This is a genomic window from Ensifer adhaerens, from assembly GCF_002940685.1.
GTDB classification, from domain to species: domain Bacteria; phylum Pseudomonadota; class Alphaproteobacteria; order Rhizobiales; family Rhizobiaceae; genus Ensifer; species Ensifer adhaerens_E.
Map to the genome: position 1 here is coordinate 395210 of NZ_PNFP01000004.1, position 57091 is coordinate 452300.

At 63.5% G+C, this 57091-nt stretch carries 53 protein-coding genes (2 of these 53 cut by a window edge); 16 read left to right on the forward strand and 37 right to left on the reverse strand.

The genetic code is table 11. The features are described from left to right. Positions 1–76 carry the start of an ATP-binding cassette domain-containing protein gene (locus C1A35_RS10465; protein WP_104664254.1) on the reverse strand. The gene continues 830 nt to the left of window position 1, outside the view, so 76 of the gene's 906 nt are visible here — the first part of the coding sequence; it begins with the start codon at positions 74–76; its stop codon lies off the left edge, out of view. Between the two features lie 184 nt (positions 77–260). Between C1A35_RS10465 and znuA the strand changes: the two genes are divergently transcribed. Together znuA and C1A35_RS10475 are read left to right on the forward strand one after the other, a co-directional pair. Then, positions 261–1250 carry a zinc ABC transporter substrate-binding protein ZnuA gene (gene znuA, locus C1A35_RS10470; RefSeq protein ID WP_104664255.1) on the forward strand — a complete coding sequence of 330 codons (990 nt, stop codon included), beginning with the start codon at positions 261–263 and terminating at the stop codon, positions 1248–1250. A gap of 247 nt (positions 1251–1497) precedes the next feature. Continuing rightward, positions 1498–2700 carry a GTP-binding protein gene (locus tag C1A35_RS10475; RefSeq protein ID WP_104664256.1) on the forward strand — a complete coding sequence of 401 codons (1203 nt, stop codon included), beginning with the start codon at positions 1498–1500 and terminating at the stop codon, positions 2698–2700. Positions 2701–2946: 246 nt separating this feature from the next. Here C1A35_RS10475 and C1A35_RS10480 read toward each other — a convergent pair whose 3' ends face one another. Then, positions 2947–3336: an RcnB family protein gene (locus C1A35_RS10480; protein WP_104664257.1), complete on the reverse strand. Its 390-nt coding sequence runs from the start codon at positions 3334–3336 to the stop codon at positions 2947–2949. A gap of 130 nt (positions 3337–3466) precedes the next feature. Beyond that, complete coding sequence (locus tag C1A35_RS10485) at positions 3467–5089, reverse strand: glycoside hydrolase family 43 protein (RefSeq protein WP_104664378.1); 1623 nt, start codon at positions 5087–5089, stop codon at positions 3467–3469. 345 nt (positions 5090–5434) lie between these two features. On the opposite strand from C1A35_RS10485, the gene C1A35_RS10490 reads away from it, so the two are divergent. Together C1A35_RS10490 and C1A35_RS10495 are read left to right on the forward strand one after the other, a co-directional pair. Beyond that, positions 5435–6010: a TRAP transporter small permease subunit gene (locus C1A35_RS10490; protein WP_104664258.1), complete on the forward strand. Its 576-nt coding sequence runs from the start codon at positions 5435–5437 to the stop codon at positions 6008–6010. After that, positions 6007–7854: a TRAP transporter large permease gene (locus C1A35_RS10495; RefSeq protein WP_104664259.1), complete on the forward strand. Its 1848-nt coding sequence runs from the start codon at positions 6007–6009 to the stop codon at positions 7852–7854. The genes C1A35_RS10490 and C1A35_RS10495 overlap by 4 nt, the downstream gene beginning before the upstream one ends. A 351-nt stretch (positions 7855–8205) precedes the next feature. Here C1A35_RS10495 and C1A35_RS10500 read toward each other — a convergent pair whose 3' ends face one another. From C1A35_RS10500 to C1A35_RS10550, 11 genes are all read right to left on the reverse strand, one after another. Continuing rightward, positions 8206–8619, reverse strand: a complete 414-nt coding sequence (locus C1A35_RS10500; protein ID WP_104664260.1) for a cupin domain-containing protein — start codon at positions 8617–8619, stop codon at positions 8206–8208. 150 nt (positions 8620–8769) lie between these two features. After that, complete coding sequence (locus C1A35_RS10505; RefSeq protein ID WP_104664261.1) at positions 8770–9876, reverse strand: TRAP transporter substrate-binding protein; 1107 nt, start codon at positions 9874–9876, stop codon at positions 8770–8772. Between the two features lie 276 nt (positions 9877–10152). Continuing rightward, entirely contained in the window at positions 10153–11181 is a 1029-nt protein-coding gene (gene mgrA / locus C1A35_RS10510) for an L-glyceraldehyde 3-phosphate reductase (protein ID WP_104664262.1), read from the reverse strand. Between the two features lie 127 nt (positions 11182–11308). After that, on the reverse strand, positions 11309–12487 hold the full coding sequence (locus C1A35_RS10515) for a Gfo/Idh/MocA family protein (RefSeq protein ID WP_104664263.1): 1179 nt from the start codon (positions 12485–12487) through the stop codon (positions 11309–11311). Positions 12488–12502: 15 nt separating this feature from the next. Continuing rightward, complete coding sequence (locus tag C1A35_RS10520; RefSeq protein ID WP_104664264.1) at positions 12503–13264, reverse strand: sugar phosphate isomerase/epimerase family protein; 762 nt, start codon at positions 13262–13264, stop codon at positions 12503–12505. A 68-nt stretch (positions 13265–13332) separates the two neighbouring features. Further along, a complete protein-coding gene (locus tag C1A35_RS10525; RefSeq protein ID WP_104664265.1) occupies positions 13333–14022 on the reverse strand; it encodes a D-lyxose/D-mannose family sugar isomerase in 690 nt (229 codons plus the stop codon). Positions 14023–14027: 5 nt separating this feature from the next. Next, positions 14028–16502, reverse strand: coding sequence for a beta-mannosidase (locus C1A35_RS10530; protein ID WP_104664379.1), 2475 nt, complete (start codon positions 16500–16502; stop codon positions 14028–14030). 147 nt (positions 16503–16649) lie between these two features. After that, on the reverse strand, positions 16650–17744 hold the full coding sequence (locus C1A35_RS10535; RefSeq protein WP_104664266.1) for an ABC transporter ATP-binding protein: 1095 nt from the start codon (positions 17742–17744) through the stop codon (positions 16650–16652). A 4-nt stretch (positions 17745–17748) separates the two neighbouring features. Continuing rightward, on the reverse strand, positions 17749–18699 hold the full coding sequence (locus C1A35_RS10540) for a carbohydrate ABC transporter permease (RefSeq protein ID WP_199772902.1): 951 nt from the start codon (positions 18697–18699) through the stop codon (positions 17749–17751). Beyond that, entirely contained in the window at positions 18692–19600 is a 909-nt protein-coding gene (locus C1A35_RS10545) for a carbohydrate ABC transporter permease (protein WP_104664267.1), read from the reverse strand. Before C1A35_RS10545 ends, C1A35_RS10540 begins: the two co-directional genes overlap by 8 nt. Before the next feature lie 203 nt (positions 19601–19803). Continuing rightward, entirely contained in the window at positions 19804–21039 is a 1236-nt protein-coding gene (locus C1A35_RS10550) for an ABC transporter substrate-binding protein (protein WP_104664268.1), read from the reverse strand. A 519-nt stretch (positions 21040–21558) separates the two neighbouring features. On the opposite strand from C1A35_RS10550, the gene C1A35_RS10560 reads away from it, so the two are divergent. From C1A35_RS10560 to C1A35_RS10575, 4 genes are all read left to right on the forward strand, one after another. Then, positions 21559–22614, forward strand: coding sequence for a LacI family transcriptional regulator (locus C1A35_RS10560; RefSeq protein WP_104664270.1), 1056 nt, complete (start codon positions 21559–21561; stop codon positions 22612–22614). 334 nt (positions 22615–22948) lie between these two features. After that, positions 22949–24571: an ABC-F family ATP-binding cassette domain-containing protein gene (locus C1A35_RS10565; protein ID WP_104664271.1), complete on the forward strand. Its 1623-nt coding sequence runs from the start codon at positions 22949–22951 to the stop codon at positions 24569–24571. A gap of 346 nt (positions 24572–24917) precedes the next feature. After that, positions 24918–25271 (forward strand): hypothetical protein, encoded by a 354-nt coding sequence (locus C1A35_RS10570; protein WP_104664272.1) that lies wholly within the window; start codon positions 24918–24920, stop codon positions 25269–25271. A gap of 180 nt (positions 25272–25451) precedes the next feature. Continuing rightward, complete coding sequence (locus C1A35_RS10575) at positions 25452–25640, forward strand: hypothetical protein (RefSeq protein WP_158665042.1); 189 nt, start codon at positions 25452–25454, stop codon at positions 25638–25640. 81 nt (positions 25641–25721) lie between these two features. On the opposite strand, the gene gndA is transcribed toward C1A35_RS10575, so the two are convergent. The 5 genes from gndA to ccoG all read right to left on the reverse strand — a co-directional run bounded on the left by gndA (position 25722) and on the right by ccoG (position 31856). Beyond that, a complete protein-coding gene (gndA, locus tag C1A35_RS10580) occupies positions 25722–27152 on the reverse strand; it encodes an NADP-dependent phosphogluconate dehydrogenase (protein WP_104664274.1) in 1431 nt (476 codons plus the stop codon). Positions 27153–27332: 180 nt separating this feature from the next. Then, on the reverse strand, positions 27333–27491 hold the full coding sequence (ccoS, locus tag C1A35_RS10585) for a cbb3-type cytochrome oxidase assembly protein CcoS (RefSeq protein WP_043615060.1): 159 nt from the start codon (positions 27489–27491) through the stop codon (positions 27333–27335). Next, positions 27488–29776, reverse strand: coding sequence for a cation-translocating P-type ATPase (locus tag C1A35_RS10590; protein WP_104664275.1), 2289 nt, complete (start codon positions 29774–29776; stop codon positions 27488–27490). The genes ccoS and C1A35_RS10590 overlap by 4 nt, the downstream gene beginning before the upstream one ends. Then, the gene (locus tag C1A35_RS10595) at positions 29773–30285 is read right to left on the reverse strand and encodes a FixH family protein (protein WP_104664276.1); all 513 of its coding nucleotides are present in this window, start codon (positions 30283–30285) and stop codon (positions 29773–29775) included. Before C1A35_RS10595 ends, C1A35_RS10590 begins: the two co-directional genes overlap by 4 nt. Beyond that, positions 30282–31856 carry a cytochrome c oxidase accessory protein CcoG gene (gene ccoG / locus C1A35_RS10600; RefSeq protein ID WP_104664277.1) on the reverse strand — a complete coding sequence of 525 codons (1575 nt, stop codon included), beginning with the start codon at positions 31854–31856 and terminating at the stop codon, positions 30282–30284. The genes C1A35_RS10595 and ccoG overlap by 4 nt, the downstream gene beginning before the upstream one ends. 249 nt (positions 31857–32105) lie before the next feature. Here ccoG and C1A35_RS10605 point away from each other — a divergent pair, with 249 nt between their 5' ends. The 5 genes from C1A35_RS10605 to C1A35_RS10625 all read left to right on the forward strand — a co-directional run bounded on the left by C1A35_RS10605 (position 32106) and on the right by C1A35_RS10625 (position 36496). Next, entirely contained in the window at positions 32106–33584 is a 1479-nt protein-coding gene (locus tag C1A35_RS10605; protein ID WP_104664278.1) for an alanine/glycine:cation symporter family protein, read from the forward strand. Continuing rightward, positions 33560–34390: a helix-turn-helix domain-containing protein gene (locus C1A35_RS10610; protein WP_104664279.1), complete on the forward strand. Its 831-nt coding sequence runs from the start codon at positions 33560–33562 to the stop codon at positions 34388–34390. Before C1A35_RS10605 ends, C1A35_RS10610 begins: the two co-directional genes overlap by 25 nt. Before the next feature lie 63 nt (positions 34391–34453). Further along, positions 34454–34864, forward strand: a complete 411-nt coding sequence (locus C1A35_RS10615; RefSeq protein ID WP_104664280.1) for a polyketide cyclase — start codon at positions 34454–34456, stop codon at positions 34862–34864. Between the two features lie 4 nt (positions 34865–34868). Then, the gene (locus tag C1A35_RS10620; RefSeq protein ID WP_104664281.1) at positions 34869–35222 is read left to right on the forward strand and encodes a VOC family protein; all 354 of its coding nucleotides are present in this window, start codon (positions 34869–34871) and stop codon (positions 35220–35222) included. A gap of 377 nt (positions 35223–35599) precedes the next feature. Continuing rightward, positions 35600–36496, forward strand: coding sequence for a hypothetical protein (locus tag C1A35_RS10625; protein ID WP_199772903.1), 897 nt, complete (start codon positions 35600–35602; stop codon positions 36494–36496). Between the two features lie 48 nt (positions 36497–36544). Here the strand turns inward: C1A35_RS10625 and C1A35_RS10630 are convergent, their stop codons facing one another. Then, positions 36545–37348, reverse strand: a complete 804-nt coding sequence (locus tag C1A35_RS10630) for a helix-turn-helix transcriptional regulator (RefSeq protein WP_104664282.1) — start codon at positions 37346–37348, stop codon at positions 36545–36547. Between the two features lie 110 nt (positions 37349–37458). On the opposite strand from C1A35_RS10630, the gene C1A35_RS10635 reads away from it, so the two are divergent. Next, positions 37459–39021, forward strand: coding sequence for an MFS transporter (locus C1A35_RS10635; RefSeq protein WP_104664283.1), 1563 nt, complete (start codon positions 37459–37461; stop codon positions 39019–39021). 395 nt (positions 39022–39416) lie between these two features. Here the strand turns inward: C1A35_RS10635 and ccoP are convergent, their stop codons facing one another. The 4 genes from ccoP to ccoN are packed head-to-tail and all read right to left on the reverse strand — an operon-like array spanning position 39417 to position 42823. Beyond that, positions 39417–40280 (reverse strand): cytochrome-c oxidase, cbb3-type subunit III, encoded by an 864-nt coding sequence (gene ccoP, locus C1A35_RS10640; RefSeq protein ID WP_104664284.1) that lies wholly within the window; start codon positions 40278–40280, stop codon positions 39417–39419. A gap of 4 nt (positions 40281–40284) precedes the next feature. Beyond that, a complete protein-coding gene (locus tag C1A35_RS10645; RefSeq protein ID WP_104664285.1) occupies positions 40285–40437 on the reverse strand; it encodes a cbb3-type cytochrome c oxidase subunit 3 in 153 nt (50 codons plus the stop codon). 12 nt (positions 40438–40449) lie between these two features. Next, entirely contained in the window at positions 40450–41181 is a 732-nt protein-coding gene (ccoO, locus tag C1A35_RS10650) for a cytochrome-c oxidase, cbb3-type subunit II (protein ID WP_104664286.1), read from the reverse strand. Positions 41182–41194: 13 nt separating this feature from the next. Beyond that, complete coding sequence (gene ccoN, locus C1A35_RS10655) at positions 41195–42823, reverse strand: cytochrome-c oxidase, cbb3-type subunit I (RefSeq protein WP_104664287.1); 1629 nt, start codon at positions 42821–42823, stop codon at positions 41195–41197. A 187-nt stretch (positions 42824–43010) separates the two neighbouring features. Here ccoN and C1A35_RS10660 point away from each other — a divergent pair, with 187 nt between their 5' ends. Beyond that, positions 43011–43511, forward strand: a complete 501-nt coding sequence (locus tag C1A35_RS10660; protein ID WP_104664288.1) for a hemerythrin domain-containing protein — start codon at positions 43011–43013, stop codon at positions 43509–43511. A 105-nt stretch (positions 43512–43616) separates the two neighbouring features. On the opposite strand, the gene C1A35_RS10665 is transcribed toward C1A35_RS10660, so the two are convergent. From C1A35_RS10665 to hemN, 9 genes are all read right to left on the reverse strand, one after another. After that, on the reverse strand, positions 43617–44192 hold the full coding sequence (locus C1A35_RS10665; protein ID WP_158665043.1) for a GNAT family N-acetyltransferase: 576 nt from the start codon (positions 44190–44192) through the stop codon (positions 43617–43619). A 113-nt stretch (positions 44193–44305) separates the two neighbouring features. Further along, complete coding sequence (locus C1A35_RS10670; RefSeq protein WP_104664290.1) at positions 44306–45016, reverse strand: PAS domain-containing protein; 711 nt, start codon at positions 45014–45016, stop codon at positions 44306–44308. A gap of 370 nt (positions 45017–45386) precedes the next feature. After that, the gene (locus C1A35_RS10675) at positions 45387–46316 is read right to left on the reverse strand and encodes a lipid A biosynthesis lauroyl acyltransferase (protein WP_104664291.1); all 930 of its coding nucleotides are present in this window, start codon (positions 46314–46316) and stop codon (positions 45387–45389) included. Positions 46317–46328: 12 nt separating this feature from the next. Beyond that, the gene (locus C1A35_RS10680) at positions 46329–47357 is read right to left on the reverse strand and encodes a zinc-binding dehydrogenase (protein WP_104664292.1); all 1029 of its coding nucleotides are present in this window, start codon (positions 47355–47357) and stop codon (positions 46329–46331) included. Positions 47358–47634: 277 nt separating this feature from the next. Further along, entirely contained in the window at positions 47635–48918 is a 1284-nt protein-coding gene (locus C1A35_RS10690; RefSeq protein ID WP_104664293.1) for a beta-ketoacyl-ACP synthase, read from the reverse strand. A 12-nt stretch (positions 48919–48930) separates the two neighbouring features. Further along, a complete protein-coding gene (locus C1A35_RS10695; protein ID WP_104664294.1) occupies positions 48931–50133 on the reverse strand; it encodes a beta-ketoacyl-ACP synthase in 1203 nt (400 codons plus the stop codon). 1 nt (position 50134) lies between these two features. Continuing rightward, entirely contained in the window at positions 50135–50620 is a 486-nt protein-coding gene (locus C1A35_RS10700) for a 3-hydroxyacyl-ACP dehydratase FabZ family protein (protein WP_104664295.1), read from the reverse strand. 129 nt (positions 50621–50749) lie between these two features. Continuing rightward, positions 50750–51034 (reverse strand): acyl carrier protein, encoded by a 285-nt coding sequence (locus tag C1A35_RS10705; RefSeq protein ID WP_089044188.1) that lies wholly within the window; start codon positions 51032–51034, stop codon positions 50750–50752. Positions 51035–51151: 117 nt separating this feature from the next. Continuing rightward, the gene (gene hemN, locus C1A35_RS10710; RefSeq protein WP_104664381.1) at positions 51152–52501 is read right to left on the reverse strand and encodes an oxygen-independent coproporphyrinogen III oxidase; all 1350 of its coding nucleotides are present in this window, start codon (positions 52499–52501) and stop codon (positions 51152–51154) included. 304 nt (positions 52502–52805) lie between these two features. Between hemN and C1A35_RS10715 the strand changes: the two genes are divergently transcribed. After that, on the forward strand, positions 52806–53543 hold the full coding sequence (locus C1A35_RS10715; protein WP_104664296.1) for a Crp/Fnr family transcriptional regulator: 738 nt from the start codon (positions 52806–52808) through the stop codon (positions 53541–53543). 273 nt (positions 53544–53816) lie between these two features. On the opposite strand, the gene C1A35_RS10720 is transcribed toward C1A35_RS10715, so the two are convergent. The 4 genes from C1A35_RS10720 to C1A35_RS10735 form a co-directional block, all read right to left on the reverse strand. Next, complete coding sequence (locus C1A35_RS10720) at positions 53817–54245, reverse strand: L,D-transpeptidase (protein ID WP_104664297.1); 429 nt, start codon at positions 54243–54245, stop codon at positions 53817–53819. Positions 54246–54375: 130 nt separating this feature from the next. Beyond that, positions 54376–55347 (reverse strand): adenosylcobinamide-phosphate synthase CbiB, encoded by a 972-nt coding sequence (cbiB, locus tag C1A35_RS10725; protein WP_104664382.1) that lies wholly within the window; start codon positions 55345–55347, stop codon positions 54376–54378. Position 55348: 1 nt separating this feature from the next. Next, positions 55349–56410, reverse strand: coding sequence for a threonine-phosphate decarboxylase CobD (gene cobD / locus C1A35_RS10730; protein ID WP_104664298.1), 1062 nt, complete (start codon positions 56408–56410; stop codon positions 55349–55351). Beyond that, positions 56407–57091, reverse strand: the 3' portion of a protein-coding gene (locus C1A35_RS10735) for a cobyrinate a,c-diamide synthase (RefSeq protein WP_104664299.1). It continues 620 nt past the right edge of the window; the window shows 685 of its 1305 coding nt (coding positions 621–1305); the start codon falls outside the window, past its right edge — the gene reads right to left on this strand; the stop codon is at positions 56407–56409. Before C1A35_RS10735 ends, cobD begins: the two co-directional genes overlap by 4 nt.

Consider the following 57091-nt stretch of genomic DNA (forward strand, 5'->3'; position numbering starts at 1 on the left):
AACGGCCGTTGCGGCGCACGCCGGCATTGCTGAGATTGACCAGCGGCAGCGTTTCTGGGGAGCGGAAATTCAGCATGAAAAAATTCCGGATTGGATGGTTGCCACTGGCTATCGCACACGTTATAGCATAACGCAATTGATGTAATAACATTACATGACGACTTCAAGGTCATCAACGGCCTGTCGGAGTGAAAGCTTTGCATGCCCAAAGCGTGCCTGGTCGCTGTGGCCGGACGCGCCAATCAAGCCCGGAGAACCCGATGAAATCGACTTCCGCCCTGCTTTTTGCCTCCACCATGCTCTTTGCTGCACCCGCTATGGCGGATAGCCCCAATGTGGTGGTTTCGATCAAGCCGATCCACTCCCTCGTCGCCTCGATCATGCAGGGTGTGGGCGAACCGTCGCTGATCGTCGAGGGTGCGGCCTCCCCGCACACCTACAACATGAAGCCCTCCAACGCCTCCGCCCTGCAGGCGGCAAAGGTGGTCTTCTGGGTGGGCCCCGGCCTCGAGGCCTTTCTCGACAAGCCGCTCGACGCGCTCTCCAGCGGCGCCACGGTGGTGGAACTCAGCGAAGCGCCCGGCATCGAAAAGCTGAAATTCCGCGAGGGCGGCGCATTCGAGGCGCATGACCACGGCGATGAAGGGCACGGCGAGGAGGGTCACAAGCATGCCGAGAGCGAAGCCGCGCACGATCACGGCCATGAGGGCCACGATCACGGCCACGGCGATACCGACCTGCACATGTGGCTCGACCCGATGAATGCCAAGGCGATGGCCGCCGAGATCGAAAAGACGCTTGCCGCGGCCGATCCGGACAATGCGACCGCCTACAAGGCCAATCTGGATGCGCTGAACAAGCGCCTGGACGCGCTCGATGCCAAGCTCACGGAGACCGTGGCGCCGGTCAAGGACAAGCCCTTCGTCGTCTTCCACGACGCCTACCAGTATTTCGAGCACCGCTACAAGGTGCGCGTCGCCGGTTCGATCACCGTCAGCCCCGAGGTGCTGCCGGGTGCGGACCGGGTGTCGCAGATCCATGCCAAGATCAAGGAACTGGGCGCAACTTGCGTCTTTGCCGAACCGCAGTTCGAGCCGAAGCTGATCAATGTGGTGATCGAGGGCACGCCGGCGAAATCCGGCACGCTCGATCCGGAAGCCGGCACGCTCGACGCCGGCCCCGATCTCTATTTCCAGATGATGGAAGGGATCGGCACCTCGCTGAAGACCTGCCTCTCGTCGGCCAGCTGATCCGTCCTCCCAAGACGGTTTGGGCGAGCCCCGCTCGCTCTTCTTTCCGTCATCCTCGGGCACGGCCCACGCAACCGGCCCAAGGATGACGGAAAGTCACACGACCGGGAGGTGACCGCCGCCGGATAGGCAAGGACCCAGGCGGCAGAGATAACAACACCCGAATACCCAACTGCTCAGGCGGGCGATCGCGCTCGCCTTTTTTTACCGCTAGATATGTAACGGTATAACATTATAGGACAATCCGATGGAAAAGCTTCCCGTTACCGTGCTCTCCGGCTTTCTCGGCGCCGGCAAGACCACCCTGCTCAACCATGTGCTTTCCAACCGCGACGGGCTGCGCGTCGCCGTCATCGTCAACGACATGAGCGAGGTGAATATCGACGCGGCGCTGGTGCGTGACGGCGGTGCCGGCTTGTCGCGCACGGAAGAGCAACTGGTGGAAATGACCAATGGCTGCATCTGTTGCACGCTGCGCGACGACCTCCTGAAGGAGGTCCGCAACCTCGCCGAACAGAACCGCTTCGATTACCTGCTGATCGAATCGAGCGGCATCTCCGAGCCCCTGCCCGTCGCCACCACCTTCGACTTTCGCGACGAAGCAGGCGAAAGCCTCGCCGATGTCGCCCGCCTCGACACGATGGTGACAGTGGTCGATGCGGCAAACCTCGTTGCCGACTATTCCTCGCTCGATTTCCTCGCCGATCGCGGCGAGACATCAGGCGAAGGCGATACACGTACCCTTGTCGACCTCTTGGTCGAGCAGATCGAGTTCGCCGATGTGGTCGTGCTCAACAAGGTCGGCACCGCGACGCCCGAGCAGGTGGACGCCGCCCGCAAGATCATCGTCGGGCTCAATCCGGATGCGCAGCTGATCGAGACCGATTTCGGCAAGGTCAAGCTCAGAGACGTGCTTGGAACCGGCCGCTTCGATCTCGCCAAGGCCGAAGAACATCCGCTCTGGTACAAGGAGCTGCACGGCTTCAAGGACCACGTGCCGGAGACCGAGGAATACGGCATCCGCTCCTTCGTCTACCGCGCCCGCCGCCCCTTCGACCCCATGCGCTTCCAGGCCTTCCTCAACCGGTCCTGGCCGGGCGTGCTGCGCGCCAAGGGGTTCTTCTGGCTCGCCACCCGCCCGCATTATGTCGGCGAGATCAGCCAGGCAGGCCCGCTGGTGCGCACCGGCAAGATGGGCCTCTGGTGGTCGGCCGTGCCGCAGGAGCAATGGCCGCGCGAACCCGGATTTCTTGCCGCCGTCGGCCGCTACATAGATCCGGTCTGGGGCGACCGGAGGCAGGAGATCGTCTTCATCGGCGCCGATCCGATGGACGAGGCGGCCTTGCGCGACGAACTCGACGCCTGCCTGCTCCCCGACGAGCGCTTCCGACCCGAGCGCTGGCGCGATCTGGCCGATCCCTTCGCCAACTGGTCGCCGCGGGCCGCCTGATGGGGGCAGCCGCGCCCACTTTACGCCGACCACGCTTCGTCTGCATGGCGTTGAACAGCGCCGGCCGGCCAGTGCCGATGTTCGATGCTTTTCTCGGGGATGCGCCCGCGGATGAGGAGGTGCCGGAGCCGATGGGCGAGATCGAAGGCTTGCTGTTTGGTGAACGGCAGAACCCACGCGCCGCTCACCGATAAGCGAAGGGGCGGCGCAAGAGCGCCGCCCCTTCGCTGAAGGCCGAGTATTTTCCTAGCGCGCCGCCGCCAGGCCGACGATGACGCCGGTCGCAAGGCTGATCAGCAGGAAATCGTTGCCGGACCGTACCCACTGCTGGCCACGCGGCGGCGGACGCAGCTTGTAGTAACGATAGTCGCGCACCTGCGCCATGTGGCGGCGTTCGGCCGGCGACAGGCGATGGCCGCGCGCCCAGCGCTCCTTCTTCTTGACGATTACCCGCTTCTCGATCGTCACATGCTTGTCAACGTGGCGATCGACGTGACGATCCACATGACGATCGACGGGGCGGCGGGAGCGATCATAGTTCTGCGCCACCTCGAAGGATCCTGCCGGCTGGGCAAGGGCTGCGACCGGCGTAATCAGAACGGAGCTGGCGACGAGCGCGATCAGGAGACGTTTCATTCGGGTGTCCTTTCGTTGTCTGCACCCGAAAATTAGCCGCCGCTTCCTGAACCGAATATGAAACTCTACATTACAAATGCGTAATGATATCCGACGCTTATTCCGCATACCTAATGTAATAAGATCAGCCCTATATAAGGCTGACGTAGCGGAAGTGATCGAAATCGGCAGCCCTGCCCGCGCCCGACGTATCGAAGCAGAACAGGCCGGCGAAGGCGCCGGTAAAGGATCCATGCTCGCCGCGACCGCCCTCATCCGAGACTACGCCGGCATCGAGGACCGGACCGACCGGCTGCCAATCCGCCCCGCCGGCTGCCCGCCAGAAGAACTGCAGGTCATTGTCGCGAACGTCCATCGCGAGCTCGATCGCCCCATCGGGAATGGCGATGCCGCCGCCGACAGGAAATTCCAGCCGCCCATGCGGGAAATCGCCGGCACATGACAGGATCGTCAGCGCCCGCCCCAGCGTCTCGTGCCAGGTGACGCCGAGCGCGTGGAACTTGTGGCGATTGTAGTAATGCGTCAGCCCCGCGACCTGCTGGTAGGTTACGGCCGCAAAATCGACCGTCGTCTCGGCGCGGAAGGAATGATGCTCCTGGCGCCGCGCCACCAGCGCCTGCTCGAACCAGCTGCCGATGCTCTCCCTACCGAACAGCCTGAGGTGGCCCGGCCGCCACTCGAGCGAGAAGAGCCGCTCCGGCTCCGGTGTGCGCAGCCACTGGAACTCGACCGGGAGCGCTCTGTCGTCGAAATCGCGTTCCACGACAGACGGTTCAGCACGCCGCGCCACTGGCGCCGGAGCCGGGACGAGAACCTCCGGCACCGGGCCGCCGTTTTCGAGATAGAGCCAGCCATCCTCGCGCCAGACGCATTTCTGCAGCGCCGTCTCGCGGCCGAGCGTGCAACGGCGGTGCGGCGGCAATGGCCGGCCGGTCAGGTGGGTGTGATAGGCCTGTCCGTCGGGCGTTTCGACGTATTGGCCGTGGCCGGCGCGCTGCAGCGGTGCTTCGGGGTGGTCTTTCGACGTGATCAGATAGGTATCCGGGTGCATTTCGTACGCACCGTCGATCGAGCGCGATCGCGCCATCGTCACCGCATGGTCGTAGCCGGTGCCGCCTTCGGCTGTCGTCAGGTAGTACCATCCATTTTTCTTGAAGAGATGCGGGCCCTCGACGAGCCCGAGCGGCGAGCCGGCAAAAATGTTCTTCACCGGACCGACGAGCTTCCTCGTGCGCTCGTCCCATTCCTGCAGCAGGATGCCGTCGAAGGCCGGATGCTTGGGCGAGCCACCGAAGCTCATCGTCCGGTGGTTCCACTGCATGTTGAGGAACCACTTGCGCCCGTCGTCGTCGTGGAAGAGCGACGGATCGAAGCCGGAGGAATTGACATAGACCGGGTCCGACCAGGTCGCCTCGATCGCCTCGGCCGTGACGATGTAGTTATGCGCATCTTTGAAGTTGCCGTCGAAGCGCTTGACGTCGGTGTAGACCAGCCAGAACAGCCCGTCGTCATAGGAGAGGCACGGCGCCCAGACACCGCAGCTATCCGGGTTGCCGCGCATGTCGAGCTGGCTTTTCCGCTCCAGCGGCCGGCGCACCAGCGTCCAGTTCACCAGATCGCGCGAATGGTGGATCTGCACGCCCGGATACCACTCGAAGGTGGAGGTCGCGATGTAATAGTCGTCGCCGACGCGGCAGATCGAAGGGTCCGGATTGAAGCCCGGCAGAATGGGGTTGCGGATCATGGCGGTCATCGGTTTGGCATCCTCCCTGTGCGGCGCCATCCGACCTCAAAAATCATACAAATTCAAGACTGCAACGTTGCAGTAGGTCACGCACCGGACCGTTTTCAAACTGCTTTCCACATCGATTCGGCCGGCGACCTGCACCTTAGGGCGGCGGACGATCGTCGCGCCTCGCCGCCGGCAACCGGTTTGCACAAACAATGGGCAATGCACTGGATCACCCCATTCTACTTTAGTCGGAGGCAGCCGAACTACGCGGGAAAATCGCGGCCCGGACTTGAACGCGCGCTTGAAATCGGCACTCTGGCTGTGCTTGGCACAAGAACCATAAAAGCCATCGCGGGGAGGAAATCGATGAGAGCTTTGCTCGGCTTCAGCCGACTTATAGACACGATCACGGAATTTATCGGCAAGAGCGTTTCCTGGTTCATCCTGGCGGCCGTGCTCGTCAGCGCCGGCAACGCGATCATCCGCAAGATCTTCAACATGTCGTCGAACGCCTGGCTCGAGGCACAGTGGTACCTGTTCGGCGCCGCCTTCATGTTTGCCGCCGCCTATACGCTCAGCCAGAACGAACATATCCGCATTGACGTGGTCTACGGGCAGTTCTCGCGCCGCGTCCAGCACTGGATCGACCTGCTCGGACACCTGCTGTTCCTGATGCCCTTCGTGCTGCTCGTGCTCTATTACCTCTTCCCCTATGTGAAGATGTCCTACGTCTCGGGCGAAGTCTCGTCGTCGGCGGGCGGCCTGATCATCTGGCCGGCCAAGGCCATTCTGCTCTTCGGCTTCCTGCTGCTCGCCTTCCAGGGCGTGTCGGAAATCATCAAGAAAATCGCGATCATGACCGGAAACATGGAAGACCCGACACCCTATGTGCCGACCCATGCGCCGCTTGACGATGTCGTGTCTCCGGAGACCCGTCCATGATCGAATTCATTGCTGAAAACCTGGCGCCGATCATGTTCGCGTCGCTGATCGTGTTCCTGCTCTTGGGATACCCGGTCGCCTTCTCGCTCGCCGCCAACGGCTTGCTCTTCTTCATCATCGGCGTCGAACTCGCGCCGCTCTCGGACTCGATCAACCTTTCCTGGCCGCTGCTCAACGCCCTGCCTGACCGGTTCTGGGGGGTGATGTCCAACGACACATTGCTCGCCATCCCCTTCTTTACCTTCATGGGGATCGTGCTCGAGAAATCGGGCATGGCGGAAGACCTGCTCGACACGATCGGCCAGCTCTTCGGCCCGGTCCGTGGTGGTCTTGCCTATGCGGTCATCTTCGTCGGCGCGCTGCTTGCAGCCACGACCGGCGTCGTTGCCGCCTCCGTCATCGCCATGGGCCTGATCTCGCTGCCGATCATGCTGCGCTACGGCTATGACCGCAAGGTCGCCTCGGGCGTCATTGCCGCTTCGGGCACGCTTGCCCAGATCATTCCGCCGTCGCTGGTGCTCATCGTTCTTGCCGACCAGCTCGGCCGCTCGGTCGGCGACATGTATGCCGGCGCGCTGATCCCGGGCCTGGTGCTGACCGGCCTCTACATGGGCTACATCCTTTTGATGTCGTTCCTCAAGCGCGACTCCATGCCGGCGCTGCCGCTCGAAGCCCGCACGCTGGGCTCCGGCGTCACGTCGCTGGCAATCGCGCTCGCCGTTGCGGCCGGCATCGCCTATGCCGCCCACGTCTATCTCTACCCGACCCAGGGCGAAAACGCCGATATCCTCGGCGGTACGGTCGGCGTTGCCTTCATCTACGTCGTCGCTCTCATCGACAAGGGCTTCAAGATCAACGCGATGTCCAGGCTTGCCCAGCAGGTCATCATCGTCTTGATCCCGCCGCTCGCGCTGATCTTCCTCGTGCTCGGCACCATCTTCCTCGGCATCGCGACGCCGACCGAAGGCGGCGCCATGGGTGCAGTCGGCGCGTTGATCATGGCGGCCGCCAAGGGCCGCCTCAACATGGACGTCGTGCGCGGGGCACTGACGGCAACGACCAGGCTTTCGGCCTTCGTGCTGTTCATCCTGATCGGCGCCCGCGTCTTCTCGCTCACCTTCTACGGCGTCAACGGCCACATCTGGGTCGAGCATCTGCTGACGGCGATGCCGGGCGGCGAAACCGGCTTCCTCATCACCGTCAACGTGCTCGTCTTCTTCCTGGCGTTCTTCCTCGATTTCTTCGAGCTCGCCTTCATCATCGTGCCGCTGCTCGCGCCGGCTGCCGACAAGCTCGGCATCGACCTCATCTGGTTCGGCGTGCTGCTCGGCATCAACATGCAGACGAGCTTCATGCACCCGCCCTTCGGCTTCGCGCTCTTCTACCTGCGCTCGGTCGCGGCCAAGGTGCCCTATCTCGACAAGATCACCGGCAAGAATATCCAGCCGGTCACGACCGCCCAGATCTACTGGGGTGCCGTGCCCTTCGTCGGCATCCAGATCCTGATGGTGGCGCTGACGATCATGTTCCCGCAGATGGTCATGCACTACAAGGGAACCGGCACGGCCGTCGATCCGAACACGATCAAGATCGAGGTTCCGGGCTTTGGCGCCGGCGGCGGCGGTCTTGGGCTGCCGGACAGCGGCGGCGGCCTCGGCCTGCCCGGTGGCCTGCAGCTTCCCGGCGGCAGCCCGCTCGACCAGAAGCCGGCCGACCAGGGTGGCGCACAGCCGCAGACGGCTCCGTCGAACGACCTCAGCCAGCCGCCGTCGTTTGGCAGCCCGGGTGCTGAGCCGCAGCCGGCGCCATCAAACGACCTCAGCCAGCCACCGTCGTTCAAGTAGGACGGCCGGCAGGGTGGAAACAGAGAGGGCGGCCGAAGGGCCGCCCTTTCTGTTTTGCAAAGATGCTTTTGATGAATGGAGCCTTGCCGAGAAGCGCCATACAGACGGTTCAAGGGGCATGCCAACTGACTGCTCACAAACCCTCGGGGGCGACCTTGTGACCCGGAGGTCGCTCCACACTCCCTCATCCTCGCCCTTGTGGCGGGGATCCAGCGACCCGACGTCCGTCGGGTCAAAAACCCTTTTTCAGCTCAGGGACTTGAGCTGGCTAGATTCCTGTGACGAGCACAGGAATGAGGGGAGATTCTGGGGCGGCGGCAATAACCCAGCCGACCAACGACCCCGCCCGTCTCACTCCAGCCGCTTGGCCGGATTGTCGCGGTACCAGTCGACAATCATCGGCATCGCCTCCTCGAATGGGCCGCCGACATAGACGTTGAGCAAGCCCATGCGCGCGGTGCTCTCGTTGCGGAAATCATGCATCGTGCCGCGGGGGATGACGAACAGCGAGCCCTTCGGCTTCTGGTGCCAGGTGTCGCCGACGAATACGCTCGCCGTGCCCTCGATCACATAGAAGATTTCGTCATTGTCATCATGCTTGTGGGCGCCCGGCCCTTCGTGCTTTGCATCAAGCCACCATTCCGAGACGGAAAAGCGGTTCGAGGTTTCGGCGCCATCGGCTTTGAAGACGGCCTGGATGGCGCCCATGTCGTACCTTCGGCCCTCGTCGGGGCCGAGCACGACCGATTGGCCTTCGCTTGGCATTGCACCTTCTCCTCGAAAATTGAAGGCGACACACTACCACGAAATCGTCGAAAACGTCGTGTCCACCGCACACGCGACCGTTCCTGAAACGAAAAAGCCGCTCGCAACCCGAGTTGCGAGCGGCCCTTGATCATCTGAAACAGGCTGGGCTTAGAGCTTGCCGCCGCGCTGCTGGATCATCATGAAGGTGTCGTAGTTGTATTCGGCAATCTGGGCGTTGAGGTAGTACTCGCCGCGGAAGGCCTTGATCGAGTCCCAGATCTTCTTGAAGGTCGGGTTCGAGTCTTCCATTTCGGCATAGACTTCGTTCGCCTTGTCGAAGCAGGCCGAAAGGATTTCGGCGCTGAACGGGCTGAGCTTGGCACCGGAAGCCACCAGGCGCTTGATCGCCGACGGGTTCAGGTAGTCGTACTTCTGCAGCATGTTCGCGTCGGTCGCCTGGCAGGCGGTGCGCAGCAGCGACTGGTAGTTCTTCGGCAGGCCCTCGAAGGCCGCCTTGTTGAACATGGCGTGGACCGTCGGGCCACCTTCCCACCAGCCGGGATAGTAGTAGTAGGGCGCGACCTTGTAGAAGCCGAGCTTCTCGTCGTCATAGGGACCGACCCACTCGGCGGCGTCGATGGTGCCCTTTTCGAGCGCCGGATAGATGTCGCCGCCGGCGATCTGCTGCGGCACGACGCCGAGCTTCTCGACGACCTTGCCGGCGAAACCGCCGATGCGCATCTTCAGGCCCTGCATGTCGGCAACCGTCTTGATCTCCTTGCGGAACCAGCCGCCCATCTGAACGCCGGTGTTGCCACCGGGGAAGCCGACGAGGCCTTGGGTGCCGAGGAATTCGTTGAAGAGGTCGATGCCGCCGCCATGGTAGTGCCAGGCGTTCATGCCGCGCGCGTTGAGCGCGAAGGGAACGGCAGCGCCCAGCGCCCAGGTGGGGTCCTTGCCCCAGTAATAGTAGGCGACCGTGTGGCAGGCCTCGACCGTACCGGCAGCAGCCGCGTCAGCCGCCTGCAGGCCGGGAACGATTTCGCCAGCGGCGAAGACCTGGATCTGGAAAGCGCCGTCGGTTGCTTCCGAAACGTATTTCGACAGCACTTCGCCGCCGCCATAGATCGTGTCGAGCGACTTCGGGAACGACGATGCCAGACGCCAGTTCACCTTCGGGTTTGCCTGCGCGATGGCCGGCGTTGCAAGTGCTGCAGCACCCGCTGCGGCCAAGCCGCCAAGGCTTGCGTTTTTAATGAATGAACGGCGATCCATGGTTCCTCCCCTAGTTCTCGCCAAAAGGGCGGCCGCGATCAGCGCCACCACCCATTCAATCCACCCTGCCCCTTCCCGGACGACGGTGGCTCCTCCTCGTTAACCTGCCGAAACGGCGCAAATCGGCGCCGCAATCGACGGGCATGATCGCACCTTACAGAAACACCTGATCATGTCCAGAAGGCGCTTTCCGGCACCTATTCGACTTTTGTCTAATGCGCCGGAAAGCATGAAATTTTGCCTAAAATGCAGGCAAATCAATGTTTTCAGCAGAACTTAGAGCTCGGCTGACTTGGCCCAGAGGTTGATGTCGGCCTCGCGCGCATAGAGATCGATCTCTGCCAGTTCGTCGGCCGTGAACGTGTCGTTTTCGAGCGCCTTGACGCAATCGACGATCTGCTCCGAGCGGCTGGCGCCGATCAGCGCCGAGGTGATGCGGCCGTTGCGCAGCACCCAGGCAAGCGCCATCTGGGCCAGCGTCTGGCCGCGCTTCTCGGCAATGCCGTTCAGCTTGCGGATGTTGTCGATGATCTCCGGGCGGATGAAGTCCTTCTTCAGGAAATGGTTCTGCGCCGCGCGGCTGTCTGTCGGGATGCCACCGAGATACTTGGTCGTCAGCATGCCCTGGGCAAGCGGCGAGAACACGATCGAGCCGATGCCGAGGTCTTCGAGCGTGTGGATCAGGCCGTCATCCTCGATCCAGCGGTTGAGCATGGAATAGCTCGGCTGGTGGATCAGGCAGGGCGTGCCGAGGTCCTTCAGGATCGCGGCTGCTTCGCGGGTGCGCTGCGAGTTGTAGGAGGAAATGCCGACATAGAGCGCCCGGCCCGAGCGCACGATATGGTCGAGCGCGCCGCAGGTTTCCTCAAGCGGCGTCTCCGGATCGAAGCGGTGCGAATAGAAGATGTCGACATAGTCGAGACCCATGCGCTTCAGGCTCTGGTCGCAGGAGGCGATCATGTACTTGCGGCTGCCCCACTCGCCGTAGGGGCCGGCCCACATGTCATAACCGGCCTTGGACGAGATGATCAGCTCGTCACGCAGATGCGCAAAGTCCGTGCGCATGATTTCGCCGAAGGCGGTCTCGGCCGAGCCCGGAGGCGGACCATAATTGTTGGCGAGGTCGAAATGGGTGATGCCGAGATCGAAGGCGGTGCGGCACATGTCGACCTTGCGGTCATGCGGGGTGTCGCCGCCGAAATTGTGCCAGAGCCCGAGCGAGATCGCCGGCAGCTTCAGGCCCGAACGGCCGACGCGGTTATACTTCATGGTGTCGTAGCGGTTATCCGCCGGTAGCCAGGTCATCGCAAAATCCTCCGCGATCGGGTGCAGGTGGCGAACCTCTCCGCCACCCTCAAAATGAAACGGTTTCCGCTGCGGCTGGCCGCAACGGAAACCTTTGTTCACAAAGGTCTAAACCTGTCCGCCGCCGCTATGAAGCGGCAGCGACGCGATTTCCCGACATTTCTTCGTCCACCTCGCGCAGCAGCGCCCGCGCTTCCTCGATACCGAGAGCCGCCGGCTGGGTGCAGGTGGTGGAGAGCTCGATGAAGCGCCCCTCCTCGCCGGATTTCAGGATCGACACCATGACGTCGACGCCATGCAGCGCGCGGTCAAGCGAGCAGCGGGCATCGCGGCCTTCGAGGATGGCGAGCGCCATATCAGCAAGGCCGGCGGTGCGGTAGTTCGCCATCGGCCCCTGCGGATGCTCCTGGTTGGCAACACCGAAAGGATGATCCCAAGGCTCCAGCGGCTCGATTTTTTTGTCGCGGCCGCTTGCTTCCACCGTGCCGCCAAAGAAGTTCGGATCGGGCACGTAGAGCGAACCCTCGGTGCCGTAAAGCTCCATGTTGGCGTGGCGATGCGACCAGACATCCCAGCTTGCCGACAGCGTGATCGTCGCGCCGTTCTTGAATTCGAGCAAAGCGTGGATGTTGGTGGGCGTCTTGACCGGGATCTCCTCGCCCTTGCGCGGCTCGCTGGTGATGGTGCGGGTCGGGCTGGCCATGGACGACAGCGCCGCGACGCGCTTCACCGGTCCGATCAGGTTGATCAGGTTGGCGATGTAATAGGGGCCGAGGTCGAGGATCGGTCCGCCGCCGGGCAGGAAAAAGAAGTCCGGGTTCGGATGCCACATCTCCATGCCCGGGCTCATCACGTGGCACGTGCCCGAAGTCACACGGCCGATCTTGCCGGCATCGATGGTGCTGCGGGCAAGCTGGTGTGCGCCGCCGAGGAAGGTGTCAGGCGCGCAGCCGACGGAAAGGCCCTTCGCCTTGGCGATTGCTCGAAGCTCTTCGCCCTGCTCGAGCGAGAGCACCAGCGGCTTTTCCGAATAGACATGCTTGCCGGCTTCGAGGATTGACTTGGAGACCGGATAATGCGCGTCCGGAATGGTCAGGTTGACGACGATGTCGACATCGGGATTGGCGAGCAGCGCCTCGATGCTCTGGGCTTGAACGCCGTATTCGGCCGCCCGCGCCTCGGCCGCCGCCGGGTTGATGTCGGCGCAGGCGACGACCCTGATGCCCTTGAAGAGCGGCGCAAGCTTGAAGTAGGTGGTGGAGATGTTGCCGCATCCGATGATGCCGACGCCAAGTTCCTTGGTCATGGATGAACCTGCTTCTCAATAGGATTGAATGGAGGCGAGCGAACGCTTGGCGAAGCGCTTGAAATCGCTCGGATTGTCGTGCTCGGCAATGAAATAGCGGACCTTGGTGGAGGCGAGTGCCTGGAACAGGCCCTTCCAGTCGACAGTGCCGTCGCCGACATCGGCCCAGCCGTCCTCGTCCTTCTTCTCGCCCGCAGGCGCGATGTCCTTTACGTGCACGGCGGTGATGCGGTCACCGTATTTCTTGATCCAGGCGATGGGATCGGCACCGCCGCGGATGATCCAGGCGATATCGGCTTCCCATGAGAGATCCGGTCCACCCGCAAAGATCAGGTCCTGTGGAATGCTGCCGTCCGGCAGGGCCGCAAACTCGAAATCATGGTTGTGCCAGCCGAAGATCAACCCGGCATCGCGATAGGGCTTGCCGGCCTTCTGCAGCCGCTCGCCGAAGGCACGCCAGCCGGCAGCATCCGTCGGGCGCTGGTCGGGCATCAGGTAGGGGCAATAGATCGCCTTGATGCCGAGCGCCTTGGCGATCTCGAGCACGCGCGCCGGATCGCTCTCCAGCATGTCCAAACCGAAGTGAGCGGTCGGCATGGCAAGGCCGTTCTCTTCGAGACCTTCCTTGAAGCTCGCGATCTCGGCGTCGCTGAGCGCCGCATAGAGCGCACCGTAGCCTTCGACCTGACTGTAGCCGGCCTCACCGAGCGCTTCGAGCACATTGGCGAAAGGCGGGAAGTTGCGGGCGCTATAAAGCTGGAAACTGACGTCCTTCATGAAATCCTCCTCGATTTCGTCCCATCATCTTGGGATTGTTGGGTCTTGGGATTGTCGGGATCTTGGGATCACTTCAGCCACGTGTCGTAGTCCGACACCAAAAGGTGGGTGGGTTCTGCGTCCTCCTCGATCGCCGAGAAGCGACCGACGGGCTCGCGGAAATAGTTGTCGGTGAGATCATCGTTGACGGTCGAAACCTCGCCCATCAACACGTCGGCGCCCTCCGCCCAGAAGGCGTGCCAGTTGCCGGGCAGAAGCGTGACGCTTTCGCCGGCCTTGAGCTTCAAGAGTTCGCCGGCTTTCAGCGTCCGCAGCCGCGCATCGGTGGCAACGAGCACGTCGCTCTCCTCGTCGACCGAGCCGTCCGCCTTGGAATTGTACATCTGCAGCACCAGCGACCCGCCGCCGCGGTTGATGATGTCCTCGGTCTTGACCGCGTGACGGTGCAGCGGGTTGACCTGGTCCTTGGCGGTGATCATCAGCTTCTCGGCATAGACCATGCCCTGCCCGGTCCCAAGGTTCGCGGCATTGCCGTTACGCAGCGTGAAGAGCACTAGCCCGAACTCGTCGAAGCGGCCCTTGCCGTAGTCGGTAATGTCCCAGCCGAGCCGGGCGTCGAAGATCGTCGGGCTGTCGGAAGCGATGCGCGCCTTCAGCTGCTCCGGCGACCAAAAGGCAAAGGGCGGCAGCGTGAAGCCGAAGCTCTTCATGAAGGCGTCGCTCTTGGCGATGATGTCGTTGACGAGGCTGCGTTTCATGGCGGTCAACCTTTTCCCTGGCAGGATTCGAGATCGAAGACGGCAAAGCTTGGGGTCTCGCCCGCAGTGAGCGCCACCTTCGGCGTGAAGCGAACGACCTTCGTCTCGTCAGCAAGGAGGTCGAAGGCATTGTCCGAGTAGCGGCCGGAGACATCCGCCTCGATCATCACGTGCAGCGCCAGCCCGCTCGCCTTGACGGTGATGTCGAACGCACCCTCGCCCGCCGGCGACACGTCGAGCGTCAGACCGGAGGGTTGCAGGTCGAGCGCCTTGTAGGTGCCGTTGACGTGGTGGCCTTCGCCTGACATGCCGTTCGACGCCTCGAACGACCAGAACAGCAGGTTGCCTTCGGGAATGTCGAAAGCGGCAATCGTCACCAGCGTGGCGGCACGATCCGGGCTGCAGGTGCCGGCAGCCGCCGTCAGCGGCGTGCGCCGGCCGTCGAGCGAAACCAGGAAGGTCTGAAGCTCGACGGTCACCGGCTCGGCCGTGTCGTTGACCATCGAGAAGGCGATCTCCTTGCCGTCGGTGGACGGGATCGCCGCAACCGAAACCGGCTGGAAGAAACGGCGGACCATGTAGTGCATCGCCTTCCAGCTGCCGCCATAGTCGAGGCTCGACCACGAGGCGACCGGCCAGGTGTCGTTGAGCTGCCAGTAGAGCGTGCCCATGCAATGGGGCTTCAGCGAGCGCCAGTAGTCGACCGCCGTGCGGATCGCCAGCCCCTGCTGGATCTGGCTCAGGTAGACGAAGGCTGGGAAATCCTTCGGGAAGCGGAAGTAGCGGAACATCGTGCCGGCGATGCGCTCGTTGCCGCCGACATTCTTCTGGTGGCTTTCGATCACGGGCGACGCGATGTTGAGGTCCTTTGCCCCCGCGAACTGCCGGATGACCGGCATCGAGGTGTAGGACTGGAAGCCGAACTCCGAGCAGAAGCGCGGACGTACGGTGCGGTAATTGTCGAAGGACTTGTTCTCGTGCCAGACCGACCAGTAGTGCATGTCGCCGGAACCGTCGGCGTGCCAGGCGTCGCCGAAATCGAGATAGCCGGATGCCGGGCTCGACGGCCACCAGATCGCTTCGGGCAATGCCGCCTTCAGCGCCACCTCGATGGTGCGGTTCAGCCGGTCGTAGGAAACGAGGTAGCGGTCGCGATCCTTGCGCGGCTCGTCGAACCAGGTGAGCGCGCCGACGAGCTCGTTGTCGCCGCACCACACCGCGATCGACGGATGCGACGACAGGCGCTTGGCCTGGTAATCCACTTCGGCCGCGACATTTTCAAGGAAATCCGGCGTCGAGGGGTAAAGATTGCAGGCGAACATGAAGTCCTGCCAGACCAGAAGCCCGAGCCGGTCGCAGAGATCGTAGAACCAGTCCGGCTCGTAGAAGCCGCCGCCCCACACCCGGATCATGTTCATGTTGGCGTCAACCGCCGAGGTCAGGAGGTCCTCGACGCCCTCAGGCGTCACCCGTGAGGCCAGCGCGTCGGCCGGGATCCAGTTGGCGCCCTTGCAGAAGATCTCGCGGCCGTTGACGCGGAAGGCAAAGCGGCTGCCGGCCTCGTCCTTGTCGGTCAGAAGCTCGATGGTGCGGAAACCGATCAGGCGCGTCACCTGCTCCTGCGGCACCTCGACGGTCAGCGTTGACAGGTGCTGCTCGCCGCTGCCGGCCGGCCACCAGCGCTTCGGCTTCGCGACGGAAAAGACATGGGTGATGCGCGTCTCGCCCTTGCCGACGGCGCAGTCGAGGCGCTCGCGGTCATCGTCGAGCGAGAAATGCACCGGCACGATGCCCGGCCCATCGGCAAACAGCGTCAGCGTCACCACCAGATCGACGCTGCCATCCTCCAGCCAGACCTGCTTGGTTGTCACATGCTCGATGCGGGCGATCTCCAGCCGGCAAAGGGCGATCTCGCCGTAAACGCCGAGCGGCGCGATCGCAAGGTTCCAGTCCCAACCGAAGTGGCACTGGGGCTTCCTGAGCATGTTGCCGTTGGCAATCGGTGAATTGCCGGGATGGTAGGGCACGTAGAACGGCTGCTCCGCCTGACGGCGCACGCCCTCCGCGATCGAGGAATGCAGCACGATGCGGATGCGGTTCTCACCGGCGACCAGCGCCTTCGAGACATCAGGGCGATAGCGGCGGAAGCAGTTCTCCGCTTCGAGCACGGCCACGCCGTTGACGAAGACCGAAGCGACCGTATCCAGGCTTTCGAGGTCGAGATACCAATAGCCGGCGAGATCGCCTGCGGTGACCGACACGGTGCGCTCGATCACCCAGTCCTTGTGCGCCACCCACTGCACGTCGTTCTCGTTGCGGCCGACATAGGGATCGTCGATCACGCCAGCTTTGAGCAGTGCCGTGTGCACGTCGCCCGGCAGCGCGATCGTCAGCGTATGGCTGTTGTCAACGGAGTTGAGCTGCCAGTCCCCTGCGAGGTCGAGGCGGATGGCGGTTCGGGTATAGTCCTCAGAGAGCATCATCGTATTCCATCGGTCGACCGGCGACGCCGGCACAATCATTGCTGGGAGATGCCGGGCAGAACGCCCTGCCCGACATCTCCTATTCCTTTACGTCCGCACGTGTCTTTTTCGCGAAACCGCTTCACATTTTTGCGCGACATGTGCCTAGAGCCGGTTCTCGCTTGTCGCATCGAAGATCGAGGCGACGGCCATGTCGAAGGAGAGCGTGACGGCCGTACCCGGCGCATAGCGGCGCTGGCCGGCGATGCGCACCGACATCGACTGGCCTGCGAGCTTCAGCCACAACAGGTTGTCGGCGCCCATCGGCTCCTCGATATCGACCGTCGCGCGATGCGAGGCCTGAGCACCGCTTGCCGTCTCGTCGACGCGCACATGCTCGGGCCGCAAGCCTAGCACGACCTTCTGCCCGTTGACGAAAGGGGCGCGCGACGGATAGGCCGACACGTCGAAATCGACGCCGTTGACGTGGACATAGGCGCGCTGGTCGCGAAGCTGCAGCTCGCCGCGGAAGAAGTTCATCGACGGCGAACCGATGAAACCGGCGACGAACAGGTTTTCCGGCGCGTTGTAGATCGTCATCGGATCGGCCAGCTGCTGGATCACACCGCTCTTCATGACCGCGATGCGGTCGGCGAGCGTCAGCGCCTCGATCTGGTCGTGGGTGACATAGATCATCGTGTTCTTCAGCGACTGGTGCAGCCGCTTGATCTCGACGCGCAACTCCGAGCGCAGCTTGGCGTCGAGATTGGAGAGCGGCTCGTCGAACAGGAACACATCGACATCGCGCACCAGCGCCCGGCCGATCGCCACGCGCTGGCGCTGGCCGCCGGAGAGTTCCGAGGGCTTGCGCTTCAAGAGCGGCTGGATCTGCAGGATCTCGGCCGCACGGCTGACGCGCTTGTCGATCTCCTCCTTCGGCACTTTCGCCACCTGCAGGCCGAAGGAGAGGTTCTTCTCCACCGACATCTGCGGGTAGAGCGCGTAGGACTGGAACACCATGCCGATGCCGCGGTCCTTGGGTTCCTCCCAGGTGACGTTCTTGTTCTTGATGAAGATCTGCCCGTCGCTGACATCGAGCAGCCCGGCGATGCAGTTGAGCAGGGTCGACTTGCCGCACCCGGACGAGCCGAGCAACACCAGGAACTCGCCGTCCTTGATGTCGAGGTTGAGCGTGTCGAGCACAGTGACGGCGCCGAAGCTCAACGACAGGTCTTTTACCGATACGCTGACGTTTTGCATGTCCTTACCCTTTCACTGCGCCGGCGGCGATGCCGCGGACAAAAAGCCGTCCGGAGACGAAGTAGACGAAGAGCGGCACGGCGCCCGTGAGGATCGTCGCCGCCATGTTGACGTTGTATTCCTTCACGCCCTGGACCGAGTTGACGATGTTGTTGAGCTGAACCGTCATCGGGTAGTATTCCGGCCGGGTGAACACGACGCCGAACAGGAAGTCGTTCCAGATGCCGGTGACCTGCAGGATCATCGCCACCACGAAGATCGGCAGCGACATCGGCAGCATGATCTTGAAGTAGATCGTCCAGAAGCCGGCGCCATCGACGCGCGCCGCCTTGAACAGTTCCTCCGGCAGGCCGGCGAAATAGTTGCGGAAGAGCAGCGTCAGGATCGGCATGCCGAAGATGGTGTGCACGATGATGAGGCCGGTCAGCGTGCCGTAGATGCCCATTTCGCGCAGCACGATGACGATCGGATAGATCATAACCTGATAGGGAATGAAGGCGCCGACGATCAGGATGGTGAAGAACAGCTCCGCACCCTTGAAGCGCCAGTTGGCCAGCGCATAGCCGTTGACCGAGGCGATCGCGATCGAGACGAGCGTCGAGGGAACGGTGATGCGCACCGAGTTCCAGAAGCCGCGCGAAAGCCCGTCGCAGTTGAGCCCGGTGCAGGCGCTCGCCCAGGCCTTGACCCAGGGCTCGAAGGTGATTTCGACAGGCGGCGCGAAGATGTTGCCGAGCCGGATCTCCGGCATGCCCTTGAGCGAGGTCATGACCATCACGTAGAGCGGCAGCAGGTAGTAGAGCGCCACGACAACAAGCGTGCCGTAGATCATGATGTTCCGGCCCGACAGTGCCCGGCGCGGCTTGGCGCCGCGGGGACCAGCCAGAACCCGTTGGGCTTGCGCCTTGGGTGCGGCTTCTTCCGCCACAGAGTTGAAAGCAACGATATCAGACACGCTTGCGCCCTCCCCCGAATTCCAGATAGGCCCAAGGCACGATGATGATGGCGACGGTGATGAGCATCATCGTCGAGGCGGCGAAGCCCTGGCCGAGGTTCTGCGCCTGGAACATGTAGTCGTAGACGTATTTGGCAGGCACTTCCGAGGCGATGCCCGGGCCCCCGCTCGTCTGCGCCACCACGAGGTCGTAGACCTTGACGATGCCGCTTGCGATGATCACCAGCGTGGTGATGAAGACGCCGCGCATCATCGGGATGATGACGAAGATGTAGGTCTTCCACATCGGGATGCCGTCGACGCGCGCGGCCTTCCAGATATCCTCGTCGATGCCGCGAAGCCCCGCGAGCATCAGGCACATCACGAGCCCGGTACCCTGCCAGAGGGCGGCGATCAGGATGCCGTAGATGACGATGTCGGCGTTGTAGAGCGGGTCGAAGGTGAAGGTTTCCCAACCGAGCGAGCGCACCACCGACTGGATGCCGAATTCCGGATTGAGCAGCCATTGCCACACCAGCCCCGTCACGATGAAGGACAGGGCGAAGGGGTAGAGCATGATGGTGCGGAAGGTGTTTTCAAAGCGGATCTTCTGGTCCATCAGCGCCGCCAGCACGAAGCCGATGACGAGGCTGAAGATCAGCGAGAAGATGCCGTAGATGGCAAGGTTCTGCACCGAGACCAGCCAGCGCGGCGCGTCCCACAGGCGTTCGTATTGATCGAAGCCGACGAAGGTGAGCCGCGGCAACAGCTTGGAATTGGTGAAGGAATAGACGACCGTCCAGATCGTGCCGCCGAGGAAGATCACCACGGCCGTCAGGATCATCGGGACGGAGGCAATCTTCGCGTTCAGGTTCCGCAGCCACTGGTTCGGTCGACCCGAACTCTGTGTGTGACCCGCCATGTTTCGTTCCTCCGGAACTGCATTGGGTTTCGGACGATGGGCAGCGCGGCGCGTTCAGGCGCAGCGTCCTGCCGCATCAGGGCGACAACCACTCCCAAGCAGTCCGTGAACACGTCACACGCAGACTGCCGGCACGGACGCGCCATGCCCTGTGGGAGGCCTGACCGACCTCGCCCAAGCGAGGCCGGCCAAGGCAGTTGCGGTTACTCCGCGTTCGCGATGATGTCGGCGAAGCGCTTCTGCGCGTCTTCCGGCGTGATCGACGGGTTGGCGAAGAATTCGGAGAACAGGTCCTCCTTCTGCTTCTGGCTGTCGGCCGAAAGCAGCTGGTCGGTGCCCTGGATCACGTTGCCCTTGGCAAGGATATCAAGGCCCTTCTTCATGCAGTCGTTGGCAGCCGCCAGATCGACGTCGCCACGCACCGGCAGCGAGCCCTTCTTGAGGTTGAAGGCGACCTGCGTCTTCGGATCGAGCAGCGTCGAAGCGAGCGCTTCCTGCGCCTTCGACTTTTCCTCGTCCTTCAACAGCGGGAAGTAGAAGGCGTCGCCGCCGGTCGAGATGATCTCGTTGACGCCGAGACCCGGTAGGCAGGTGTAGTCCGTTCCGGCCTTCTGGCCGGCAAGCGCGAACTCGCCTTGAGCCCAGTCACCCATGATCTGGCCGCCGGCCTTGCCGGTGATGACCATGTTGGTCGCCTGGTTCCAGTCCTGGACATTGGTGCCCTTGGACATGCGGCGGGCATCGTCGGCGGCCTTGAAGACCTTGGCGATCTCAGGGCCAGCCGCCACGTCCTCGTCCTTGTCGCCGAACACCTTCTGGAAGGTATCCTTGCCGGCGATCGCCACCATCAGCACGTCGAACGCGCCGGCGGCCTGCCACGGCTGGCCACCAACGGCGAGCGGCACGATGCCGGCCTTTTCGAGCGCAGGCGCTGCGGCGACGAATTCATCCCAGTTCTTCGGCACGTCGACGCCGGCCGTCTTGAAGGCCGCGTTCGACAGCCACAGCCACTGCCAGGAGTGGATGTTGACCGGCGCGCAATAGATCTTGCCGTCGATGGTGCAGGAATCGAGCAGGCTCGCCGGCTTGACGATGTCCTTCCACTTCTCGCGGGTCGCGACATCGGTCAGGTCGCGCATCAGGCCGGCCTGCACCAGTTCCTCGGCCTGACGGCCGTGGTTGAACTGCGTGGCGCCCATCGGGTCGCCGCCGGTGATGCGGCTGATCATGATCGGCCGTGCCGTGCCGCCAGAACCGGCGATCGCACCATCGACCCAGTGGTTACCCGTGGCGTCGAAGGCCTTGGCGAGTTCCGCAACCGCGGCAGCTTCGCCACCCGACGTCCACCAATGGGTCACTTCAAGATCGGCGGCGCTGGCCGCACCAAGCGGCAGGGCCACGGCGGTCGCGAGCATCGCTGCGAAAGAACGTAATTTCATGAGTCTCCTCCCTCACTGTAACGTTACCGTAAAAAACTTAGTGCAATCGATTACAGGACGCAACACCCACCACAATCGATTTAAACAGAATCTTAAAAAACACCCATTGCGTGCAGATGACAGCGGCCATTCAAAGCGCTTGGCATCCGGCGTGGATCAATTCGCTACGCGCAGGAATTTCTTTTATAAGACTGATATTTAAGGTGTTTTTTCAGAAGTCACGCGCCCGGACGGAGGTCGGCATTTCGCAAGCGCAAAAAACTTGCGCCCGGCGGCACGATTCAACCAGACGGCCCCATCTTTCGCACCGCAGCAACGAAATTGCTCGACATCGCGACTGTATCGTTACAGATTTGAAGCAATTTGATCCGTCCAAAGCAGCATAGCCGCCCTCGACTTTTCGTATATAAGGCGAAGAAGGGACAGGCGACGGCGCGATGGACAGGGCCGAACCGACGTGTTTGCGGCCAGCCGGGCAAGGTTGGCTGCGCGCGAGCAGAGAATGGGCGGGTAACGGCAATGGACAACAAGACGAAGAACAGGCCGCAGACACTGCCGGATGGAGCCAGGCCGACGCTGAAGACGATCGCCTTCATGACCGGGCTCGGCATCACCACGGTTTCACGGGCGCTGAAGGACGCGCCCGATATCGGCGCGGAGACAAAGGAACGCGTGCGCCTCGTCGCCAAGCAGATCGGCTACCAGCCGAACCGTGCCGGCGTGCGCCTGCGCACCGGCAAGACCAATGTCATCAGTCTCGTCCTGACGCTCGAAGAGGAGATCATGGGCATCACCAGCCCGATGGTCGTCGGCATTACCGAGATCCTCGCCGGGACGCCCTATCATCTGGTCGTCACCCCCTATAGCGCCGTCAAGGACGCGCTGGCGCCGATCCGCTACATTCTTGATACGGGTGCCGCCGACGGCGTCATCATCTCGCGCACCGAGCCGCACGATCCGCGCGTCGCACTTCTGACCGAACGCGGCCTGCCCTTCGTCACCCACGGCCGGACCGAAATGGGCATCGTCCACCCCTATCACGACTTCGACAACGAGCGCTTCGCCTATGAGGCAGTGCGCAAGCTGGTGGCACGCGGCAGGCGCAAGCTGGTGCTGCTCGAACCGCCGCCGCACCTCACCTTCTATTCGCACATGCGCGCCGGCTTCGAGCGGGGCCTGCGCGACTTCCAGGCAGATGCGGTCAGCTTCCACCAGACCAACATCGACCATTCTCTGGTCGAGATCCGCGACGCCTTCGAAGTGCTGATGCGCTCGGAAGATGCGCCGGACGGCATCGTTTCGGGCAGCGGCTCCGGCGCGATCGCGCTGATCGCCGGCCTGGAGATGGCCAAGAAGAAGCTCACCGAAGACTGCGACATGGTTTCGAAGTCCCCGAGCGACTTCCTGCGCTGGCTGCGCCCGGAAGTGATGACCATGTACGAGGACATCCGCATTGCCGGGCGTGAACTCGCCAAGGCCGTGATCGGCCATATCGACGGGGAGCCGCCGGAAACGCTGCAGAGCCTCAGCCAGCCGGAGTTCCAGCCGCCGATCACGCGCGGTTTGCGCGCCTGAGTTTGACGCGTGCGCATCAATGTAATTGGGCTTGGAGAAAACATCTCCGCCCTCATCCCTGTGCTCACAGGGATCCAGCAGCGCCGCATCCGCGGCGCCGAAGTGTCTTTTCAGCCCAATGACTTGGGCTGGCTTGCTCCTGTGACAAGCACAGGAATGAGGACCTTGTAGGTGGCCTACCCCCATTGCCTTGGCCATCCGAAAGCTTGTCGGCGGCGGGTGAAACGACACGGAAACAGCCTGAAGTCTTGCTTGTGACGCAGAAACCTGCGACAGGCCGGGGCAACAATTGGGCGCGAGCGCGCCCCGCTCCTCCCTTCAGGCTACCGCAGACATGATCCGTATCGAAAACATCAGCAAGCAGCTCAGCCACCGCATCCTCTTCATCGAAGCCTCCGCCGCCCTCAACCGCGGCGAAAAGGTCGGCCTCGTCGGCCCGAACGGCGCCGGCAAGTCCTCGCTCTTCCGCATGATCACCGGCGAGGAAATCCCCGACGAAGGCCAGGTCGCCGTCGATAAGGGCGTCACCATCGGCTACTTCAACCAGGACGTCGGAGAGATGTCCGGCAACAGCGCGGTTTCGGAGGTCATGAACGGCGCCGGACCGGTCAGCGAAGTCGCCGCCGAGCTGCGCGAACTCGAAGCCGCCATGGTCGATCCGGATCGCCTTGACGAGATGGACGCGATCATCGAGCGCTACGGCGAAGTGCAGGCGCGCTATGAAGAGCTTGACGGTTACGCGCTCGAGGGCCGCGCCCGCGAAGTGCTGGCGGGCCTGAGCTTTTCTCAGGAAATGATGGACGGTGACGTCGGCAAGCTGTCGGGCGGCTGGAAGATGCGCGTGGCGCTTGCCCGCATTCTGCTCATGCGCCCGGACGTGATGCTGCTCGACGAGCCGAGCAACCATCTCGATCTCGAAAGCCTGATCTGGCTCGAAGACTTCCTCAAGAACTACGACGGCGCGCTGATGATGACCTCGCACGACCGCGAGTTCATGAACCGCATCATCACCAAGATCATCGAGATCGACGGCGGTCAGCTCAATGCCTACTCCGGCGACTATGGCTTTTACGAGCAGCAGCGCGCCCAGAACGAGAAGCAGCAGCAGGCGCAGTTCGAGCGCCAGCAAGCGATGCTCGCCAAGGAAATCAAGTTCATCGAGCGCTTCAAGGCGCGCGCCTCCCACGCCGCCCAGGTGCAGAGCCGCGTGAAGAAGCTCGACAAGATCGACCGGGTCGAGCCGCCGAAGCGCCGCCAGTCGGTCGCCTTCGAATTCCGCCCGGCCCCGCGCTCCGGCGAAGACGTCATCAACATCAAGGGCGTGCACAAGAAGTACGGCAGCCGCAGCATCTACGAGGGCCTGGACTTCATGGTGCGCCGCCGCGAGCGCTGGTGCATCATGGGCATCAACGGCGCCGGCAAGTCGACACTGTTGAAGCTCGTCGCCGGCTCCACCGAGCCGGACGAGGGCAATGTCACGCTGGGCGCCAGCGTCAAGTTGGGCTACTTCGCCCAGCACGCGATGGACGTGCTCGACGGCGACCGCACGGTGCTGCAGCAGCTCGAAGACACCTTTCCGCAGGCAGGCCAGGCACCGCTGCGTGCGCTTGCCGGCTGCTTCGGCTTTTCCGGTGACGATGTCGAGAAGAAGTGCCGCGTGCTCTCCGGCGGCGAGAAGGCGCGCCTGGTCATGGCGATCATGCTCTTCGACCCGCCGAACCTGCTCGTACTCGACGAGCCGACCAACCACCTCGACCTCGACACCAAGGAAATGCTGATCAAGGCGCTGGCGGAATACGAAGGCACGATGCTCTTCGTTTCGCACGATCGCCACTTCCTTGCCGCCCTTTCCAACCGCGTGCTGGAACTGACGCCCGAGGGCATCCATCAGTATGGCGGCGGCTATACGGAATATGTCGCCCGCACCGGCCAGGAAGCACCGGGGCTGAGAAGCTGAGGCGAAGCCGACCTTGAGCAACGAGAGTTGGGCGCTGCGCGCCAACGCCCAACCTTTCGCGACACCCGCCCGCGCTCGGCGGAGATCGGACCAACAAGCAGACCTTGCCTCTCGACAAGGCTCGGCTCTAAATCGGCTCTAATACAACTAGGTTCTTGTCAGGCGCTGCCTTGGCAGCCCTGTTGATCCTACCGGATCGCTGCTCGAAATCGATGGGACTTTGGTCCGACTCGCGCTGCCAAAGGTCTGAGTGTCATTGCCGCGCCATGCCCCGGACGCATATTGCACCGGTTGGGGCGCCATCGCAGCAACTGCTGCCAATCACTCCGAACAGGTGATATCAGGCATGACATCGAGAATTGCATGGAAGAACCGGCTGACTGAGCGCGCCTGGGGCTTCCTGGCCAATCCCTTCACCATCGGCCTCTATCTTGCGTTGGCGATGCTCTGCGCTTTCGCCGGCAGCGCGACGACCGGCATTCCGGCCTATCTGCTCATGGCCATCGGCTTTCTGCTGGTGATCATTGTCGATCCGCCGAAGAGGCTCGGCAAGCTGCGCGAACGCCACCGCCGCACGTCAACGGCAAACACGGCTACGCCGTTCGTGCGGCGAACGGATGAGCGCGAAACAATGCGGGGGTCGCAGAACCCCGGTGAGCGCAGCCGAACTCGGGACGGCCACCGCGCTACTCGGCGCTAGCGCCGCCTGCCAGGGGCCTGTGAGCTGGCTGGCGGCAAATGGCATACTAGTCTCCCAGCCGGGAACAATGGGCCTCTTCGGCAGTTTCCCGTCTGACACACATTCAAAGGAATGGACGCATGACGTCCACGGTGCACGAAGGCCATCCGACGCGGATGGCGAAGAAAGCGCGTGGGCACGATGAAGACCAAACATTACGTTCTTCAGATCTTTCGCGCCGCCTTCACCGACAGGCTGGTGTTGATCATCATTGTGCTGATGATTGCCTCGCTTTTCGCCGTCCTGCCGATCAAGTCCTGCTCCAATCCCGGTGCATCAGGCGGTGGGGGAACCGCGGAACGATCGGCGCCCGTCCCGATGACCGGCTAGCAACCAGTCCAGGCATCACGATGCCCAAACGAAGACGGGGCGACCCTAAGGCCGCCCCGTTTCACTTGTTTATCTGAACGCTCAGGCGTTGAGGCCGCTGCCCCATGGGCCGTGGTGGCTGTCGGCACCGTCGACACGGTCGAAGCCGTGCGCACCGAAGAAGTCGCGCTGCGCCTGGATGACGTTGGCCGTGCCGCGGCCGCGGCGGTAGCTGTCGAAATAGCCGAGTGCCGAGGCAAGGGCCGGAACCGGCAGGCCGCCGAGAACGGCCGCTGAGACGACGCGGCGCAAGGCCCCGTCGGTTTCCTTGACCATGGCCGCGAAGGCAGGCGTCACGATCAGGTTGGCAGCGTCGGGCGCCTTGGTGAAGGCGGTGGTGATTTCATCCAGGAACTGCGAGCGGATGATGCAGCCGGCGCGCCAGATCTTGGCAATCGTCGGCATCGGCAGGTTCCAGTTGAACTCCTTGGAGGCTGCCGACATCACGGCGAAGCCTTGCGCATAGGCGCCGATCTTGGCGGCGAGCAGCGCGCTTTCGAGATCCTTGATGAAGGCTGCCTTGTCGGCCACCTTGAACTCGCCGACTGCGGGCAGCCCGAGGATCTTTTCGGCCGCTTCGCGCTCGTCCTTCATCGAAGAGATGCTGCGGGCTGCAACCGCCGCCTCGATGCCGGTTGCCGGCACGCCCATGTTCTGCGCCTCGATCACCGACCACTTGCCGGTGCCCTTCTGGCCGGCCTTGTCGAGGATCAGGTCGACGATCGGCTTGCCGGTCAGGGGATCGGCAGCCTTCAGCACCTTCTCGGTGATCTCGATCAGGTAGGAGTTGAGGCGGCCCCTGTTCCAGGTACCGAAGACTTCGCCGATCTCGCTCGCCGACATCTTCAGCCCGTCGCGCAGGATGCCGTAGATTTCGGCGATCATCTGCATGTCGGCATATTCGATGCCGTTGTGGATGGTCTTGACGAAGTGGCCGGCGCCGTTTTCGCCAAGCCAGGCAACACAAGGCACGTTGTCGTATTTGGCGGCGATCGAGGTCAGCACGGTCTCGACGCGCTTCCAGGACTCTTCCTTGCCGCCAACCATGATCGACGGGCCGTGACGCGCGCCCTCTTCGCCACCGGAAACGCCCATGCCGATGAAGGTGAGGCCACTATCCTTCAGCGCCTCGAAGCGGCGCATCGTGTCGCGGAAGTTGGCGTTGCCGGCATCGATCATGATGTCGCCCTTGGCCAGATACGGCTTCAGGATCTCCATCTGCTGGTCGACCGGCTCGCCGGCCTTGATCATGATGATGATCGGACGCGGCGGGCGGATGGCAGCGACGAACTCTTCAATCGTGTCGCAGGGCACGATCTGCCCCTGAAGTTCGCCGGCTTCCGCGTAAAACTTGTGCGTCGCTTCGACGGTGCGGTTGAAGACCGCGATCTTGTTGCCTTTTTCAGCGATGTTGAGCGCCAGGTTCGAGCCCATGACGCCGAGACCGATTAGGCCGATTTCCGCCTGTGACACGTGATTGCCTCCATTGGACAGAAGTGCCGGGCGCGATCGGGATAAACGCGTCTGTACCGGCCCTTCGAATTGAACTTCGCCCCTTCGCGCGGGGCTCTGTCGAAGGCCCGGGCGCAAGAAGCGACGGCGGAGGTTGTTTTGGCATTCAAATCGATTAAGGACAAGCGATTACTGAGAAAATCACTTCTTTTCAGGCTTGCCGTCACCGTCGTCGAGCACCCGCCAGGAGGCGCCTTCCAGGTCCTCGTACTGGCCGCTTTTCAGCGCCCAGAGGAAGGCGACGAGACCGATGCCGCCGAGAAACAATGCGATTGGAATGAGATAAATCAGCGTGTTCATGAGGCGCTCCCGACCGCGCGCAGCGTGACAGGTGCCTTCTGTTCGGCTGCCTCCGCGACATTGCCGGTCGCCGCACGCAGGCGCAAGGCATTGGCAACGACGATCACCGACGAGGTCGACATGGCAACCGCCGCAATCAGCGGCGTCGCATAGCCGAGGATGGCGATCGGCACGGCAATGACGTTGTAGCCGATCGCCAGCGCGAAGTTCTGGCGGATCAGGCGGCCTGCCCGGCGCGAGGTGTCGATCGCCATCGGCACCGCGTTCAGGCCCTGATGCAGGAAGACGAAATCCGCCGCCTGCCGGCCGACATCGGCTGCCGTCGCCGGCGCCATCGAGACATGGGCGGCGCGCAGCGCCGGCGCATCGTTGATGCCGTCGCCGACCATCAGCACGCGATGACCGCCCGCGGCGGCGAGCGCGCATTCGTCCACCTTGCCGCGCGGCGTGAGTTCCGCCTTGAAGCGTTCGATGCCGACCCGGCGGGCAAGGGCTGCGACGACCGGCTCACGGTCGCCAGAGAGAATGCCGCTCGATAGGCCGAGCCGCCCGAGTTCCTCGATGCTCTCGCGGGCAAAGGGCCTGAGGCGGTCCTCGAAGCGGAAGCACGCAAGTTCGCGACCGTCGAGCGACAGGATCACCTCCGACTGCCCGGTCGCCTCGCCGGCGTCGCCACAGGCAAAGGCGCGGCTGCCGAGCCGGTAGATGCCTGCTTCGGTGCGGGCCTCGATGCCTGCGCCGGGAATTTCCCGGATCTCGCCGGCGACGACCGGTGCAAGCTTCGCCGCGTCGTGAATGGCCATCGCCAGCGGATGACGGGAATGGGCGGCAAGGCCTGCGGCGATCATCAGCTTGGAAGGCTGAATGTCCCCGCCATTGACGAGCCGCGGCTCGCCGACCGTCAGCGTGCCTGTCTTGTCGAGCAGAACCGTATCGATCTCGGCCAGCCGCTCCATGGCCGAGCCGTCCTTGACCATGACGCCGTTCTGGAAGAGCCGCCCGGCCGCAATCACCTGCACGACAGGCACCGCAAGCCCGAGTGCGCAGGGGCAGGTGATGATCAGCACCGCGACCGCCACCAGCATCGCGTGGTGGAAATCGCCATTGACGAACATCCAGCCGATGAAGCTGACCAGAGCCAGCAGATGCACCGCCGGCGAATAATGTTGCGCCGCGCGGTCGGCAATGCGGCGATAGCGCGCCCTGCCCCCTTCGGCCGCCTCCATCAGCCCCATGATCTCGGCAAGCAGCGAGTCGCGTGCCGCAGCGGTCGCCTCGACAGTCAGCGGTCCGGTAAGGTTCAGCGTGCCGGCCTCCACGGTATCGCCGACCTTGACCGGGGCCGGCGCGCTTTCGCCATTGACGATCGAGCGATCGAGATCGCTGGTGCCCATGAGGATGCGGCCATCGACCGGGATGCGCTCGCCGGCTGAGATCGCCAGCTTTTCGCCGGGCTTGATCTCGTCGACCGGACGATACTCGCGCCCGCCATCGGCATCGATGACCATCGCGCCGCGCGGCGAGAGCCGAGCGAGACTGCTGATCGCCGAGCGCGCGCGGCCGCGCATCATGTGATCGAGCGTGCGGCCGATCAAAAGGAAGAAGAGCAGCATCACGGTGCCGTCGAACCAGGCATGGGTTCCGTGGGTGATCGTCTCATAGAGCGAGATCGAGAAGGAGAGCGTGATCGCCAAAGCAATGGGCACGTCCATGTTGGTGCGGCCGTGCTTCAGCGCGTTCCAGGCGGATGCATAGAAGAAGCGCCCGGCATAGATCAGCGTCGGGGCGGCAATCAGCGCCGAGATCCAGTGAAAGAGATCGCGGGTCGCCGCCTCCGCTCCCGACCAGACGGAGACCGAAAGCAGCATGATGTTGGCAGACGCAAAGCCCGAGACGGCGACGGCGCGCACCAGCTTCTTCAGCGTCTGGTCGCCGTCTTCCTCGCCCGGCGCAAACAGATGTGTCTCGTAGCCGCGTGCGCGGATGGCCTGCACCAGTTCGCGCGGATCGGTGCGAGCGCCGCCCGTCTCTTCCTTCCAGACGATGGATACACGGCGCGACGAAAGGTTGACGCGCGCGCGTTCGACCTCGGGCCGAGCCTTCAACGCGCCTTCGAGCGTGGTGATGCAGGCGCCGCAATGCACGCCGGGAACACTCAAGTCCGTCTGGCGCAGCCCGCCGCCGAGCGACCGGCTCATCAGCCAGAGCTCTTCCGCGGTCGGCAGCCCCTGCCCGGCTCTGTCGATCTCCAGAGCCGCCTCGGTTCCCGGAGCGCAGCAGCTCATTGGGCATCTCCCGGCACGATGAAGCGGATCGCCTGGCGGTAGACGATGGCATCGCCCGAGGTCGCGGTGATATCGGCGATCCACTGGCCGCGCTTCAGCGCGGTTGCGGCAACGAAGATGCCCTCGCCCTGATGCGCCATCTCGACGGTCACGTCCTCATGCTCCTCGACCGGGCGCTTCAGCACCGCCACCACCTTGTCGGCGGTCATCTCCGGATTGCCGCGGCGCGTCAGCGTGTAGCGCAGCGCCTCCTTTTCGACGCTGAGCTTGCCGTCGAGTCCGTCGGCGGCAAAGGCCTTCGCCTCCTTCACCTTGCCGTTGAACTGCTGGCTCGCGACATAGGTGTTCTGCACCACGAGCCCGCTCCAGCTATGGCTGGCGTTCCAGGCCATGATCAGGTTGACGGTGATGATCGTGCCGAAGAACAGCACCATGACGCCGAGCATATGCCAGCCGGTGAAGGGCCGCGGCGCCTTTGCCTGTTTCGCCCCTGCCTGATTCGGTGTCATTTCGCGGTTCCCGGGCTGTTGAAGTTGGCCTTGTAGACGTCGCGCTCGTGGCTCGACGGATCCTCGACGATCAGGCTGAAACCGTCAGCCGCTTCGGAAAGATTGTCCTTCGGCAGCGTCACGAACACCTTGACCGCCGTGACCTTGTCCGGATCGACGCCGATATTGAATGTACGGCCGTCGCCCGGCGCCTGACCGGCGATGCGCATCGTTGCCGAAGGCAGGCCGTCGATTGCAAGCGTGATCGTGCGTTGTTCCGGGATCATGTTCAAGAGCTTGACCATGTAGCCATTGCGCACCGAACCGTCGGATTCGAGGACGAATTGCGGATTGCGGTCGTGCAGGACGTTGAGCTCCAGCCTGTCGCGCGACAGAAGCGCGTAAAGCAACCCGATGCCGACAAGCGTCCAGACCCCGAGATAGGCGAGCACGCGCGGACGGAAGACGATCTTCCAGTTGAAGTGACGTACCTTGTCGGAGAAATTGCCGTCCGCATTGCGCACCCGGGAAGGCTCGATCGCCGCCGTGCCGCCATTGGTGGCAAGCGCCATGTTGGCGGCATAGTCGTTGAGCGTCGCATAGGAGATCAGCCCGCGCTCGCGGCCGATCTTGTCCATGACGCCGTCGCAGGCATCGATGCAGAGCGCGCAGGTGATGCATTCGAGCTGCTGGCCGTCGCGAATGTCGATGCCCATCGGACAGACGACGACGCAGGCGTTGCAATCGACGCAATCGCCGACGGCCTCCCCGGCGGCAACGGCCTTCTTCTGGTGGCGCGAGCGCGGCTCGCCACGCCAGTCGTTATAGGTGACAACCAGCGAGTTCTCGTCGAGCATCGCCGCCTGGATGCGCGGCCACGGGCACATGTAGGTGCAGACCTGCTCGCGCATCAGCCCGCCGAAGACATAGGTGGTCGCGGTGAGAATCGCGACGGTCATGTAGGCGACGACAGGCGCTTCCAGTGAAACGAAGCTCTTGAGCAGCGTCGGCGCATCGGCAAAATAGAAGATCCAGGCGCCGCCGGTGGCAATGCCGATCATGATCCAGATCGAGTGCTTCGACACCCGCTTGATCACCTTGCCGAACGTCCAGGGACCGGCGTCGAGCTTCATACGGGCATTGCGGTCGCCTTCGATATAGCGCTCGACCACCAGGAACAGATCGACCCACACCGTCTGCGGACAGGTATAGCCGCACCAGGCGCGCCCGACGGCCGAGGTCACCAGGAACAGGCCGAAACCGGCCATGACGAGCAGGCCGGCGACGAAGAAGAACTCCTGCGGCCAGATCTCGATGAAGAAGAAATAGAAGCGCCGCGCGGCGATATCGACGAGCACCGCCTGATCCGGCGCATGCTCGCCGCGATCCCAGCGGATCCAGGGCGTCAGATAATAGATCCCGAGCGTTACCAGCATCACCAGCCACTTGAACTGGCGGAAGCGCCCCTCGGCGCGCTTCGGGAAGATCTTCTTGCGTTTTTCGTAAAGCGGCTTGCGCACGTGCGCCGCATTGACCGGCTCGGCCTCGTGGCGCTCGACAGAGGCAGGATTTGCGGCTGAATGTGGGCTCATTTGTGGGAAATCCCCGGATATGTCATGTATTGCACCACGTTTTGCCCGATTTGGCGCCGGAAAACGTTGATCTGTGTCAAGTTTGCGGGCTAAAGCCCCCACATGCGGCGAAACGCCCGGGCCTTCGCAGGCGATGCCCAGCCTTTCGCATGAAATGCCCAGGCTTCAGAAGAAGTGCAGGCCTTTCCCATTCGATCCGCACTGCGGTTCGTCACATCGCCACACCTTGCAATACCAATGAGGAACCGCATGGACACGATCATCGGCTTTCTGAACACGATCTTTTGGGGCTACGTGCTGATTTACGGCCTGCTCGCCGTCGGCATCTATTTCACGCTGCGCCTCGGCTTTCCGCAGATCGTGCATTTTGGCGAAATGTTCCGGGTCTTGAGCAGCGGCGGCTCGAAGGATGCGGCCGGCATCAGCCCGTTCCAGGCGCTGACCGTCAGCCTCGCCTCGCGCGTCGGCACCGGCAACCTCGCCGGCGTCGCCGTGGCACTCTATCTCGGCGGTCCGGGCGCGACCTTCTGGATGTGGATGGTGGCGCTCGTCGGCATGGCGACGGCCTATGCCGAAAGCGCGCTGGCGCAGCTCTACAAGGTGCGCAACGAGAATGGCCAGTATCGCGGCGGTCCCGCCTTCTATATCGCCCGCGGCCTCAACGCGCCCTGGGCGGCAACGATCTTCTCGGTCTGCCTGATCCTTTCCTTTGGTCTCGTCTTCAACGCGGTCCAGGCCAATTCCATCGCCGACGCGGTTCAGGGCGCCTTCGGCGTGCCGAAGATCGCCGTCGGCCTCGCGGTTGCGGCCATCTCCGGCATCGTCATTTTCGGCGGCATCCGCCAGATTGCCCGCGTCGCCGAAATCGTCGTGCCCTTCATGGCGATCGCCTATCTGCTGACGGCGATCTACGTGCTCGTCGCCAATGCAGCGATCGTGCCGAGCGTGCTGTGGACCATCATCTCCAGCGCCTTCGGCCTGCAGGAAGCGGCAGGCGGCGTAGCCGGCGGTGTCGCAGCCGCGATGATGAACGGCGTCAAGCGCGGCCTGTTCTCCAATGAAGCCGGCATGGGCTCGGCGCCGAACATCGCCGCAGTCGCCACGCCCGTTCCGCACCATCCGGCATCGCAAGGCTTCGTGCAGTCGCTCGGCGTCTTCATCGATACCATCCTGATCTGCACCGCGACCTCGGTGATGATCCTGCTTTCGGGCACGCTTGAGCCGGGCTCCGGCGTGACCGGCACGCAACTGACACAGGCGGCGATGAATGTGCATATCGGCTGGGCCGGCAGCTACTTCATCGCGATCGCGATCTTCTTCTTCGCCTTCACCTCGATCATCGGCAACTATTCCTATGCCGAAAACGCGCTGACCTATCTCGGCGGCGGCAACCGTCTCGGCGTGCTGATCATGCGCTGCGCCGTGCTTGTCATGGTCGTCTGGGGTGCGTCCGAGAGCATCACCACGGTGTTCGACGCGGCGGACGCCTCCATGGGCCTGATGGCGACGATCAACCTCATTGCCATCGTGCTTCTCTCCGGTACCATTGCCAAGCTGACGAAGGACTATTTCGCCCAGCGCCGGCAAGGTCTCGATCCGGTTTTCCATGCGGCCGACTATCCGGAGCTGCAGGGCCAGATCGACGGCGAGATCTGGTCGCGCGAAGAAGCGATCGGCATGGGTGGGCGCGTGGAGGACAAGGCATGGACGGCTCCAGCGGGCCGCTGACATCGACACGACCGACATCGGCAAAGCCGATACTGGCCAAGCAGCGCGGCATCTATCGCGAGCGTGCCGCGCCCGAAGCCCTCGGCCGCCATGTCGAATGCCTCTGGAACCACCGCATACCGGAGGGACCGCCATCGCCGATGGCGGTCGTGCCAGACGGTTGCGTCGATATCCTCTGGTCGACGCACGGCCTTGCCGTCGCCGGCCCCGATCGGGTGGCCGCCTTTCCCGTCATCGCTCCCGGCACCGACATCATCGGCCTGCGCTTCCGGCCGGGTGTCGCCGCATCGTTCCTGCGCACGTCTCTCTCGCAGATCGCCGGCGAGTTTGTCCCGCTCGAGGTCTTCTGGGGTCGTGCTGCGCGCGAACTCGAAACCCGGATGCAGGACGCGCCCGATGCGACCCGCCGTGCCGACATGCTCGCGGACGCCGTGCTGCAGCGCCTGCCGGCCGCCTCCCCGCCACCCGACGATATCGAAGCCACCCTCGCCCATCTCCGGCTGGGCCAACACTCTTCTGACAATCCCGTCCGTTCATTGGCTGTCGCGACCGGCACCAGCGAACGAACGCTGAGGCGCCGCTGCCACGAGCATTTCGGCTATGGTGCCAAGACGCTCGATCGCATCCTGCGGCTGCAACGCTTTCTCGGGGCATGTCGAAGCGAGCCGTCTGCAACCCTTGGCCTGCTCGCGCTCGATGCCGGCTATGCCGACCAGGCGCACCTGTCGCGTGAGGCCCGGGAATTGACCTCGCTCTCCCCGGCCGAAATCCGCCGCCAGCTCGGCGGTAGCAGGAAAGCGGCCTGACTGGCCGTTTCGTTCAAGACCGGTCAGGCCGCCCGTGCTAGGCCTTCCTCAGGAGAACAAGGCATGGCAACACTCGAAGCGAAGATCGTTCACACCAGCATCGACCGCGACTGGCGCGAGGTCTATGCCTTCATGGCAAGACATGAAAACATGCCACGCTGGGCATCCGGCCTCTCGTCCGGCCTGACCCGCGAAGGCGATCACTGGCTGGCGCCGGGGCCGCTCGGCAACGCCCGCGTGCACTTTGCGCCTGACAGCGCCTTCGGCGTCACCGATCATCTCGTCACGCTGGAGGACGGCACAGAGGTCCACAATGCGCTCCGCGTCGTGCCGAACGGCGCCGGCGCCGAGGTGATGTTCACGCTGCTGCGCCAGCCCGGCATGAGCGCGGAACAGTTTGCCGGCGATGCCGGTTGGGTGGCAAAGGATCTCGCCACTTTGAAATCGATCATGGAATCCGGAAAAGACAGGTAGAAAAATGGGTAACAAGGGCAACGACAGCCGCATCGACTATGTCGAGTTCAACGTCTCCGACATCACCGCCACCAAGGCCTTCTACAGCAGCGCCTTTGGCTGGACCTTCACCGACTACGGCCCGGAATATTGCGAGTTCCAGGACGGCCGGCTGACCGGCGGCTTCACCACCACCGGCCCCGTCGGCAGCGGCGGCCCGCTGATCATTCTTTATGCCGACAAGCTCGAGGACATGCTCGCCCGCGTCGAAAAGGCCGGCGGCAGGATCGTCAAGCCGATCTTCTCCTTCCCCGGAGGCCGGCGCTTCCATTTCGCCGATCCCGACGGATACGAGCTGGCGGTCTGGTCGGCGCAGTAAGCGGGCCCATGAAGGCGCGGCACTGAAACAACACTTGGACATTGGCGAACGGCCGCTCCCTCTCCTCCCTCATCTCTGTGCTCGTCACAGAGATCCAGCGGCCGTGCGTCTGCACGGCAGAGATGCCACCTAAGAATGCCGGCACCCGCATTTCTCGCCCCGCCGACGCGGCGCGGCTGGATTTCTGTGACAAGCACAGAAATGAGGATGTTGGTGAGGCCCACTTCACATCGGCTGACCAGCAGCTAGTCGGTCCGAAGAGGTAAAATGGCTTTGCAACCGCACCGCCCCACCTGTGGACACGCCCTCCCGCTTTACGCCGGTTTAATCTCTACACGTCAGAATTGCGCGCGACGAACACGAGGGCGCGCAAGAGCATGGCCGATACGCATGATTTTCTGAAGAACTCCGTCATCATCGGCGCCCATCCCGACGACGAACTGCTGTGGTTCACCTCGATCCTGAAAGAGGTCGACGAGGTCATCATCCTTTACCGCGACATCTGGTCGGAGCCGCAGATGGGCGACGCGCGCGCCGCTGCCATCAGGGCCTATCCGCGCGGCAATGTGCGCTTTCTGGAAATGGAAGAAACCGGCTCCTTCGATTGCGCCGACTGGACGAACCCGAAGCCCGGGCCGTTCGGCATGGAATTCGGCACGGAAGGCACGCGCCGCGAGGCCAAGCGCATCGTCAAGAAATCGCTGTCGCAGATCATGCCCGGCAACTTCCGCCACTCGACCCGGCCGATCGCCCAGGCCTATCGCGACAATTACGAGACGCTCTACCGCACGCTGCTGCCGCTGCTCAAACCCGACATGAACGTCTTCACCCACAATCCCTGGGGCGAATACGGTCATGAGGACCATGTGCAGGTGTTCCGTGTGCTCGACCGGCTGCGCGACGAGATCGGTTTCACGCTCTGGATGTCGAACTACTGCACCGAGCGCTCGATGCCGCTCGCCATGCAGTATTTCAGCCGCAAGCCGCAGGAATACATCCGCCTGCCCGCCGACAAGGCGTTTGCCGAACAGGTCGCCTCCGTCTACCGCCAGCACGGCTGCTGGACCTGGCGCGATGACTGGATCTGGTTCGACGACGAGTGCTTCATGGAAGCGCCGCGCAGCAAGCCCGAAGGCGGCGGCTTTCATCTCCTGCCGATGAACCTCTTCAACTTCGGCACCGTGGTGAAGAGGCCGGTCAACACGTCGCTGCTTCTCGGCACGGCGCTCTCAAGCGTCGTGGTCGGCGCGACGATCGCCGCGGCCCTCGAATAGGAAAGCCCGAGCGCACGGCGCTTCGTCGCGCCGCTTCGGCGGCTGCCTTCAGGCGGGCACCGGTTCGGCAAAATAAACCACCATCCTGAGATGCCGGTGCTCGTCCACCACCAGCGTCTCATGACGGAAACGCAGGCGCGCGGCTGCAGCATCGATCAGCGTGCCGATCCCGCGGCGGGCTTCATCGCCGCCGGGTGCTGCCCACCAGCGCCTGAAATCGGCCGAAAGGTCCTTCAGGCTTTCGACCAGAGCCAGCATCGACGGATCATCCGGCGCCACGGCAAAATCATAGCGGAACTGGGCGAGCAGCTTCGGCGCATCGTCGCGCCACGCGGGCATGCGCCGTCGCATCTCGGGATCGGCAAACACCATCTGCAGGATGTTGCCAAGTTCCGGCTTCCGGGCACTGAAGCCGAACAGAACCTCTGCCGCCGCGTTCCAGGCAACGACATCCCAGCGCAGGTTCAGCACATAGGCAGGCCGCGCGGTCAACTCATCCAATAGCTGCTGGATCAGCGGCGAGATCGAGATGCGATGATGCGCCTCCGGCGGCGGCGGCCGCTTGTGGGCGAGCAGAAACAGATGGCTGCATTCGGCATCGTCGAGCTTCAGTGCGCGGGCCACATTCAGCAGGAACGCCTCCGACACCTTGATATCGCGCCCCTGCTCGAACCAGGTGTACCAGGTGAGCCCGACGCCAGCGAGGGCGGCGACCTCTTCGCGCCGGAGGCCCGGCGTGCGGCGCCGTCCGGTAAAGGCAAGGCCGGCATCGGCCGGCGTCAGCTTCGCCCTGTGCCGCGTCAAAAACTCGGACAGCTCGTTCTTGCTTCGCTCAAGGCTTCGTTCGCTCACGTTGTTGCCCACAGTAATAGGATAAATACTTAAATTGTAACAGGATGATTGTGCCCTGAAGATGTGGTTTCCGCAACCAGCCCAAGCCAAGACGGAGATCACCTTTGACAATGCTCAGCGACCGACCGCCCCTCGTGACCGAGGGATATCCCGCCCACCCGGATCCCCGCGAAGCGCGCGCCGGCGCGCGTGAATGGGCCGGGCTCGCCCTGCTCGCGCTCCCCACCATCCTGCTCGGCCTCGACCTGACGCTGCTGCATCTCGCTTTGCCGGCGCTGGCGGCGGATCTGAAGCCCACCAGCACGCAGGCGCTCTGGATCGTCGATGCCTACGGCTTCATGATCGCCGGCTTCCTGATCACCATGGGAACGCTCGGCGACCGCATCGGTCGCCGCAAGCTCCTGATGCTGGGCGCGGCCGCCTTCGGTGTTGCCTCGATCCTTTCGGCCTATTCCACCAGCGCCACCATGCTGATCGTCGCGCGCGCAGCGCTCGGCGTTGCCGGCGCGACCTTGATGCCACCGACCTTGGCGCTGATCAGCAACATGTTCCTGAACCCGCACCAGCGCGCGCTGGCGATCGGCGTCTGGGCCACCATGTTCGCGCTCGGCATGGCGGCAGGGCCGATCGTCGGCGGCATCCTGCTCGAACGTTACTGGTGGGGCGCTGCCTTCCTCGTCGCATTGCCGATCGTCGGGGTGCTGCTCATCGTCGCGCCGCTGCTGCTGCCCGAATACCGTGCGCCACAGTCGGACCGGCTGGACATGACCAGTGTGGCGCTGTCGCTGGCGGGCCTGCTGCCCATCGTCTACGGCATCAAGCAGATTGCCAAGGATGGCCTTGAGCTCGGCGCCATGCTCGGCCTTGCCGTCGGCCTCGTCGCCAGCCTCCTCTTCATCCGACGGCAACGGCGGCTGCGAAGCCCGCTGATCGACCTCGACCTGTTCTCCGACCGCGCCTTCAGCACAGCGCTCCTGATCCTCCTGATCGGCCTGACGGCGGTCGGCGGGACGATGCTGCTCGTCACCCAGTATCTGCAACTGGTCGTCGGCCTGTCGCCGTTTTCAGCGGGCCTGAGAATGGGCCCCTCGGCGCTTGCCATGCTTTTGGCCGGCATCACCGCACCGCTCGTCGCCAGGCGCTTCGGCGCCGGCCCTGTGATCGCAGCGGCGCTGGCGCTTTCCGTGGTCGGCTACCTGCTGCTTACCCAACTCGATGCCGCGCCGTCCGGCGTCGGGCTGGTGACTGCGGCATTCGCGCTCGTCTATCTCGGCCTCGGCACCATTGCGGCGCTTGGCACCGATCTCGTCGTCAGCGCAGCTCCCGCCGAAAAGGCCGGGTCAGCCTCGGCCCTCTCCGAAGTGGTGCAGGAACTCGGCCTTGCCGTCGGCATCGCTACGCTCGGCAGCCTGACCACCGCCGTCTACCGCACCGAAATGGCCGGCCAGACGCTGATCTCCGGCGAGACCGGCCACAGGCTGTCGGACAGCCTCACCGGCGCCGTATCAGTCGCGACCGAGCTGCCGGCGGGCATGCTGGAGCAAGCCCAGGCCGCCTTCATGACCGGCTTCAACGCAGCCGCCGCCATTTGCGCCCTCGCCATCGCTCTCATGGCGACGCTGGCAGCCATGACATTGCGGAAGCCTGCCGCCGGCAAGGCTGCGAAATCGTGATGGAGCGCCGGCGGTCCCTCGACGGAACTCCCCGCTTTAGGGTCGCTGGCCGGCGGCGCGCGATCCGCCAACGACAAAGGCCGCATCCTGCGACGCGGCCTTCTTGATTGTCTGGATCAGAGCTGCCCCTCACTGTCCCGCCGGACATCTCTCCCCGCCAGGCGGGGAGAGAAACGCTGGGGGCGCCCGCCCGGCATCCAGCCTGAAAAGACTGAGCGGCAGCCCACTCAAGAACGTGATGGGCGGCTCCATCGCCAATCTTGCTTTTAACCTCGCGAGGCTAGCGCGGCTTGCGCCCTTCTCCCCGCCTGGCGGGGAGAAGGTTCCGGCAGGCGAATGAGGGGCGCCACCATCACCTACGGATGTGTGGCAGGTCCGCAAGCCCCTCGTTCCTCTTACTCGCCGCCACCCAGCGAATGCACGAAGATCGCGAGCTGCTTGACCGTGGTGTCGCCGAGGCGCGGCAGCCAGGCGGGCATGACACCGTGCTTGGGTGCCTTCATCTGCGCGACGATCGCCTGTTCGCTCGAGCCGTTCAGCCACAGCGCATCGGCAAGGTTCGGCGCGCCGAACTCGCGGTTGCCCTTGGCGTCGGCACCGTGGCACGAGGCGCAGTTGGCCTCGAACAGCGCCTTGCCCGGCTCAACCAGAGCGGCATCCGACGGCGTGCCGGTGAGGCTGACGACATAGGCCGCCGTCTGCTTGATCTCTTCCGGCTGCAGGATTTCCGCGAAGGACGGCATCTCCGAGACGCGGGTCTCGTCGTCGCCGTTGTAGCGGATGCCGTGGGCGATCGTCTGGTAGATCTCCTCGGGCTTGCCGCCCCAGAGCCAGTCGTCGTCGTTCAGGTTCGGGAAGCCGGCAGAACCGGCCGCACCCGAGCCGTGGCACTGGGCGCAGTTGACCTTGAAGGCCGAGGCGCCGCCCGACACGGCGAAGTGCTGCAGCTGCGGATCGGCCATGATCTCGGCAAGCGAGCTCGACGCGATCTTCTCGAGGTTGCCGGCCTGGGCCGCCTTGGCACTGGCCAGTTCGGCGCTGACCTCGGCTCGGCTCGAATATCCGAGCACGCCCTTGGTGGCGTCCGTCAGAAGCGGCACCGCCGGATAGACGATCATGTAGCCGACCGCCCAGACGATGGTCGCGTAGAAGGTATAGACCCACCAGCGCGGCATCGGGTTGTTGAGCTCGCGGATACCGTCCCATTCGTGACCGGTGGTCTCGACGCCGCTGATTTCGTCGACGTGTTTGTCCGCCATTCTCTTAATCCTCCTTCAGGGGGATGGCTGCGGCATCATCGGCGGCCTTCTTGGCGCCGGGCCGGAACATGAAGGCAACGACGCCGAGGAAGAAGAGCGTCATCGCAAGAAGCGCCCAGCTATCGGCGAACTGGCGCATGGCCGTGTAGGTTTCCATGTGCTGATCTCCTTAGCGATAACCGGTGGTGTCGTCGTAGGTGGAGAAGTCGACCAGCGTGCCGAGCATCTGCAGATAGGCGACGAGCGCGTCCATCTCCGTCAGCTTCTGCGGATCGCCGTCGAAGTCGCCGAGCTTGGCCTTCGGATAGCGGCCCTCGACGCCCGACGTGTCAGCGTTCGGATCGGCCTGCGCCTTGATGTCGGCAAGCGCGTTGTCGATCATCTCGTCCGTGTAGGGCACGCCGACGGCCTTGTTGGCCTTGAGGTTCGCGGCGATGTTGTTCACGTCGAGCGGCGTCGCCTTGAGGAAGGCGTAGCTCGGCATCACCGATTCCGGCACCACCGAGCGCGGCTCGATCATGTGCTGCACGTGCCATTCGTTGGAGTAGCGGTCACCGACGCGGGCGAGATCCGGTCCCGTGCGTTTGGAGCCCCACTGGAACGGATGGTCGTACATGGACTCCGCCGCCAGCGAGTAGTGACCGTAGCGCTCCACCTCGTCGCGGAACGGACGGATCATCTGGCTGTGACAGACATAGCAGCCCTCACGCACATAGATGTCGCGGCCGGCAAGCTCCAGCGGCGAATAGGGCCGCATGCCTTCCACCTTCTCGATGGTGTTTTCGAGATAGAACAGCGGTGCGATTTCCACGATGCCGCCGACGGAGACGACGAGCAGCGAGCCGACGAGAAGCAGCGTCGCGTTGCGTTCGAGCGTCGCGTGTTTGTCGAGAATGGACATGGGTGATGCCCTCCTATTCCGCAGCCTTGAGCGCGGGCGTCGCTCCGAAGATCGGAGCTTCGTCACGCACGCGGCCGAGGATGGTCATGGTTACGTTGAAGGCCATGAGCAGAGCTCCGGCGAGGAAGAGTGCGCCGCCAAGGGCACGCAGCACGTAGTAGGGAACCATGGCTGCGACCGATTCCGCGAAGGAATAGACGAGGAAGCCCTGGTCGTCGTATTCGCGCCACATCAGGCCCTGCTGGATGCCGGCGACCCACATGACCGCCGCGTAGACGACGATGCCGAGCGTGGCGAGCCAGAAGTGCCAGTTGACCATGCGCACGCTGTAGAGGCGCTCGCGGTTCCACAGCTTCGGAACGAGATAGTAGATCGCGCCGAAGGTGATGAGGCCGTTCCAGCCGAGCGCGCCGGAATGCACGTGGCCGATGGTCCAGTCGGTGTAGTGGCTGAGCGAGTTGACCGTCTTGATCGACATCATCGGACCTTCGAAGGTCGCCATGCCGTAGAAGGCGACCGCCATCACCATCATGCGGATGATCGGGTCGGTGCGGATCTTGTCCCAGGCGCCAGACAGCGTCATCAGGCCGTTGATCATGCCGCCCCAGGAGGGCATCCACAGCATGACCGAGAACACCATGCCGAGCGTCTGCGCCCAGTCGGGCAGCGCGGTATAGTGCAGGTGGTGCGGGCCTGCCCAGATGTACATGAAGATCAGCGACCAGAAGTGGATGATCGACAGACGATAGGAATAGACGGGGCGGTTCGCCTGCTTCGGGATGAAGTAGTACATCATGCCGAGGAAGCCGGCCGTCAGGAAGAAGCCGACGGCGTTATGCCCGTACCACCACTGCGTCAGCGCATCCTGCACGCCGGCGAAGGCCGAATAGCTCTTGGAGCCGAGGAAGGAGACCGGCACCGCCAGGTTGTTGACGATGTGCAGCATCGCGATCGTGACGATGAAGGCGAGGTAGAACCAGTTGGCCACATAGATATGCGGCTCCTTGCGGGTCAGAAGCGTGCCGAGGAAGACCGCGAGATAGGCGACCCAGACGATCGTCAGCCACAGGTCCACATACCATTCCGGCTCCGCATATTCCTTCGACTGGGTGATGCCCAGCAGGTAGCCGGTGGCCGCCATGACGATGAAGAGCTGGTAGCCCCAGAACACGAACCAGCCGAGATTGCCGCCGAAGAGACGCGCGCGGCTGGTACGCTGGACGATGTAGAAGGACGTCGCGATCAGCGCGTTGCCGCCGAAGGCAAAGATGACCGCCGAGGTGTGCAGCGGCCGCATGCGGCCGAAGTTGAACCAGGGCTCGATGTTGAGGTCCGGAAAGGCGAGCTGGAGCGCAACCACGACGCCCACGAGAAAGCCGACGACGCCCCAGAAGACGGTGGCGATCACGCCATACTTGACCACCTCGTCGAAATATTCCGACTGCGGTGGCGGCGGCGATGCCCTGCCCGCGGAAGCCGGGCTGAATTCGATGCGGCGCATCAGCATGATCGTGCCGGCAAGAAGCACGAAGAACAGCACCCACATATGGGCCTCGAAGTGCCGGTCCTGCGCAAACCCGGCGCCGATGAGCGCCAGGAATGCACCGACCCCGAGCAGGATCATCTCGAAAGTGTATTTCATGGTTGGGTCCCCAACTTGGTCCGAACGCACGCGACAACACCCCGAAACGAGGGGTGTCACCGCAGCTTGCCGGAAAGTGTCAGAATCGGGGCAGTCCGGCCTTGATTCAGATCAAGGCTATGCCACCTCGTTTGGATCATCCTCGGCAAACAATAGGGAGCGCCGTGGGAGTTGGCGTCTGAAGCAGATGAAAAAGACTTTTGAAGAGGGACGAATTCGCAGCCGCCTGGACCCCGCGCCCCGGCAGCAGCCGGTCGCCGAGCCGTTTGCCTGGCTTGCCCGCGCCCACGAGGAGCAGTTGGCGCTCTGCGCCTGTCTCGAGGAAATCGCCGACAGCCTGCCTGCGGAGATCGACCGGCAGAAATGCGTCTACGCCGCCAAGGTTCTGGAGCCGCTGATCCGCGAGATGCATTCGGGTGAGGAAAACCTGGTCTTCCCCTGGATCGAACGCACCTACCGCTCAGACCCGACGCTCGGCGCGACGCTGGAGCGGCTGAAATACGAACACTGCGAGGACGAGTGCTTCGCGGAGGAACTGACGGAAATGCTGGAGCGCCTGGGGGCGGCCGACGAGACGGTCAACGCCGAGACCGCCGGCTACATGCTGCGCGGCTTCTTTACGAGCCTCAGACGGCACGTCGGTTTCGAGCAGGAATGCCTGCGCAGCATCACCGCGCCGGCCGGATAGCGGGCGCTTCCGCCGTCGCCGCCGGACGATAGCTGGCCGCCGCTGCCGATGTGCCGCAATCGTCGGTGAATGAACCGACCCGGGTTTCGAGCGAGTGGTCAACGATCATGCTTCGCTCGTCTCCGCTTCGCGCTCGTCCCAGTCGCTGCGCAGCAACGTCGTGACATGCTCGATCGTCTGCCTGCCATCGGCCATGCAGCGGCTGGCGACTTCAGCGACGCGCCGATATCCGAGCTTCCGCTGCATTGCCCAGGAATTTTCGTTGCCGTCGAAGTAACCGTTGATCAGCTTTTTCAGGCCCAGGTCGCGAAAGGCGAAACGGATCTTCGCCTCGAACGCTTCACGTCCATAGCCACGCCCCTGGTAAGCCTTGGCGATCCAGATTCCGCCGCCGGCCGTCCCGGCCTGCCAGTCGATCTTGTTGAGACTGACGCCCCCGATCATCCGTCGTTCGGATCTGAGTTCGATCGCAAATTCATATGCGACCGGCCGAGTGCTTGCGGTAGAAATCGCCTGGCACCGACGGATCCAATCCTCGGCATGCGAGATCGAATAGGGGTTGGGAACGAAGGCGAGCCACTTTGCAAGCTGAAGGTCGTTCAAGCCGAGCGCGAGCTGTTCGATGTCCTCCTCACTCCAGGGTCGGAGGATAAGGCGCGGCGCTTCTATTCTGATCCCCACGACGTTGCAGGCTCCTTCCCGGCCTTGTGTTGAAGAGATCGGCACGGCGCCGCACATCGTTCCACGGCCAGGTCCAGCCCGAAACAAAAAGACGTCAGGAATGCCGGGAACGACTAGGCGGCGATCGCGCGGCGGCGGTCGGCATGTTCCTGGATCACCAGAATGGCGCCGATGAGCTTGCCGGTGCTCGACATGCAGGGCGTCAAGCGGCAGCGCACCACCACCGTGCGCGCATCGACCGTCTTGGCGAAGGTGTAGTCGACCACCTCGCCGGCGAAACACCGGTCGAGATAGGATTTCACCCGGAGTTCGAAACGCTGGATGCCGATGAACTCGACGATGTGCCGGCCGATGAGATCCATCGGGCGGCTTTCCAGATGGTCGGCATTGCGCGGATTGGTGTAGAGATAGCGGTAATCGGGCGTGATCACCGCCAGCCGGTCCGGGAAGCTGTCGAGAATCGCCTCGTTGAGCAATCCTTCGTCCGCCCTGCCCTTGTTGGGCTGCGCCGGCAGGCGTTCCAGTTGCAGGTCGGCCAGGTTCTCCGCACCCGTCGCCGCGAAATAGCGGTTGATCAGCGACTGCAGCAGCTGCGAATGGCGCAGCACGCAGGAAATGTCGTCGGCCTCGACGCGCAGGATGTCGATCAGGAACTGGAACTGAAGCCGGGCGTCTTCGACGCTCACCGCCTTTTCGTCGTAGACGGATCTCAAGATCGGATCCAGTTCGCGATCCAGAATCCCGATCAGATGCTCGTCTGCCGTACGTACGGCATACTGCAGCTGCGAATACTTGAACCAGAACAGCTCAATCAGTGCGTTCAATTCGAAACCCCAATTCCCCCACGGCAAAGCCGCTTCGATGCACTTACAATTCAGGCGCAGATGTTCAGGACACCGATCTGGTTCTTGATGTTTCCCCCACCGCTTTCGCGTAAAACCGCACCACCCGGGCCACCCAAAGCGCTTGCAGTCTTTTTCGCACGCAACGGGCATAAGTTTACACTCATTGCGATAGCGTTCAACAGCAGAAAGAAAAACTTAACGTTTACGCACGTTTTCAAAGGAGGTTCGGCGCGCCGGCCCGCCGGGGCATGGGCAAAACGCAAAAGCCCGGCACAGGCTGCCGAGCTTGCGGAAGGTCAAGCCGCCGTGCGCCGGACGCAAGCTGGCTGAGGGCGGGTGCTGATGAGAATCAGTCTTTCAAGTACCGTTTGATGTGCCAGCGGTCATGATACCAGAGCCATTGACCCGGATACTCCCTCACCCAGCTTTCGACCTTGTCGTTCAGCACCTGCGCCGTGGCGGTGACGTCGACGCTGCCGTCGGACTTGCGGGGGATGGCGATCGCCGGTTCGATCTCCAGCCGGAAACGGCCGCCCGGCAGGCGGATGCAGCGGGCCGGGTACACCTCGCAGTTGAACTGGCGCACGAGCTTGGCAAGCAGCGGGTTGGTCTGCACGTCCTGGCCGAAGAACTTGGTCTTCAGCCCCTTGCGGAACTTCTGGTCGACCAGAACACCCACCCCCTGGCCGCGTTCGAGCTGGCGGGCGAGCGCAAAGGAAGAGCCGGCATGCGACGGCACGAGCTTACCCATGCGCTCCTCGCGGAACTTGAACACCTTTTCGGCCACATAAGGGTTGTTCGGCGGGCGGAAGAGCACCGTCACGTCGAGCCCGAAGGCGGAGCCGGCCACCGGCAGCATCTCGAAATTGCCGCTGTGGGCGGTAAAGACGATGAAGGGACGCGGATTGTCGCGAAGCTCAAGGAACAAGGGAATGCCCGAGACCTCGACCCGGCCGGGCGTCGTGCGCTCCGGGTCAAAGTCGAAGAGCCGATCAAGGAACACGTATTCGGCCGCCATGCGGCCCATGTTGCCCCAGCTTTCGAGCGCGATCTCGTTGATCTCCGCTTCGCTCTTTTCCGGAAAGGCGTTGCGCAGGTTGGTGAGCGTCAGCTTCTGGCGGCTGGTCTTCGGGCCGATGAACCGCAGGGCGCGATCCATGAAGCTGATCGCGCCGTCGGCGGGAAACATCTTCAGGATCGTCAAGAGCAGGAACACGAACTGCGCAATCAGCCACTGGCGGAAACGATCCGCCGCCAGCACCAGCCGTGTGATCACCATGCGCACGTCGGATCAATCCATCTTCAGGATGATCTTGCCGAAGATCTGGCGCGATTCCATGCGCTCCAGCGCCCGGTCGATCTCATCGAGGCTGATTTCAGTGTCGATCACCGGATGCACGAGACCGCGGGCCATCTTCTGCATGGCGTTGGCCATGTTTTCCATGCGGCAGCCGAAGGAGCCGAGCAGCTTCAGCTGCTGCTGGAAGAGCATCATCAGGTTCATGTCGGTGGACACGCCCGAGGTCGAGCCGCAGGTGACGAGACGGCCGCCACGCTTCATGCAGAGCATCGAACCGGCCCAGGTGTCCTTGCCGACATGTTCGAAGACGACGTCGACACCCTTCTTCTTGGTGAGCTTGCGCACCACACCCTCGAAACGGTCGGTGCGGTAGTTGATGACGTGATCGGCACCAAGCGCCTTCGCCTTCTCGATCTTGTCGTCGGAGCCGACCGTGGTGATCACGGTGCAGCCGATCTTCTTGGCGAGCTGGATCGCCGCCGAGCCGATGCCGGAACCGCCGGCATGGACGAGGATGGTTTCACCGGGCTCGAGCTTGGCATTGTCGAAGAGCATGTGCTCGACGGTGCCGAAAGTGACCGGGGCAAGGGCTGCGGCAACCGCGTCGACGCCCGGAGGCGCCGGAACGAGCAGGCGCGCCGGCAGGTTGATCTTTTCCTGAGCGAAGCCGTCGAGATGGAAGCCGTGTACGCCACCGACATGTTCGCAGAGGTTGTCGCGGCCTTCCTTGCACGGCCGGCACAGACCGCAGGTGCGCGCGCCATAGACCGAAACGAGCTGGCCCGGAAGCACGCTCGAAACGCCCGGACCGATGCTGTCCACGACGCCGGAGGCTTCCGCACCGATGACGAGCGGCATCTTGCGCTTGGCAAAGGCCATGCCCCGCCAGCCCCAGACGTCGATATGATTGAGCGCGACCGCCTTGACGCGCAGCGTCACCTCGCCGGGGCCGGGTGCTTCCGGTTCCGGGATGTCGGTGATTTCGAGCTTGCGGTCATCGAGCAGTTGCAGGGCGCGCATGGTTCTTCCTTTAAATGTTCAGATCGACAGGCGGCATATACACGTCTTGTGGGCATGTCGCCATTCTACAGAGAGCGGCGCTACCCCCCTCTGCCCTGCCGGGCATCGCCCCCACAAGGGGGGAGATTGGATGTGGCACCCCTTTGCCCTTCACGAAAAGCACCGAAATCGGGCCTTGCTATTGGAGCGATCGGCCGGCCGCGCGTCGATCTCCCCCCTTGTGGGGGCGATGGCCGGCAGGCCAGAGGGGGTATTTCGTTTCGCCGGGTTTTCCGGCTCAAGCCGGCTCGGCCGTCATCACCAGGCTGGCGTTCTGGCCGCCGAAACCGAAGGAGTTCGACAGCACCGCAGACACCTGCTGGCTGCGCTTCACGTTCGGCACCACGTCGAGCACGATCGCCGGATCGGGGTTCTGGTAGTTGATCGTCGGCGGCAGCGTGCCGGTCAGCATCGTCTGGATCGAGAACACCGCCTCGACCGCACCGGCGGCCGTCAGCGTGTGGCCGATCATCGACTTGTTGGACGACACCGGGATCGACGGCAGGCGTTCGCCGAAGACGGCCGACATCGACAGATACTCCATCTTGTCGTTCTCGGGCGTCGAGGTGCCGTGGGCGTTGATGTAGCCGATGCCGTTCTCGTCGATGCCGGCGTCGGCAAGGGCCGCGCGAATCGTCGCGATCGCCGGGCCGCCGTCCGGCGAGGAGCGCGTGCGGTGGAAGAGGTCGGCCTTCTCGCCGCAGCCCTTCAGGATACCGAAGACGCGGGCGCCGCGGGCAACTGCCGCTTCGAGCGATTCCAGCACGAGGGTCGCCGCACCTTCGGCAATCACGAAGCCGTCGCGGTCCTTGGTGAAGGGCTTGGACGCCTTCTCCGGCGGGTCGTTCTGGGTGGAGAGCGCCGACAGCAGCGCGAAGCGGATCAGCGCCTCGGCGCTGACCGAACCGTCGGTCGCAACCGTCAGCGCGCGATCGGTGCGGCCCTGACGGATCGCCTCGACGCCGAGCTGGATCGCGGTGGCACCCGATGCACAAGCGGTCGACAGCGTCACCGGCAGGCCGCGCGTGCCGAAGCGATCGGCAAGGCGTTCCGAGATCGCGCCAAAGAGCACGGCCTCATGGAATCCGGGATCGGCCTTCTCGCGCATCGCGGTCAGGAAGCGATTGTAGGCGTCGCCCGGCTGGGTCGACGGCGGCGACCGGTCGGCCAGTTCGAAGCGCGCGCTCCATTCCGGCTCGATCGGCGGGGCGGCGAGAAACAGCGGGCCGTTGAAATCGCCGGAAAGGCCGGCCTGCGCCAGGGCTTCGAGCGTTGTTTCACGCGCCATGGCGTAGGAGCGCTCGACCGAATTGGCAGCCGGCACCTCGATGAAATCGACCATGCCCGAAATGCGCGTGTTCAGGCCTTCCGTCGGAAAGCGGGTGATCTTGCGGATGCCGGAGACGCCACCGGTCAGCGCCGCCCAGTTGTCTTCGAGGCCCTGGCCGAGCGACGTGATGACGCCCATGCCGGTGACGGCGACGATCGGACGGCCGAGATGATCCTTGTAAGCGTTGCTCATCAATCGTTCCTCTTATTCGGCCGAAAGGACCGCGACACCTTCGCCGCGTGAGTGACCGATCGTGGTCACAACCGCCGACTGGGCAGCAGCCGTCATCGGCTTTTCAAAGCTGGCGTCGAAGGCGGGAACCTTGGCGCCGTGTCCGAGCGTCAGTGCGGCAAGCGCCAGGCCCGCCGGAAACTGCGCTTCGATGCTGTGGCCGACAAGGCCGCCATAGGCGCGCACCGGTGCGCCGGCAAGCTTGGCTTGCAGAAACGCCTTCTCGCTGGCGACGAGATCGTGAAAACCTGATGTGCCGGAGAAGACCACCGTCTGTGCCGGATCGAGCTTTTCGGCCGGCTTTACGAGATCGACAAGGCGGGCTTCGAGCCTGCCGTCGGCGCGGCTGCCGCGATCGCTGCCGATCGCGTCGATCGTCGCATAGATGCGGGCGCCGCGGGCTTCGGCGTATTCACGGGATTCCAGCATCAGGAAGGCGCCGACCGACCCGGGGATCATGCCGCCGCCATTTTCGCGGCTGCGCGACCAGATCGGGTGCCATTGGCCGGTGGCCTGTCCCTGGATCGCCTCGATCATCAACATGATGTCGAGACGCTCGGCCGAAAATGCACCACCGACCAGCGTGTGCGTCGACTGTCCGGCCTTGATGCGGAAGAAGGCCGTTTCGATCGCCGAGATGCCGGCCGCCTCTTCGCCCATGAAGGTGCGCGACGATCCCGTCACCTTGTGCACGATGGAAATGTTGCCGGCGAGAAGGTTGGAAAGCTGGGCCAGGAACAGCGTCGGGCGCAGTTCGGTCGTCAGCTTCTCGTTCAGCACCTGCTCGCGATCGTTGCGCTTCAGCGCCTCGTCGACGATCAGCGAATCGACGTTGATGTCGCGCTCGCCGCCGCCGGCAGCGACGATCATGTCCATGCTGCCGCAGGCTTCCAGATTGTCCTTGAGGCCGGCGTCATCAAGGGCCAGACCGGCGGCAAAGACGCCGAGGCGCTGCCAGTTTTCCATCTGGCGCTGGTCGCCACGCTTGGCGATCTGCTGCGACCAGTCGATTTCCGGCAGCGGATGCACCGGATAGGGGCTGAACCTTTCGGTCTCGACGCGCACGGCCGGCGAAGTGCCGGCGGTCAGCAATGCCAGATGCGGCTCGACGCCGACGCCCTGGCTGGTGACGATACCGACGCCGGTGATGACAACGTCGTTTGCAGATTTGCTCATCTTACTTCTCCGAACCGGCTGCCGCCGAAAGCGCCGCCATCAGACCCACTTCTCCAGCCCGCTTGCGCACGATATCGCCGAGCGGGACCTGATCGAACGGCATCGTCCGCAGCTTCAGCTGGGCGTCGCAGACCTTCTTGCCGGCCGAGGTGATTTTCGCCTTGGTGACGGAAAAACCCGAACCTTCGTGCTCGAGGAACGCCTCGATCTCGAGTTCGGCATTCGGCTCGACGAAGGTGCGCATCTTGGCGCCGTCGACCGACATCAGGAAAGGCATGGCGGCAAAATTGGTGGCGGCGAGCACCAGGAAACCGGACGCCTGGGCCATGGTCTCGATCAGAAGCACGCCCGGAACCAGCGGGTAGCCCGGGAAATGGCCTTCGAACACCGGGCTCTTTTCGGGAACCACGGACCGCGCCGTCAGCCGGCCAGCCGAAAGATCGACCGTTTCGACACGATCGATCATCTGGAAGTATTCAAGGAGCATTGAGGCTCACCTTGTTGGTTTTTAGGCCGTATGTTCGGGCTCAAGTAAAAACGCCAATGCCGCCTGTCAAGCGCGGGGCGCGACGGGCGGCATTGGAAATCGAGTAGCAAGGCCCGGGCGAAAGCCCGATCAGCCCTTGGCAGCCCGCAGTTCGTCGATCTTGGCGCAGAGGTTCTTCAGAACGAAGTACTCTTCGGTTGAAACCTTGCCTTCGTTGACTTCCTGCGTCCACTGCTCGAGCGGGATCTTGATGCCGAACTCCTTGTCGATCGCAAACACGATGTCGAGGAAGTCCAGGCTGTCGATGCCGAGATCGTCGATCGTGTGGCTTTCCGGCGTAATCGTCTCGCGATCGATCTCGCTCGTTTCCGCGATGATGTCGGCAACCTTGTCGAATGTAGCTGTCACGCGCATACCTCTAATATTTTAAAGTCGAGTCTCGGCGATCCTATAGGTAAATGCGCCGCAAAAGCCAATGGCCTTGATGGCAAAGGCCTGAGAATTGGACAACGGTGTTGCCGCAAAGCTAGGTCAGACCGCCACCGAATGGCGGCCACGACCATTGCCAAGATAGGCGTCGAACGCCGCCGCGACCGAACGGGCAAAGGGGCGGCCGCGCTCCGTGAGCCGGAAAACGCCGTTCTCGATCGTTGTCAGCCCGTCGCCATCGCGCGCCCGAAAGAGCCTCGCTTCCTCGATCACGGTGCCGGCCAAACCCGGAAATGCCTGCTCGACCTCTCCGAAAGAGAACTCGAAATGGCACATGATGTCGGCGATCACCTTTGCTCTCAACCGGTCGTCCGGCGTGAAGCGGTAGCCGCGGACCGCTGCCAACCCCGTGTTCTCCACATGGCGCAGATATTCGCCGGTTGCCGGCATGTTCTGCACGTAACCTTGGCGAAACTGCCCGATCGCCGAGGCACCGAGCCCGATCAGCGTCTCGGCGGCATCGTCCGTATAGCCCTGGAAGTTGCGGCGCAGGCGCCCTTCCCGATTGGCGCGCGCCAGGCTGTCCCCGGGCTTGGCGAAATGGTCGATGCCGATCGCCTCGTAGCCGGCAGCCAGCAGCATCTCGGCCGCCCGCGTCATCTGGGCAAAGCGCTCGACTATACCGGGCAGGCTCTCGTCCGGGATCATCTTCTGGTGCGTCTTCATCCACGGCACGTGCGCATAGCCGAAGAGCGCGACACGATCTGGATCGAGCGTCAGCACCGCCTCCATCGTGCGTTCCAGCGACGGGAGGCTCTGATACGGCAGTCCATAGAGCACGTCGCAGTTTACCGAGTGCACGCGCCGCGCTCTGGCCGCCTCGATCGCATCGCGCGTCTGCTCGAAGGTCTGGATGCGGTTGATCGCCTTCTGCACCTGCGGGTCGAAGTCCTGGATGCCGAAACTCGCCCGCGTCATGCCGATCTCGGCCAGCGCATCATGGCGCGCTTCGTCGAGGTCGTTCGGATCCATCTCGACACTGATCTCGCAGTCGGGCGCGAAGGTGAAGTGATCGGCAAGCGTGCGCTTCAGCGCGATCAGATCCTCCGGCCTGACGAGCGTCGGCGAACCGCCGCCCAGATGCAGTGCCGTCACCCGCGCTTCGCGGTTCACCCGACCACCGATCTCCGCAACCTCGCGATGCAAACCTCGAAGATAGGTTGCCACGGGGTCGTAACGCAGCGTCTGCTTGGTATGACAGGCACAGAACCAACAGAGACGATCGCAGTAGGGCACATGAGCATAGAGCGAGATCGCCTCGCCGGCGCCGATCGTACCGAGCCAGTTTTGATAGTCGCCCTGTCCCACGGCCTCGGAGAAATGCGGCGCGGTCGGGTAGCTGGTATAGCGCGGCACTGGGCTGGCATGCTTGAGGATGAGTGCGTCTTCCATCGGTCTCTCCGCTGTCTTGCGGATGAGATAGGACGGATCGCGAAACCCGCCTTTGATTTTGATCAAGTCGCCGAATTAACACGTTAAAATTGACAATGCTCAAGCCGGCGTGAGACATTGTTTCGCGCTTTCGAAATTAGCACCTGTCAACTCTTGATTTAACGGCCGGCATCCTCTTTGGTCATCCTGCTGCATGTATCCTTCAAGGGACAAAACATGCAGCACTTCAAAGTGCTACAGCGACCTTTGCGCGTCCGATGAGACGCGCGGCGCTGTCAGAGCAACGACATGCAGGTAGAAAGAATTGCAGATCGTGAACGAACATCGCCGCAAGGATATCCATAACTCGGACATTCCGACCGTCTGCGCTGCCTGCGAGGCGCGCCATGGCGGCGTATGCGGCACACTCACGCCGGATCAGCTTCTCGACCTCAGCCGCCACTCGACCCGCCGCAGCATCGAGCCCGGCCGCGAGGTCATCGGCCAGGGCGAGACGACCGACAGCTATGCCAACATCATCAACGGCGTCGTCAAGCTCAGCAAGGTTCTGGCCGACGGCCGCCAGCAGATCGTCGGCCTGCAGTTCGCCCCTGACTTCATGGGCCGCCCCTTCACCCGCGAAAGCGCGCTGACCGCCGAAGCGGCCGTCGACACCGACATCTGTTGTTTCCCGCGCACGGTCATCGATCGTCTCGTCTCGGAAGCGCCGGGCCTGGAGCACCGGCTGCACGAGCAGGCGCTGAAGGAACTGGACGAAGCGCGCGACTGGATGCTGACGCTCGGCCGCAAGACGGCGCAGGAGAAGGTCGCAAGCTTCCTCTACATCATCGCCACCCATATCGACCCGGAAAAGGGCACGGCTAACGAGTTCGACCTGCCACTGTCGCGCGCCGACATCGCCGATTATCTCGGCCTGACGATCGAGACCGTCAGCCGCCAGATCACCAAGCTGCGCAAGGACAACGTCATCCGCATCGAAAACAGCCGCCACGTCACCGTGCCGAGCCTCGACCGGCTGATGCATGTGGCCGGGATCGACTGAGCGACGCTCAGCGGCTCTCAGGCGCCCTGGCTCGACGCCGCACAAAACATCTGCACGAGATTGCCCCTCACCCTAACCCTCTCCCCGCAGGCGGGGAGAGGGAACGAGGGCGGCCGCAACGCCGCCTTCCGCGGCGCCGTCATAGCTGAAAATCAAACGGGCCTGTTGAGACCGAGCGGGTGCCGCAACTTCCCTTCTCCCCGCCTGCGGGGAGAAGGTGCCGGCAGGCGGATGAGGGGCAACGTCCGTCGACAATTGGATGAGGGCGCAGAATCACCGCGTAATCACGATCCGGGTGTTCTTCAGCCCATGCTCGCGCGTCAGCGCAAAAAACTCGGCGGCGTTGTTCGGGTGCAGCCGTACGCAGCCGTGCGATGCCGGGCGGCCAAGCCGCTTGATGTCATAGGTGGCGTGGATGGCATAGCCGCCGTTGAAGAACACGGCGTAGGGCATCGGCGCATCGTCGTATTTGCGCGAGCGATGGTAGCGCGAGAGCCATTTGGCGCTCCAGCTGCCGCGCGGCGTGACGTAGCCCCTGCGGGCCGTCGACACCTTCCAGCGATACATGACGACGCCGTACTGGCGGACGGTCATAGTTTGCGACGACAGGCTGATATCGGCAATGAGATTGGCGGCGTTCACCGGTTGAACGGGAAACTGCAGCAGAGCGGCAATCAGCGCAGTCAAAAGGGTTTTGCGCATGCTTCTCTCTCCGGAAAAAAGAACACTTACCGGTGGAACCAGACGTCCCAGGGAGAATAACTGACCGAATATGATCCGATATTAATACATATGGAAAGCAAAGTCTTAACGCGAAGGTCAACTTCCGCGATCAAATCATTGCGATTGCAACAACGGCTGCGGTCATGACCGTGCAGGCGCCGTAAAAGACGGCGATGCCCGCATCGATGTCTTTACTGGTTGCAACAGCCCGGCCCGGACCGTTGATCATCGGCTCGCTGACCTTGACGCCGCCATAGATGCGCGGACCGGCCAGTTGCAGGTCGAGCGCGCCGGCCATCGCCGCTTCCGGCCAGCCGGAGTTGGGCGAACGGTGCAGGCCGTGGTCGCGCAGCGCCACGGTCAACGCGTCCCTGGCAGCCCGCGCGCCGCTGCGGATCAGCGCACCGGCTGCAATCAACAGGATCGAAAGCCTTGCTGCCGGGAGGTTGGCGAGATCGTCGAGCCGGGCCGAAGCCCAGCCGAAATGCAGATATTTCGGCGATTTGTGCCCGATCATCGAATCGGCCGTGTTCAGCATCTTGTAGGCGAGAAGTCCGGGCAGGCCGGCAACCGCATACCAGAAGGCCGGCGCCACGACGCCGTCGGAGAAATTCTCGGCGAGGCTTTCGATCGCCGCACGGCAGACCGCCGGCTCGTCCAGCGTCTTCGGATCGCGGCCGACGATCATCGAGACGGCCGCCCGCCCACCTTCGAGACCGCCCTGGCGCAAGCCCTCGGCGACACGGCGCACGTGATCGGCAAGGCTCTTCTGCGCCAGGAAGACCGCGACCAGCACCGCTTCCAGCAGGAAGCCGAGCGGACCGAAGGCGGCAAACAGGCGATGCAGCAGGTGGCCGAACCAGGCGCTCAAGACAAGCAGCAGCACGATGGTGACGACGCCCCGACGCTTGCGCGCGCCATCCTCCAGGTCGTCACGGTTCAATCGGCCGTCGAGAAACCCGATCGCCTTGCCGAAGAAGACAACCGGATGCGGCACACGCGCCCAGAGCCAGTCCGGATCGCCGACAACGCGGTCGATCACCAGCGCGAGCGCGAGGATAAGAAGGATGGTCTCCGACACGTCAGAGCTCCATCCGGGAAAGCGCGTCCGCCAGCCGCCGGTCGCCGGCAGCATCCGGTGCAAGGCCGATTCTTAGCCAGGTCGGCGCATAGTCGAACTTGCGCGTGAGGATATGGGCCTCGCAGAGCCGCTCCTGCAACAGAGCCGCCCGCGCATGCTCGACCAGGACGAAGAGCCCCGTGCCGCCGATGCGGGTGAGCCCTGCCCCATCGAGAGCCGCACCGAGACCGGCGTGACGCTCGAGAATGCCGGCGGCGATCGCCTTCGTATCGCCCTGCATCAAGGCTTTCGAGATCGTCAGAGCCGGGCCGGAGACGGCCCAGGGGCCGAGCCAGTCGGCAAAGGACTGAAGCACCGGCTCCGTCGCGACGACGAAACCGAGGCGCAGGCCTGCAAGCCCGAAGAACTTGCCGAAGGAACGGAAGACGATGAGGTTGCCCTCACTGCGCACGTGGCCGGCAACGCTCAATTCCGGCTGAAGATCGCCGAAGGCTTCGTCGACCAGAAGCAGCCCGCCATGCGCCTTCTGCCTTGCGGCAATCGCCAGAAGCTCCGCCGGCGCAAAGGCGCGGCCGGTCGGGTTGTTGGGGTTCACGATGACGACGAGGCCATGCTCGGCGCCGACACCATCGACATCTTCGACGCGATCGACGGCGAAACCCGCAGCCGAGAGCACACGGGCATATTCGCCGTAGGTCGGCCCGAAGATGGCGACGCGCCTGTTTGCGGACGGCTTCACGCTTCCATGCAATCCCGGGCGCAAGACCGCTTCGTACGTTTGCTGGAATTGCATCAGACGCGGCAGAAGCTGGATCACCGACTGGGTGCCCGGCACCGGCAAGGGCAACACGCCGTTGGTACGGTAGTATCGGGCAGCCGCCTGCCGGGCATCGTCCACCGTTTGCCGATCCGGCAGCCGGTGCCAGGCACGCTCGGGGACCTGAGGCACGGCGACGGGGCACGGGTTGATGCCCGTCGAAAGATCGAGCCAGTCTTCAAGCCGGCCGCCAAAGCGTGCCGCGGCCTCGGTTATGCCGCCACCATGAACGATCGGCGCACTCATGCCGCGCCTGCGATGTCGATGAGATGCATGAAGGAGCCGGCGACATTGCCGCGCCGCAAGCCCGCATGGCCGAGACCCTCGCCGGCGGCATCGCTCACCGAAAACAGCCGATCGGCCGCCCCTTCGGCGACGATGGTCGCGTAATGAAATTCGTGCGCCGTCATGGGTCCATCGAAGAATGTGTTGTCGACAGGCACGACGCGGCGATAGCCGAGGTGCCGCCTGCGCTCGGCAAAACTGGTCGTCAGCGGCAGCAGGCCGAGCATGTCGTAGCGCGCGCCATCGGCAGCGACAAGCCCTTCGCCGAGCACCATGTAGCCGCCGCATTCCCCAAAAATCCGGGCGCCGCGGTCGGCCGCCGCATGTATGCCTGAACGGAAGCGAGAGGCCGCGCTCAACCGCCCCGCATGCAGCTCCGGGTAGCCGCCGGGCAGATAGACAGCGTCGGCATCGGGATTCGGCGCCTCGTCGGAGAGCGGCGAGAAGAACGCGATCTCGGCGCCGGCCCGGCGCCAGTCGAAGAGCAGATGCTCGTAGCTGAAGGCAAAGGCGATATCACGCGCCACAGCGATACGCTGGCCGAACGGAGGCAACCGCTCGACACCCGTCGGTGCCGCCTCCTGCGGAAGGATCGTTGCGATCAGGCGGATCGCATCGAGGTCGCAGTTCGCCTCCACGCGC

Bases quoted from the DNA above. Each gene is read 5' to 3' on its own strand.
- ccoP (WP_104664284.1), bottom strand. From the start codon at position 40,280: ATGGCGGACAAACACGTCGACGAAATCAGCGGCGTCGAGACCACCGGT.
- C1A35_RS10680 (WP_104664292.1), bottom strand. From the start codon at position 47,357: ATGCGCGCCCTGCAACTGCTCGATGACCGCAAGCTCGAAATCACCGAC.
- C1A35_RS10545 (WP_104664267.1), bottom strand. From the start codon at position 19,600: ATGGCGGGTCACACACAGAGTTCGGGTCGACCGAACCAGTGGCTGCGG.
- C1A35_RS10660 (WP_104664288.1), top strand. From the start codon at position 43,011: ATGAAAAAGACTTTTGAAGAGGGACGAATTCGCAGCCGCCTGGACCCC.
- znuA (WP_104664255.1), top strand. From the start codon at position 261: ATGAAATCGACTTCCGCCCTGCTTTTTGCCTCCACCATGCTCTTTGCT.
- hemN (WP_104664381.1), bottom strand. From the start codon at position 52,501: ATGGAAGACGCACTCATCCTCAAGCATGCCAGCCCAGTGCCGCGCTAT.
- C1A35_RS10595 (WP_104664276.1), bottom strand. From the start codon at position 30,285: ATGACACCGAATCAGGCAGGGGCGAAACAGGCAAAGGCGCCGCGGCCC.
- C1A35_RS10695 (WP_104664294.1), bottom strand. From the start codon at position 50,133: ATGAGCAAATCTGCAAACGACGTTGTCATCACCGGCGTCGGTATCGTC.
- C1A35_RS10520 (WP_104664264.1), bottom strand. From the start codon at position 13,264: ATGAAGGACGTCAGTTTCCAGCTTTATAGCGCCCGCAACTTCCCGCCT.
- C1A35_RS10675 (WP_104664291.1), bottom strand. From the start codon at position 46,316: ATGGTGATCACACGGCTGGTGCTGGCGGCGGATCGTTTCCGCCAGTGG.
- ccoS (WP_043615060.1), bottom strand. From the start codon at position 27,491: ATGAACACGCTGATTTATCTCATTCCAATCGCATTGTTTCTCGGCGGC.
- C1A35_RS10720 (WP_104664297.1), bottom strand. From the start codon at position 54,245: ATGCGCAAAACCCTTTTGACTGCGCTGATTGCCGCTCTGCTGCAGTTT.
- C1A35_RS10480 (WP_104664257.1), bottom strand. From the start codon at position 3,336: ATGAAACGTCTCCTGATCGCGCTCGTCGCCAGCTCCGTTCTGATTACG.
- C1A35_RS10560 (WP_104664270.1), top strand. From the start codon at position 21,559: ATGGACAACAAGACGAAGAACAGGCCGCAGACACTGCCGGATGGAGCC.
- C1A35_RS10495 (WP_104664259.1), top strand. From the start codon at position 6,007: ATGATCGAATTCATTGCTGAAAACCTGGCGCCGATCATGTTCGCGTCG.
- C1A35_RS10605 (WP_104664278.1), top strand. From the start codon at position 32,106: ATGGACACGATCATCGGCTTTCTGAACACGATCTTTTGGGGCTACGTG.
- mgrA (WP_104664262.1), bottom strand. From the start codon at position 11,181: ATGACCTGGCTACCGGCGGATAACCGCTACGACACCATGAAGTATAAC.
- C1A35_RS10575 (WP_158665042.1), top strand. From the start codon at position 25,452: ATGAAGACCAAACATTACGTTCTTCAGATCTTTCGCGCCGCCTTCACC.
- C1A35_RS10620 (WP_104664281.1), top strand. From the start codon at position 34,869: ATGGGTAACAAGGGCAACGACAGCCGCATCGACTATGTCGAGTTCAAC.
- C1A35_RS10700 (WP_104664295.1), bottom strand. From the start codon at position 50,620: ATGCTCCTTGAATACTTCCAGATGATCGATCGTGTCGAAACGGTCGAT.
- ccoO (WP_104664286.1), bottom strand. From the start codon at position 41,181: ATGTCCATTCTCGACAAACACGCGACGCTCGAACGCAACGCGACGCTG.
- C1A35_RS10515 (WP_104664263.1), bottom strand. From the start codon at position 12,487: ATGACCAAGGAACTTGGCGTCGGCATCATCGGATGCGGCAACATCTCC.
- C1A35_RS10530 (WP_104664379.1), bottom strand. From the start codon at position 16,502: ATGCTCTCTGAGGACTATACCCGAACCGCCATCCGCCTCGACCTCGCA.
- C1A35_RS10485 (WP_104664378.1), bottom strand. From the start codon at position 5,089: ATGACCGCCATGATCCGCAACCCCATTCTGCCGGGCTTCAATCCGGAC.
- C1A35_RS10645 (WP_104664285.1), bottom strand. From the start codon at position 40,437: ATGGAAACCTACACGGCCATGCGCCAGTTCGCCGATAGCTGGGCGCTT.
- C1A35_RS10690 (WP_104664293.1), bottom strand. From the start codon at position 48,918: ATGAGCAACGCTTACAAGGATCATCTCGGCCGTCCGATCGTCGCCGTC.
- C1A35_RS10565 (WP_104664271.1), top strand. From the start codon at position 22,949: ATGATCCGTATCGAAAACATCAGCAAGCAGCTCAGCCACCGCATCCTC.
- C1A35_RS10475 (WP_104664256.1), top strand. From the start codon at position 1,498: ATGGAAAAGCTTCCCGTTACCGTGCTCTCCGGCTTTCTCGGCGCCGGC.
- C1A35_RS10625 (WP_199772903.1), top strand. From the start codon at position 35,600: ATGGCCGATACGCATGATTTTCTGAAGAACTCCGTCATCATCGGCGCC.
- C1A35_RS10570 (WP_104664272.1), top strand. From the start codon at position 24,918: ATGACATCGAGAATTGCATGGAAGAACCGGCTGACTGAGCGCGCCTGG.
- C1A35_RS10490 (WP_104664258.1), top strand. From the start codon at position 5,435: ATGAGAGCTTTGCTCGGCTTCAGCCGACTTATAGACACGATCACGGAA.
- C1A35_RS10610 (WP_104664279.1), top strand. From the start codon at position 33,560: ATGGACGGCTCCAGCGGGCCGCTGACATCGACACGACCGACATCGGCA.
- C1A35_RS10590 (WP_104664275.1), bottom strand. From the start codon at position 29,776: ATGAGCTGCTGCGCTCCGGGAACCGAGGCGGCTCTGGAGATCGACAGA.
- C1A35_RS10615 (WP_104664280.1), top strand. From the start codon at position 34,454: ATGGCAACACTCGAAGCGAAGATCGTTCACACCAGCATCGACCGCGAC.
- C1A35_RS10550 (WP_104664268.1), bottom strand. From the start codon at position 21,039: ATGAAATTACGTTCTTTCGCAGCGATGCTCGCGACCGCCGTGGCCCTG.
- C1A35_RS10525 (WP_104664265.1), bottom strand. From the start codon at position 14,022: ATGAAACGCAGCCTCGTCAACGACATCATCGCCAAGAGCGACGCCTTC.
- C1A35_RS10505 (WP_104664261.1), bottom strand. From the start codon at position 9,876: ATGGATCGCCGTTCATTCATTAAAAACGCAAGCCTTGGCGGCTTGGCC.
- cobD (WP_104664298.1), bottom strand. From the start codon at position 56,410: ATGAGTGCGCCGATCGTTCATGGTGGCGGCATAACCGAGGCCGCGGCA.
- ccoG (WP_104664277.1), bottom strand. From the start codon at position 31,856: ATGAGCCCACATTCAGCCGCAAATCCTGCCTCTGTCGAGCGCCACGAG.
- C1A35_RS10500 (WP_104664260.1), bottom strand. From the start codon at position 8,619: ATGCCAAGCGAAGGCCAATCGGTCGTGCTCGGCCCCGACGAGGGCCGA.
- ccoN (WP_104664287.1), bottom strand. From the start codon at position 42,823: ATGAAATACACTTTCGAGATGATCCTGCTCGGGGTCGGTGCATTCCTG.
- C1A35_RS10635 (WP_104664283.1), top strand. From the start codon at position 37,459: ATGCTCAGCGACCGACCGCCCCTCGTGACCGAGGGATATCCCGCCCAC.
- C1A35_RS10535 (WP_104664266.1), bottom strand. From the start codon at position 17,744: ATGCAAAACGTCAGCGTATCGGTAAAAGACCTGTCGTTGAGCTTCGGC.
- C1A35_RS10705 (WP_089044188.1), bottom strand. From the start codon at position 51,034: ATGCGCGTGACAGCTACATTCGACAAGGTTGCCGACATCATCGCGGAA.